We start from the raw sequence: 57174 nt of genomic DNA, 5'->3' as shown, positions 1-57174 counted from the left end.
ACCTCGAACGCCAACGCCCCCAAAGTGGCGGCGCTTTGGGGACATTTTGCCGAATTCCTAGAAGGCCCGCCATCACCGGCCGGGTTCGACGTGGTTGTCCATTGGGATAAAGGATAGGTCCGCGTATTCAGGGCCAAATTTCTCAACTCTAGTACCAGACTTTTTCAGGAGGAATGTTCAATGAACTTTTCGAAATGCGCAGCTATGGCTTTGATCGCAACCCTGTTTTCCGGTGCGGCCATTGCCGACACATCCAAAGATTTCCTGACGGCGACCAAGGTGTCCCAGATTAAGGATATGGGCGCACAGCAAATGGACGGGGCGTCGATAGAAAAGATCGTCTCGGGGAACACTCTCAAGAGTTCCAACTGGACCTGGACTTTTGAAAAAGATGGAAAACAATCTTCGACGGCAAATGACGGGTCATGGACGGACAAAGGCACGTGGTCCGTCAAAGGCAATGAACTCTGCCGGGAATCTGATACCTCTGGTAAGGGTGAACTCTGTTCGAAGGTCTATTTTATGGGCCGCGACCTGAGATTCACTGACGGCAAACGCAACTTACATGATTGGTGGGTCAGCTACTAAACGCATGGCAAGATAGTAAGCGAGAGGATTGATCTTCTCGCTTGCTTTCAGTTGATCCTGCAAGCCAAGATCGGGCCATGACCCGTGATGAATTCAACAGCTTTTGCGCCAGCCTCAAAGCCACCAGCCATGTGGTGCAATGGGGCAATGCGGATGTGTGGAAGGTGGGCGGCAAGGTCTTTGCGATCTGCGGTTGGAACGACGGGCGTGATGCGTTCACCTTCAAGGCCACCGATCTGGCTTTTGAGGTGCTGGGTGATGAGCCCGGCATCCGCCCAGCGCCCTATCTGGCATCGCGGGGGATGAAGTGGCTGCAGGTCTATGAGGAACGCGGGATGAGCGATGCTTCCCTGCGCGAGCATATCGTGACGTCCTATGATCTGGTCGTGGCCAAGCTGACCAAGAAGGCGCGCGCCGAATTGGGCGTCTAACCTTTCATCGCGTGCAGCAATTCCAGCAGACGTTTTCGGTCGTCATCATCGGCGTAATCTCCGATCGCCAGACGTTGGGCGATGTTCAGGCGCAGGCGTTCGTGCTGGGTACGCACTTCTTCTCCGGCGGTTTCCGCCAGAGTTTTCATAATCGCCGCTACGGCCTGCTGGCGCTTGGTGGTGGGGTTGGCGATGTAATCGACAAGGCTCTGCTGCCCGGAATCGAGGATGTTTTCGGCCAGATCGCGCAGCTGCTCGCCATTGGGCAGCAGTGGGGCAGGGGCATCTTCTGGTGGCAGGATTTCCGGCACGCTGCGCGGAGACTCGGCCAATGCGTTAGCGCCGTCAACAAAGGCCTCGGTGATCATACGGGTGATCTTGATCGCGCGCGGGTCCTTGAACAGGGCCGAGGCGATGGCCACGCCGTAATCGGTATAGACCCACGGATTGACCCGCCGTCCGCCACGGCCCTTGGGTTTTGAGATCACATTCTGTGATTGCAAATCGGCGACCTCGGCATCGGTCAGCTGAAAGCGGTAGCCCTCGAACAGGTCCTTGTTGCGCGAGACGGCCTGATTGAAGGCGCTGACGGACTTTCCGTAGAACTGCGCCAGATCCTCGGCCAGCACCACACGGGTACCGCGAACCCGGTGAATGGCGCTTTGGACCTCATGCGTGCTGGGCAGGGTGTTTGGTTTCGTCATGGCAACCGTTTGGAATCACAATTTGTGATTTCAAACGTGGAGGAGTGCGCGCTGGGCTGCAAGGGTGGAGTGTGGGAGAGTTTGATACTTCACCGAGCGAAAATATCGCAATGATTCCAGAGCCGACTTGGACCGCATCAATTAAGACGAAGCGATCTGAGAAAAGCTCGGGCATTCGTGATAACTCTCCCACATACGGTCAATCAGGCGAAAACGTGGTGAAAACCCTGCATTTTAACTTATCTTCAGCATAGACAGCTTCAACCCAAGCGGGTTTCTTTCTTTTCAGCGATTTCGCAAACGTCTCTTCGCACAGGTTCATTGCATCCTTTTCGGCGGCTTCGCGGCTTGGTGCGCTCTTGGAATAGGCCCAGGTATGAATTCCATTTGTCGCGAAAGACCGATATTCATCAAAATTAATCTGCGACCACCCGTCGAGATAGTTGTATGCATCCAAAGCGGTTTTTGACAGGGTCAACTCTTTTGATTTTATGTCAAAGCCTGTAGGTACAACGGAAAGGTATAGGACGCAGTCTTCGGGACTTTCCGCTTTGAAGCGGCATGACCGCATCGCAACGTCCTGAGCTGTTTTCAAGTTGTGATATCCCCATGCAGCACCATTGAAGTTATCCGTTTTCTTTGTTGTGTTGATTACCACTGCACCAAAGAAATCAGCTTTTTGCGAGTACCTAACATCTCTCTTTTGTGAGCCTCGCAGCTTGACATCCGAATGATAAATGAGAGTGCGCCCAGAGTAGTCCGTACGAGGTTCATCTGACCATGCAGGTGCAATAGAAGTTACAAGGACAGTAAAAACCGGAATAAGAAATCGCATAGGTCGCCTTTTGCATTTAACGTAATTTTTCAGGGCGACTACCTCTATAGGTTGTTTCTTGGTGCTGCCTCAATGGTAAAAAGTGGCTTAGATATTCACCGCTTCCGCCTCTTCACATTCCCACCCCTTTGCCCCGGCCTGCCAGCCGTTGACCGACCGCGCGACTTCACGGCGTCTTCCGAGGCTTTTTCGACTGCCCACTGGCGCGCCATGGGGTCGTCGGCGACGGCCAGGTCGACCGCTTCCAGACGTTTGATCTCATCCCGGATGTTGGCGGCCTCTTCAAATTCCAGGTTCTCGGCGGCTTTGCGCATCTGGTCGCGCAACCCGTCCAAATGGGCCTCGAGGTTGGCGCCGTGCATCGGTTTGTCGATGGTGGCGGTGACGCGGTTCATGTCCACATCGCCTTCGTAGAGACCGGCCAGAACGTCTTCGACATTCTTCTTCACCGTTTCGGGGGTGATGCCGTGCTCCTCGTTATAGGCAAGCTGTTTGGCGCGGCGGCGGTTGGTTTCGTTCAGGGCGCGTTCCATGGAACCAGTGACCTTGTCGGCATACATGATTACACGCCCGTCGGCGTTGCGCGCGGCGCGGCCGATGGTCTGGACCAGAGAAGTCTCGGACCGCAAGAAACCCTCTTTATCCGCGTCCAGAATGGCGACCAGCCCGCATTCGGGGATGTCGAGGCCTTCACGCAGCAGGTTGATCCCCACCAGCACGTCAAAGGCCCCCAGTCGCAGATCGCGCAGGATTTCGATGCGCTCCAGCGTGTCGATGTCGGAATGCATGTAGCGGACCTTGATGCCCTGTTCATGCAGGTATTCGGTCAGATCCTCTGCCATGCGTTTGGTCAGGGTCGTGACCAGCGTGCGGTAGCCGTCGGCGGCCACTTTGCGCACCTCGTCCAGCAGGTCGTCCACCTGCATCGAGACGGGACGGATTTCGACCTCGGGGTCCAACAGACCAGTAGGGCGGATCACCTGTTCGGTGAAGACGCCGCCGGTCTGTTCAATCTCCCATTTTGCCGGGGTGGCCGAGACAAACACGGATTGGGGGCGCATGGCGTCCCATTCCTCGAACTTCAGCGGTCGGTTGTCCATGCAGGAGGGCAGCCGGAACCCGTGTTCGGCCAGCGTAAACTTGCGCCGATAGTCGCCCCGGTACATGCCGCCGATTTGCGGGACGCTGACATGGCTTTCGTCGGCAAAGACGATGGCGTTGTCGGGGATGAATTCGAACAGGGTTGGGGGCGGTTCGCCCGGCGCGCGGCCGGTCAGATAGCGCGAGTAGTTCTCGATCCCGTTGCAGACGCCGGTGGCCTCAAGCATCTCCAGATCAAAGTTGGTGCGCTGTTCCAGCCGTTGGGCTTCCAAAAGTTTACCTTCTCCGACCAGTTGATCCAGCCGGATGCGGAGTTCCTTTTTGATGCCGATAATGGCCTGCTGCATCGTTGGTTTCGGCGTCACGTAGTGCGAATTCGCATAGACGCGCACCTGCTTCATCGTGGCTGCGCGTTCGCCGGTCAGCGGGTCGAATTCGGTGATGGTTTCCAGTTCCTCACCGAAGAACGAGAATTTCCAGGCGCGATCCTCAAGGTGGGCGGGCCAGATTTCCAAGGAATCGCCGCGTACCCGGAAAGACCCGCGCTGAAACGCTTGATCGTTGCGGCGGTATTGCTGGGCGACCAGATCGGCCATCACCTGCCGTTGGTCGTATTCGTTGCCGACCTTTAGGTCTTGCGTCATCGCCCCATAGGTTTCGACCGAACCAATACCATAGATGCAGGAAACCGAGGCGACGATGATCACATCGTCCCGCTCTAACAGTGCCCGCGTGGCTGAGTGGCGCATCCGGTCGATCTGTTCGTTAATCTGGGATTCTTTCTCGATGTAGGTGTCCGATCGCGCCACGTAGGCCTCGGGCTGATAGTAGTCATAGTAGGACACGAAATACTCGACCGAGTTCTCGGGGAAGAAGCCTTTGAATTCGCCATACAACTGCGCTGCCAGCGTCTTATTGGGTGCAAGGATGATAGCCGGGCGCTGGGTCTCCTCAATCACCTTGGCCATGGTAAAGGTCTTGCCCGTCCCCGTCGCGCCCAGCAGAACCTGATCGCGTTCACCGTCCATCACGCCCCCGGCCAGCTCCTTGATGGCCGTTGGTTGGTCACCCGCTGGTGCGAACTCGGTATGCATAACGAATTCCTTGCCGCCTTCCAGCTTCAGGCGGGCGCGGACATCCTCAGCATTCATCTGGGTCTTGTCGGAATGAGCATAGGCCATAGGGGAAGATTCCTTTCGCGCCTGATTTTGATCTGTTTTTGTTCTTGTTCAAGGGGGCATTTCCAATTGCCGAAATTGCGACAATTGCGGACTTGTCCGCGCCGCCTGCCTGACGCATAAACATCCCTAGCCAAGTGAGTACGGAGAGGCGACATGCGCGCACGGATTTACCAGCCCGCAAGAAATGCAATGACTTCGGGAATGGCCAAGACCCGCAAGTGGGTTTTGGAATACGCCCCCGCGTCATCGCGCGAGGTTGATCCGCTGATGGGCTGGACCTCGTCCAACGACACGCAGACCCAGGTGCGCCTGAAATTCGACACCAAGGAAGAGGCGTTGGATTACGCCAAGGACAACGGGATTGATGCGCAGGTCAGCGAACCGCATAAGCGCAAGCCCAACGTACGCGCAGGTGGGTATGGTGAAAACTTCGCCCCGGGTCGTCGGGCACCCTGGACCCATTGACCGAAACCCTTGGAATGATCGACATCCGCGAAGTGGATCCCGGAGCGCAGGACATGCGCCCGATCATTCTAGCGCATTTGGCCCATAGCTGGGAAGCCACGCCCCAGACCTCGAACCACACCCTGGACGTCGATGCATTGCGAGAGCCCGGCATTCGATTCTGGGCATTATATGAAGCGGGTAAACCGCTGGGATGCGGAGCGCTTAAAGCCTTGCCCGATGGCACCTCTGAGGTGAAATCAGTGCATGTCGTGACCGCCGCCCGTGGCCGTGGTCTGGCGCGAGTGATCATGACCTACCTGGCTGACCTTGCCCGTTCAGAAGGTGTCTCGGCCTTGGTGCTTGAGACGGGTGCGACCCATCTGACGGAATATGATGCCGCGCGCAAACTCTATGAGGCGTTGGGGTATACCTATTGCGGACCGATATTTGGGTATGAGGCCGACCCGAACAGCGCCTTCATGCGCTTGGGTCTTGAACCCCGCCCGTAAAAACCGCAAGAAGGGCGCAGCGGTCCCTTAGCTCAACTGGATAGAGCAGCTGACTTCTAATCAGCAGGTTGAGGGTTCGAGTCCTTCAGGGATCGCCATTTCACCAAATCATCGAAATACCAAAGAAAGAAATCTTGAACACGTCCGTTGTCGCTGTACCAAGGTCGGTCGCAATTGTTGGAGATTACTTGGATTTCAGTGGGAAGGTGCTTCGCCATGATTTCGACCCGTGTTGCACTAGCGGGCAACGATACGTTCAAGTTCCGAGCGGTCAACTTTAGATGCGTGGCGTTTGTCCATGGGGATTTTGTGAACTGAAATCACATTGGGCACGCCAAAATCCGACGCGAATTTACGCCAATCCTGAAGGTGATCACGCCGCCCTTCGACACATAGCGTCGGTCCTGTCCCAGGGTTGATCAACGCGCAGCGCGCAACACCCGGCCATTGTCTTGCCGCGACTTCAATCGCAAAGGGAAAGAGCAGGCCCGATTTTACTTCTATTTCAGACCCCACCCGACCCCACAACCACAAGCGTCCCTCTTCATCCAACGTGCCGGCGTCTCCGGTGCGATGCCAGATGACGGCGCCTTCTATGATTTTATTTTCGCCCGAATGTGCGGGATCAAGATAGCCGTCATTCACGTGCGCCCCGGCGACCTGTATCTCGTTGTCGCAGATGCGGAGTATGATATCGGGAACCGGATATCCGACAAGAAGACCTTTCCCTTCGGCCATCTGTCGGTGATCGTGTTCCGAGATATCTGTGGCATCAAGGTGGGCAATCGGCTCAGCCTCGGTCGATCCGTAGACACAAACCACGGAAAGCCCGTTTCGGGTTCGCAACGTGTCAACAAGGTCCGGAAAAACCGGACCGCCACCCGTGAAGACCGTGTTCAACTGTCCTGTATTTTGGGTTTGGGTCAGTTTTTCGCAAATTGAGGGTGGAATGAGGGCGCGAGTAACTTGCTGCTTTTGAATCCAGCCCGCCAAGTGGGTGGGCGCAAGGCGTTCAAGCTTGCTCAGCCGCCAGTTTGGCATAACGGTGGTGCGCCCTGCGGCCAGGTTGATCAGGGTGAACACCGGAAAGGCCACCAAATCCCTTTCGGCCTTGTCGCTTTCTAGAAAGGGCGCAATGGCGTCGTGTTGCGCCATTAAAAACGCATGCGAGCGCGGGATGGCCTTGGGCTGGCCTGTCGTTCCGGAGGTGAATGAGATCAAGGCTGTGTCATCCGCCCGAATCTGATGATTGGGCGGCGAGCCAGGGCTTTCATTGGGTGTCAGAAGACGCAGCCTCCAAAGCTCTGGAATTAGAAACTTGAGCAAAGAGTACACGCCCGCTGCGCAAAACGCCTTGGGCGAAGTGGCCCGCGCAGCGTGGCGCAAACCGGCCAGTCCCATTGCCGGTTCCGGCAGCACAACGGTTGCACCCAACAACCACAGGGCCGCCAGGCTTGCATATAGGTCCGCGTCGACGGGCATTGCCAGCAATACGCGGTCGCCTGGCCTGATACCTTTTGCGTGCCATCGGCCTGCCAGTTTCTGCATGCGAGAGTGCAGTTGCTGAAAACTGATCTGACGGCCTTTGCCGTCCACTATGGCGGTTCTGTTCGGAAACCGTTCAACCGCAGCAGCAAAATGTGCTATCAAATCAGCCATTCAGCTTACGTCCAAACAGAGAGTATCGCCGGAATATAGTCGCCCCTTCTGCCGCACTGCGATCAGCGGACTTATTGTCGTCGTGGATCAGGGCATGGATGGCAGTGTTGCACCCCATCTCTGCAGCCGCTTTGTGAAACCTGTGGGCCAGATGCCGCCCTGCGCCCGGTTCCAGGCTTGCATAGGTTTTGAGGATCGCGGAACTGGGGGTGGGCCCTTCGGCATAGTTGGGAATGCCGAACAGAAAACCCGCCAAATTGCCATCGTGGCGACGCGCAAACAGGATCAGTTCACGCTTCATCATCGGCACGACAGGCAGGTACATGGCCAGAAACTCGGACTCGGAAATCGGTTTGTAAAACGCGTTTTCCGAAAACGCCTGTGCAGACAGCGCGAACACCTGGTGAAACAAGCCCTCGGGATCATTTCCATCCCACGCTTCCACCTCAAAACCATCGTTTTCAGGCGGTGCCACTGTGTCGGTATCCTCCAACTCTACACGGGCCGAGAAATAACGGCTGATTTCGCAAAATCCCGCAGACCGGAAGACTTCAGGTTCATGCGCTTTGTTGGTCGGTTCCATCAGGAACGGAGCGGAACCGTCGCTGTAGGAGACGAACCGGTAACTGTGCCAGGTGTCCCCTGACATCGGCCCAATGACCCGGTCGATGCCTGCGTTTCTGACCAGTTCTATACCTGTATCCAGAATTTTGGCACCGGCTTCGGGTGATTTGCATGAAAAGTCACCGAATGTTGCCGCTTGTACGCCCTCCCAATTGGGGCCGTTCAAGTAAACGGTCAGCTTCGCATCAGCGGTTTTGATTGTCTCTTTGGTCATGACGCGACTCCGGCAAAAAAACCTGCACCGATCGATCCCGCAACGGAGTACGCGTAATAGATCAACGGAAGGGCAAGGGCCAATACTGTTAACCTCAGAACCCGATCTTTTTTAAACCACTGCGATCTGATCCACGGTACGGCCGTCATGCAGATTAAAGAAAGCAGCGCCAGAATTGTCAGCGGTTCGGCCCAGCGTGCGGGTTCCGGGTTCAGCGTATTAGCAAAGTGTCTGATTAAGAATAATGTTGTGGCCACCACAAGGATCGCAAGGATTTTGCCCCGCAGCGCCAGAACGCTGAACCCCATGGCCAGCCCCATCGCACTGAGGCCATAAAACGATACGGCATTCCACCCGGTCGCATTGCCAAGCGCTAGCCATCCGAAACTGAACAACCCCAGAGACGCCACGACATCCAGATCCGGGTATTTGCTGTCACAGGGGGTCGATACCCGTGCCCAAAGATGCGTCGCCAGTACCAAAATAGGCAGGACCGCATTTTGAAGTGCAGTGACCGCCAGCAAGAGGAAAACGGTGATGACGTAAACCCGTGTGGCATGTTTGGTAAGACCCAGCCTTGCGCCCAGGATGCTGAAACCGCCGAGCGAGGCCAGAAAAACCAAGGCTATGGTCGCCAGCTCAATCAAGGAACTGTCGAAGTGTACGCTCAGAAAAATCAGCAGGCCGAGTGGCAGGAACAGGTTGTCAAAACCCCGCCAGCTTTGGGCCTCGACCAGGGTTCCAAAAGCAGCAACCATAACGCAGAGCATAAGGGTGTTCGCCGGTGGCAAGGCGGCCATGAACAGAAAACAGACGATCGCGATCAGCATCGTAACCACGAAAAAAACGACCGATCCCTCGACGCTTTTCTCACCATCCTCGACAATGAACCGCCGCGTTCCATACGCGGTTCCGGCCAGCGCGGCGGCGGCGTCTGCCAAGGTCAGAACCGCAATCGGCAAGATGTAGAACAACAGGTTGTCCCCGGCCAGCAGGAAGCAAAGCCCCACCGACAACGCGAGCAGGAAGTCACCATAGGATGTTCGCTCCACCCCATGCAGGGTCGCGCCAAGACCTTTCGAAAAACGAGGAAGGCGCAAGACAAGCATCACAAGCATTGTGGCGGCGATCAGCATGTAAACCGGCCAGCGGTCGGGAAAGATCCAGGGCAGCAGCAACGCAAAGAGCCCCGTGCTTACATGCATCAGTTTCCGCTGCACTTCGGCGTTCAGCCCTGCAGCTTTGGCCAGGTGGCGGATGACCATCATCACGCCGAGCAATGCCAAAACCGACCCTGCCGCCAGCAATATCTGCATGAGAATGGTCAAGGCCGAACCTCTTCGACCACGAAATCCGAATAGAAGAAGGCCAGATCGCGGGCCTTCTGCTGTGTTTCGATTTCGGTCAGGGTTTCAATCCTGTCCCGGTAATCCGCTGGTACACGGCGCGGCGCCATCATGTTCCAATAGACCAATCGTGCATTTGGCTCTGCCGCACTCAGGATCGCCCCATAGACCTGCTTGAACGTTTCAGGGGACATGTATTCGAAAATGTCGGACAGGTTGAACCCGCTGGCCTTTTCGCCCGTCGAGATGAAGGCCTCGAGCGAGCCAAGGCGAACATCGAGGCGATCCAATCGAGACCGGATAGTTTCATAATATTCCGGACGCCACGCCATCGGCAATGCGTCGCCATGGGTGCCCTTTAGAATCCAGTGCAGATAGGGGTTTTGCGATGGATCGGTCGCGACCCCGGCATGGCGCAGTCGGCGAGCAACATGTTGGGCCGGGCTTCCATCCACGTGCTCGAAAAACGCGCTGTCCCGCCCCATCCGCCCCATCACGAATCGCGAGAAGAAAGTGTTCAGCAACAACCGCCATCGAAACGTGTTGAATCGCGTGTCGAAAAAAACCTCGCGTGCGTCGGGGGTTCGGGGCGTGAACACGTCGTCGACGGTGCGGCGCGAATGGACCAGCGGTAACAGCCAAGTTCGAAAGATGCGAAAATACCGCTCGAACTTACCGACGCCGCCGATGCCGTGTCTGTCTACTTCGGACGCAAGGGTCTGCCAGAAGGTGTGTGTTTCCGCATCGGTTTCTTCCAACACCCGGTTCAGCAAAGCAAGCCGCCGCTTGCTTGGGCGCGAGCCTGTCAACTCAATGAACTCTGAATGCGTCAGCACCTTATACGCCGCGATCCTGAGCTTGAGGCAGGCGATCTGAGCCGGGGACAAATCCAGCACCACAACACGCGCGGGATCGAGTGTCAGCATGGCCAGCGCATTGTCTCCGGCCGAACATATCGACACCAGTGTCCGCCCCGTGCAATCACCCAATGCGGCGGTCAGGACGCCCGCATCCTCCCACAGTTGGGCGTACCGGATATGGTCGAAATCCGCCTTTTCTTCGATTTCACTGCTACGCATCGCACCGCTCCACTGCGCCGCTTGCCCCGTCGACAGACAGTACTTCTCCGGCTTTAATCCATTGTGTGGCCCCTTTTAGGCCAACAACGCAGGGGATACCCAATTCGCGCGCCACAATGGCCGAGTGGGACAACAAGCTGCCACGTTCGACAACGATGGCAGAGGCGTTCGAGAAAACGGCGATCCAGCCTGGATCGGTGTGGCGGGCGACCAGTACTTCGCCGGGGTTCAGCGCCTCGGTCCGAGGATCGCGGATCACCCGCGCACGTGCTTTGACCTGACCCGCGGAACAGCCCGTTCCGTACTTTGTCCGTGTGGCATCTGCTTCGGCCTCAATCGAATCAGACCAGACAGGCGCGATGGCAGGACCTTGGATTTCAATCCGTTCGGGCGGATCGGGGCGTTGGGATGAGGCCGCATCTTCGGCTTTGCGTCGTGCAACGATGCCTTTCAGGTCAGGCGACAGGTTGAACCCCTCGACCGCGCCAAGGACTTCATGCGTTGTTAGAAAGAACACATCTCTTGGTGTTTCAAGCAAGTCGCGCGCGGCAAATTCCCGACCGATCCCCAAAAACACACGGCGCGCATAACCAAAGATGCGCGTGCGTTCAAAGCGCAGGTTTTCGCGGTCGCGCACACGCGCCTGGGTCCAACCCAAAATCCATTTCGCAACATGTCGCTTGATCGGGCTCGCTGGGAACAGTGCCTTCCAATCCGGTTTACGGCCTTCCTGACGCCCGCCGGGAGGATGATCGGCGCAGGCGGCAATTGCCAGCAACAGGCTTGTCGGGTCGTCTTGCAGAGGGATGCTTTCCAGCTTTAGCTCTTCGGTGCATCGGTCTCCGAATTTTTCCAGATAGGATTCAACTTCAGCCTCGATCTGTGGGTGCGCGGACAAAACGGACAGCCGCGCGTCAGCTTTCAACTGTTCCGTGATACCGGCGGTGCGCACCAGATGGCCGATCCGGGCAATGCGCTGTGCAGGTTCGGCTGACACGATGTCACCCTGGCCAATCATCAGGTCATTATGCAGCGTCAGGCCGTCTTCACCAAGCCACTTTTGCAGCAGGTTGCGCGACCCGCCAAATGCGATCATGCACAGAAAATCATTGATCAATGGGGCATCCCACCGATCCAGCAGGGTGCTTTCGATGCGGCGGTATTCGGTTGCAAGCTGGGTCGAATTAGACGCATCTACGTCCAGCCCCGCCTGCAATACCCCGTTCAGCCTGTCATAAAAATTTCGCCGCGTCCGTGGCAGGCAGATGGCCTGCCAGATCAGCCCAGCCGCGACCTTGCCCAGCTTTGCGTATTCCACGATCCTGCGCCAACCAACCGAGGGGGGTGGGGCAAGGGCATCCGTGACCTCGCGCGGCATGGGTTCCGACACGCCCATCATCGTTTCCATATAGTCGCGGTTCAGCGAAAACCCCGGCAACAGGGCCAAGGCCCGATACCAGTTGATCAGGTTGTAATAGACACGCCCATCCACGCGCCCGAGCAAATTGTCGAACACCGTTGGATTCTGGTCGACCGTACGCTTGGAGACGCCCAACAACCTGACAAACGCGCGGTAGACCTGAGCATACACGTGCAGAGCAAAGGAATAGGTCAGCGGGCTAACGATACCGGGATAGCTTTCGACAATGTTCGAGTTGTCGAAAATCGTCAGCGTTGTGTCGGCCAAGGCCGCGGGGCGCAATGGCGTTGTGATTGGTCGGGCCTGCAGAATATGAAGCCCCTGTGCATCAATGGCCCATTCAATATCCTGGGGCAATCCGAAAAGCTCTTCGGCTTTACGCGCGAGGGCTGCAATGGACTGCGCGTCACTCACCATTAAATACTCAGGCTTATCCGGTGCGCTTTCAGGTGCGTCATCCGCGCCTATGATCCAATCTTCCCCGTCCGTCTCACCAGAAACCAACTGCTCAGCCAGACCATCAATTGCCGAAATTACGACCACACCGCGACGACCGCTAACCGGGTCGGCGGAAAATGCGACACCTGCAGATTTTGGATTAATCATGCGCTGTACGATGATCGCGGGTCCTTCGGCCTCGCCCCCGGATTTGACCGCGCGGTATGTCTCGACCGTCTCAGAGAAACCGGAATGCCAGACCTTTTTGGCCGCTTTCAAAACAGAGCCGCCCGAAACGTTCAGAACCGTTTCATATTGTCCCGCATGGCTGTGTTCCACACTATCTTCTGCCTTACCAGAGCTACGAACCGCGTAAGGCCCGGTTCCGAGTGTTTGCAGCGCGGCAGTCAAAGCCGATTGCAGACCGTTTTGAGCAATGGGACCGGATTTCCCCATACGGAATGCATCGCTGGTAATGACAAAAAATGCGGGCGGGGCAAAACCATGCTGCGTAAGATGCGATAAAGCAGCTGCCTTGCCCCCTACAACGGAAACATCGTTTGCATCCGATTGGGCGACGATGAAGGTCATGTAAGCGCTCCGATCAGGTACGGAAGGAAACCAGCTGTGGCGTAGCAGAAAAACACCCATAGGCCGGCGATTGTGTCCATCCGGTCTTGGGCTTTCACTGTCGGCGCCTGAACATAGCGTTTTGCTGCCAGACAACAGGGGATCAGGGCCAACCCGCCGATCAAGGCGCTTAACCAACCAACGCCGGTTGCGGCACCTGTGCCCACAAGCAGCGCATAGGATATCAAAACGCAACCCACCCAGATGCGCCCTGCCTGAGGCGGGCCCCATAACCCGGAATAGGTGTCCACGCCGGTGATCTCATTTTCGGGTGCCCACAATTTGCGGCCAATCTCAAGCACACACCCGTTCACGAAGGACAGCGCCAGAAACAACCACAGGAAGGGTGCCGCCTGACCTTTTGGCAGCCATTCGATGCCGGTCAGCAGCAAATCGATCAGAGGCATGATTGCCATATGGCTTAGCAGGTACAGAACCGGTCGTGCCTTCAACCAGGCGGGCGCGCCAAATTCGACGGTCATTGCCCCAAGCCAGATCCAGACTAAACCCAACAGCCACAAGACCGGCGGGGACCACAGCCAGGCGGCGGCAACAGACAAAGGCACGGTCAACAGGCCCCAGCCCAATACTTCGCGCTTGGATACCAGACCACGTGGAATTGGCCTGTCGGGCCGGTAACGTCGGTCATCCTCGGCGTCTTTGAATTCGTCACAGACCCGCATCTGGAAAAACAGCGCCATGGCAAGGATAAAACCGGCGGCAAATGCAGGCCATTCCGGCAGGGGGCGATCCGCCAGACGGGCGGACACACATATACTGGCCGCAGAAAACACAAGCAGCAGGGGCACGGTTTTCTTCAGCGGAAATCGCTCAGTCTGATAAATCCAGAAGCGGCTTTGAAAGCTCATCTTTGGCGGGCCAGACTTTCATGAGCGCGGGTGAAATGCCCTGCCGCGATCGCCGCGACGATGGATATTTCCCCACACAGGCAGGTTGCCGCGGCCACCTCAGCCAACGCTGTGCCACACCCGTTGCCCTTGAGGCCTAGTATATTCAGGGCCGCAGTCTGGCTTGGCAACCCGGTGCCGCCCCCTACTGAACCAACCAAAATGTTTGGCAACGTCACCGAACAGAATAGATCATCACCCCTTGGCTCCATTCTTGTGACGCCCATCGCACTTTCGGCCACGCAAGCCGCGTCCTGGCCGGTTGCTATGTAAAACGCGGCCAGCCCGTTGGCATAATGCGCCTGTGCGCCAAACTGACCCGACAGATGCGCACCCAGATTGGCGACACGCCCATAGGCCAACATCGCCTCGACCGTTGTGCCCAGCGTCTTTTCGACAATTTCAGCAGGAAGTGTGACCGAGGCGCTAACCTTTCGTCCGCGCCCTGTCACCAGCCCAAGCGCCGAAGCTTTCTTATCACCTGAGAAATTCCCTTCGACATACCAGTTCTCGAACTCGACCGGACAGTTGTCTGCAATTTCATGGCACATCGCGTCGGTGGCAATGGTCACCATGTTCTGTCCGGCTGCATCGCCGGTGGTGTATCGGCAGATCAGGAACACGACGTTGGTGTCTATGAACGGCTCCAGCGAAACTAGCTTGCCGTGGCCGGTGGTCGCCTCGGCCGCGGATTTGAGCATTTCGACATTTGAAACCACCCAATCCACGAATTGCCCGGCCTTTAGCAGGCTTTCAAACACAAAAGCCGGAGTGCGCAGCACCCCTTCGTACAAAACTGCCGTGCTGATACCACCAGACCGGGTGGCGGCACAGGCACCCCGGGCATATGAGGCGACCAACGCCGCCTCGGTTGTGGCGAGGGGAACGTGGAAATCCCCGTTTGCGTTCATTCCGTTCAAACGCAACGGCCCAATAACTCCAACAGGAAGCTTAACCGTCCCAATGAAATTTTCGATATTGGCACTGTAAATTTCTGCAGCGTCAAGCGTTGCAGGGTCCGCAATCTGCGCCTGATCTTCATCACCTGCCGTTGGTTTCAGCTTTTCCCAAAACCGCACAACCATTTCAGGGGTTGTCTTGCGCGATGGTCGCAAGGTCGCAAATTCGGCGTCGTTTGACGCCATCTGCTGCGGTATCTGATCGGCATCAAATCGAGCCTTGATGCGATGAAGCATCTCACGAACGTGAAACGGAATTATCAAAAGTACGCTCCGGTATCTGTCCCGCAAAAACTATTGCAGATGCAAATCAATGTGTCTGCACGTTACCAAAAGGTCCGACGATATCCAGCCATATCTCCTTGAATCGAAAGGACCCCAACCGTGCGGCAGTGGATATGTTTGATTGCACTATGCGTGCTTACATGTGCATCGCCGCGTCGGGCGCGGGCCGAAAATCGACGCAACCGTGTCGCAAATTTCTATAGGATGTGCGCTTTGACCGACGGTGTGGTTCCCTAAAACTTGGTTTCTTCCGCGGATCATCACGGTTCTGGATTATTCCAACGGAGGAGACCTAAATGTCTGCGAATGAAGAACACATAAGACAGCCAAGTCTGGGGCTGGCGCTTGTCCCAATTGTGCTGACCCTTTTCGTACTTGGCCTGCAGCTTTTCTATTTTGGTGACTTTACCCCGCATATTCCGCTGGCCTTCGGGATCGCGATTACTGGGATCGTCGGTCTTATGCTTGGGCACAAATGGCCCAGCATCGAAGGGGGCGTATTCCACGTCATCAATATTTCACTACCGTCTGTTTCGATTCTGATCACGGTTGGCATGATCATTGGTGTGTGGATCGCAAGCGGCACGGTTCCAACACTGATCTATTATGGTCTGAAGATACTGTCGCCCGAGCTGTTTCTGGCCGCGGGCATGGTGTTGTGTTCCATCGTCTCTGTCTCGCTGGGCACCTCCTGGGGAACGACGGGCACTGTCGGGCTGGCCCTGATGGGCATTGGCGCCGGGTTTGGTATCCCGATGTATTGGACGGCTGGCGCGGTCGTCTCAGGCGCCTTCTTCGGCGACAAGATCTCACCTTTGTCAGACACGACGAACCTGGCACCCGCCGTGACAGGCACCAATCTGTTTGACCATATCCGTAACATGTTACCCACCACGGTTCCGTCCATGTTGATTGCTCTGGTGATCTATTTTGTTGTCGGGTTTACGTTGATCGACACATCGCAAGTGTCGTTTGACCGCATCCATGCCATCACAACCGCACTGGATGAGGCATTCTGGATTTCCCCGATCATGTTGTTCCCGGCGGTTCTGGTCATCGTTCTGGCGGTTATGAAACAGCCTCCGATCCCGTCGCTGTTTGCAGGGGCCGTCGTTGGTGGCATCATGGCCATCTTTTGCCAGGGTGCGGGTCTGCACGAAACGTTTACCTTCGCCAACAGCGGATATTCCATTGATACCGGCGTTCCCGAAATCGACCCGCTGCTGAACCGTGGCGGTATTCAGTCGATGATGTGGACCATCTCGCTGGTGCTGCTTGCCTTGGGGTTTGGCGGCGCGTTGGAGCGCGTTGGCTGCCTTCAGGCGATCATCAATGTGGTCATCTCGAAGGTGAAGACCTTCGCGGGCATTCAGACCTCGGCCATTTTGACTTCGGTGGCGACAAACACCGTTGCGGGTGACCCTTATCTTTCCATCGCCCTGCCGGGCCGCATGTATGCGCCTGTCTATCGGGCCATGGGGTATTCACCGTTGAACCTGTCACGCGCTGTCGAAGAAGGCGGTACCTTGGTCTCGCCCCTGATCCCCTGGAACGCCGGAGGCGCCTTTGTGATCACCGCACTTGGTCTTGGGATCGCAGACGGAAATTTTGAAAACCTGCTATACATTCCCCTTGCGTTTGCTTGCTGGCTGTCACCTGTCATCGGTATCTTTTATGCTATGAGTGGGCTTTTCTCGCCCAAAGCCAGTGACGAGGAAATCCACGCTTGGGAAGCCAGCGGCGAGCCTGTTGCTGAGTGGCACGCCTGATCAACCTGCACCAACACCTTCGGGTGTTGGTGCGTTTCACCCATCTCGGTTGGTATTGGGAGGAAATAGAATGAGCCCCAAGAACTTCATCCCAAAAGGGGCGGCCAGTTTTCGCATAGACCATGACGGGCCAGCCAAAGAGATCTATTTCCTGCTTTTGCCGAAACTAACCATGCTGGCCTTTAGCGCAGCTGTCGAGCCGTTGAGGATCGCCAATCAGGTCACGAACAGAGAGCTCTACAAATGGTATCTGATCACCGAAGATGGAAACCCGGTTCAATGCTCAAACGGAATTGAAATCACCCCGGACACTGCACTGCGAAACCTACCGCGCCTATCAAGGATGTTCGTCTGCTCTGGCATAGAACCGGCAGAAAGCACCAATCCCAAGGTACTGTCGTGGATCAGTCGCCAGAAGGCCTTTGGCTGCAAGCTTGGTGGTATTTGCACCGGTGCATTTGCACTTGCCAAAGCCGGAGCGCTAACCGGAAAGCGGTTCACCTTACACTGGGAAAATCACCCCGCCTTTATCGAGCATTTTGAAGGGCTGGAACCTTCTGCAAACCTGTATGAAATCGACAATGAGCTTATGACATGCGGCGGCGGCAATGCCGCGACCGATATGATGCTGGATATGATCGAGTCTGATTTCGGAAAGGATTTGGCCGTCATCGTTTCCGACATGTGCATCCATTTTCGGTCGAACAACCGCAAAACCCTCCAGAAATCAGCCTTTTCGGTGGCTTTGGGTAGCCGCAACCAGTACCTGATCAACGCCATGCAGATCATGCATGAGAACCTGGAGGATCCGTTGGATATCTCGGAAATAGCAGAGGCTGTTCAGATATCACGCCGCCAGTTGGAGCGCCTGTTCCAGAAATATGTCGAAGTTTCACCTGTGCAGTTTTACATCGAATTGCGAGTTGCGCGCGCTTATGCACTGCTCAGCGAAACCGAATTGCCCGTTACCGAAATCGCTGCGGCCACGGGGTTTGGCAGTGCGACCCAGCTTACGGTGCGTTTCAAAAAGCGTTATGGCGAGGCGCCAACGTCCTTCAGACGAGGATGGTCGGAAAAGCGCGAATAATATCCGCCAGTTTCAGTCGATCCAGCCGGTCAAGTTTGTCCCTTGACCCTGGGCTGCGAACGCTCTAGGCCCTGTCGTCTTTGCTAAGACATCTCGGAGACATGCGCCATGGCCCCCAGCAGCCCGTGGATTGGCATTGATTTTGGCACGTCGAACTCGGCGGTGGCATATGTGGACGCGGGTGCACCCCGTTTAGTGCGGTTCGACGCCGCCGCCACGACCCTTCCCACAACCTTTTTCTTTGATTTCGAAACCCGCGAAACCTTGATCGGCGAGCCTGCTAATCAGGCATTGCTTGAAGGGTTGGAGGGGCGATTTATGCGCGCCCTCAAACGCGTGCTGGGCACCACGTTGATGCATGAAAAGCGCCAGATCCTGAACCAGAGGGTGACTTTCGTCGAGATTATCGGATCTTTCTTGCGCAGGCTTCGAGAGCGGGCCGAGGCCGAGCGTGGCGTGTCTTGCACCCGCGTGGTCTCGGGACGGCCCGTGGTATTTCATGGCTCGGGCGATCCGCGCGAGGCGCAGGCCGAGGCTGATTTGCACGCGTGTTATGAGGCCGCCGGATTTACCGACATCCGGTTCTGCCCTGAGCCCGCCGCGGCTGCCATTGCGAACGGTGCGGCCGGGCCAGATGACACGGTTGGATTGGTTGTGGATATCGGTGGCGGAACGTCAGATTTTTCGGTTTTCCGCACTAGGCCCGCAGAGGTCGAGATTCTGGCCAACCACGGGTTACGAATTGGCGGTACGGATTTTGATCGTACAATAAGCATCAATCAGGTCATGCCCCTGTTGGGTAAAGGGTCGATGGTTCGAGATGTTTTTGGCAAAGGCGTGTCGCAGACGCCCAACGCGATCTTCAATGACCTTGCGACCTGGGAAATGATCCCCTTTCTGTACACGGCCCAGAACCGCCGCATGGTGGGCGATATGCTGAAGCTGGCCGAGTCCCCCAAGCGGTTAGTGCGGCTTGCAACAGTGCTTGAACACGAATTGGGTCACGAACTGGCCTTTGCGGTGGAGCGCGGAAAAATAGCCGTGAACTCAGGGGCGAATGATCCGGCCATCATGCTGAACATGCTCGAGACGGGGTTGACCGCGCAACTCAGTGATGTGTTGGTGGCCGAAAGCCTTGCCGCGCATGCCGCGCAGTTGGACACGGGGGCACGCGAAGTTCTGCGCCAGGCTGATTTGACTGCACAGCAGATCGACCGCGTCGTCTATGTCGGGGGTTCTAGCCTGATGGGCATCGTGCCCGAAACGATGCGTGGCGTTTTCCCTTCGGCCGAGCATTCCTTTGCCTCTGTCTTTACCGCTGTGGCCGAGGGGCTGGCCCTGGTGGCAGCGCAAGGGCTTGGGTAGGGCAAAGATCGCACGATTTGAAATGGACGGCGGTTTACTGGGGCCCGCTCACGTGGGGCGGAGCCCTTTAAGCCTCATCGTATCAAGTAAGTTGAAAAATATCTTGCAACCGGTTGCAAAGAAAATCATGGTATCCTCGAAATAAAGAATCGGGAGGCCTGCATGCTCAGAATCGGATTGCTTGGTGCCGGACGCATTGGTCGCGTACATGCACAGGCCATCGCTGCGCATTCGCAAAGCCAGCTGTGCGCTGTCTCTGACGCGATTTCCGATGCGGCTGAAAGCCTTGCCACTGAACAGGGGGCAACCGCGCGCGACTCGATGGAGATCATCGCAGACCCGTCGATTGATGCGGTCCTGATCGCGACGCCGACTGACACCCATTCTGACTTGATTGAGGCCGCTACACGGGCGGGCAAGGCGGTTCTGTGTGAAAAACCCGTCGATCTCAGCCTTGAACGGGCACTTGCCTGCCAAGCCGTTGCGGCGGAAACCGGCCAACCGGTGATGGTTGGGTTCAATCGCCGGTTCGATCCCAGTTTTTCGGCTCTGAAATCCGCAGCCGATCAGGGTGAAATTGGCGCGCCCGAGTTGTTGTCGATTACGTCTTTCGATCCGGCCCCTCCACCCGTCAGCTATATCAAGGTCTCGGGTGGTCTGTTCCGGGACATGATGATCCATGATTTCGATATGGCGAACTATCTGATGGGGCAGTTGCCGGTGCAGATTTCGGCCTTCGGCACCTCGATTGTCGATCCCGAAATCGGACGGGTGGGCGACGTGGATACAGCTGTTGTAACAATGACTTATGCAAGCGGTCAGATTGCGGTGATAAAGAATTCGCGGCGTGCTGTCTACGGTTATGACCAGCGGATCGAAATGCTTGGGTCGGGCGGGCTGTTGCAGGCCCATAACATTCTGGAAAACGCGGTAGTCAAGTCAACAGCCGACGGCATCACTGGGGCGAAACCGACCTATTTTTTCCTGGAACGCTATATGCCTGCCTACCGCGCAGAATGGGATGCGTTTGTGCAGGCGGTGCAGTCCGGTTCGTCAATGCCAGTGACGCTGGAAGACGGGGTTGCTGCCCTGGCCATGGCCGAAGCTGCGAACCGTTCGGCCCAATCAGGGCAGCCTGTTGCAATGGCCGATGTTTTGAAACCGGTTGCAAAATGAGCGGATATCCGGAAACTGGGGAAAGCTCCGCCAGATTCCCGGAGCGGAGGAGATTCGGCCGGTCCGAATAACTGGGGCTGCTGCCCCGGCAATAAAGACAAACTGTTTTTATGGGAGGAAACCAAATGAATAAGTTCGTAAAAAGCGCCCTGGCTGCCAGCGCGCTGGCGCTGGTCACCGCTACCGGCGTCGCGGCAGAGGGTGAGAAATACATTCTGGTCAGCCACGCCCCTGACAGCGACAGCTGGTGGAACACAATCAAAAATGGCATCGCCCTGGCGGGCGAACAGATGGGTGTCGAGGTTGAATACCGCAACCCGCCCACAGGTGACCTGGCTGACATGGCACGGATCATCGACCAGGCAGCAGCGTCTGGCCCCAATGGCATCATTACCACGCTGGCCGACCCGGACATTCTGGAAGGTCCAATCAAGGCAGCGGTGGATTCCGGCATCGACGTGATCATCATGAACACCGGCACGCCCGAAAAGGCGCGTGAAGTTGGCGCTTTGATGTATGTGGGGCAGCCTGAATATGATGCGGGTCTGGCTGCCGGTCAGCGGGCCAAGGCGGACGGGATCGGGTCCTTCTTGTGTGTGAACCACTATATCGTTCAACCCTCAAGCCAAGAGCGGTGCCAAGGTTTTGCCGATGGTCTGGGTGTGGAACTGGGCGAGCAGATGATCGACGCCGGTCAGGACCCCGCTGAAATCAAGAACCGGGTTCTGGCCTATCTTTCCGCCAACCCTGAAACCGACGCTGTTCTGACGCTTGGTCCGACATCGGCGGACCCGACCATTCTGGCGCTGCAGGAAAATGGAATGGCCGGTGACATTTATTTCGGCACGTTCGATCTGGGCGGTGAAATCGTCAAAGGCATCAAGGACGGCACCATCCAGTGGGGTATCGACCAGCAGCCCTTCCTGCAGGCCTATCTGCCGGTTGTGGTTCTGGCCAATTACCACCGCTATGGCGTCCTCCCGGGCAACAACATCAACTCTGGTCCGGGCTTCGTTACGGCGGACGGCCTGACAAAAATCGAAGAGTTCGCGGGCGAATACCGCTGATTTAACAATGCGGTGGGCGCAAGAGGAGTGCGCCCGCCGCTCACTCCAACACTCGGAAACCCGCGCGAGGGAGGACCACAATGTCTGAGACAGTTCAATCCACGGCAGGCGGTGACGAACGGATCAAAGAGATCTCGCCACTGCGTCGCGCCCTGATCCGCCCCGAATTGGGCGGCATGGTCGGGACAGTTGCTGTTTTCACCTTTTTCCTGCTTTTTGCTTTTGACAGCGGCATGTTCAATAGCCAGGGCATCATGAACTGGTCCATTGTCTCGGCGCAATTCATGATAATCGCGGTAGGGGCCTGTCTGCTGATGATCGCGGGTGAATTTGACCTGTCCGTCGGTTCGATGATTGGTTTCGCGGGCATGATGATCGCAATCTTTTCGGTCACGCTTAGCTGGCCGGTCTGGATGGCGATCCTGGTGACATTTGCCCTGTGTGTCTCAATCGGCGCGCTGAACGGCTACATCGTCATACGAACGGGGCTGCCTAGTTTTATCGTCACGCTGGCATTTCTGTTCATCTTGCGCGGTTTCACGATCTACCTGCCGCAGACTATCGAACGCAAAACCATCATTGGCGGCATCAAGGACGTGGCCGAAGGCGATTGGTTGGCGTGGGTGTTTGGCGGCAAGGTGTTTCAGGGCTTCTTTGTCTGGCTGGGCAACAATGGCCTGATCGAAACGTTCTCACGTGGCACACGTGAAGGGCAGCCGGTCGTCGATGGAATTCCCATGTTGCTGATCTGGGCAATCGGGCTGATCATCTTTGGCCATGTGCTGTTGACCAAGACTAAATTCGGGAACTGGATTTTTGCTGCCGGTGGTGACGCCGAAGCGGCCCGGAACTCAGGCGTGCCGGTGAATCGGGTCAAGGTGCTGATGTTCATGTTCACTGCCTTTTGCGCCACGGTTTTCGCCACCTGTCAGGTGATGGAGTTTGGTTCGGCCGGTGCGGATCGCGGATTGCTGAAAGAGTTCGAGGCGATCATCGCCGTGGTCATTGGCGGCGCATTGCTGACCGGTGGCTATGGCTCGGTCCTTGGGGCAGCGTTGGGCGCGTTGATCTTTGGCGTCGTGCAGCAGGGCCTGTTTTTTGCCGGTGTCGAAAGCTCGCTATTCCGGGTGTTCCTAGGTGTCATCCTTCTGGGTGCTGTGATCCTGAACACCTACATCCGTCGCATCATCACAGGAGAACGCTGAGATGACCGAAGACACCAAGTTCCACCACGGCGACGCGCAGGCCAAGAAACCGATTATTCGGATGGTCGACATTCAAAAGCATTTCGGTTCGGTGATTGCGCTGGCCGGTGTCAGCTTTGATCTGTGTTCCGGCGAATGCCACTGTTTGCTGGGCGACAATGGCGCGGGCAAGTCGACCTTCATCAAGACCATGTCGGGCGTACACAAGCCCACCGCCGGCGAGATCTTCTTTGAAGATAAGCCGATGCATTTCGAAGATCCGCGTGATGCGATTGCAGCGGGAATTGCCACCGTACACCAGCATCTGGCGATGATCCCACTAATGAGCGTCAGCCGGAACTTCTTTATGGGGAATGAACCAACGCGCAAAGTCGCGGGGATCAATTTCTTCGACAAGAAACTGGCCGATGAAATCACTATGGAAGAGATGCGCAAAATGGGCATCAACCTGCGTGGTCCCGATCAGGCGGTTGGCACCTTGTCGGGCGGTGAACGTCAGACAGTGGCCATTGCTCGGGCGGTTCATTTCGGCGCCAAGATTCTGATCTTGGACGAACCGACCTCGGCCCTTGGTGTACGCCAGACCTCGAACGTGTTGGCGACCATCGACAAGGTGCGCAGTCAAGGCGTAGGCGTTGTTTTCATCAGCCACAACGTGCGCCACGCGCTGGCTGTGGGCGACCGCTTTACCGTGTTGAATCGGGGCAAGACGCTGGGCACTGCACGGCGCGGGGAAATCACGCCAGAAGAGTTGCAGGACCTGATGGCAGGCGGTCAGGAACTGGCCGAACTGGAAGGGTCCTTGGGCGGAACGGTTTAAACCCGTTCCCCCATTTTGGGCCCACGGCCCGACATCAAACAAAATTGCAGGCTTGGCCAAATTGGCCTTGTGTTGAAAGGGATCACTATGGGCAAAACAGTCCGACTGACCGCAGCGCAAGCTTTGGTGCGCTATCTGGGTGCGCAGATGAACGAGGCCGGAGAGCCGTTCATCGCTGGTGTCTGGGCCATTTTCGGCCACGGCAATGTGGCAGGTCTGGGTGAGGCGCTGCACGCTGTCAAAGACACCCTTCCCACTTATCGCGGCCATAACGAGCAGACCATGGCGCATTGCGCGATTGCCTATGCCAAGCAGATGCGGCGTACCCGGGCGATGGCGGTGACCTCGTCGATCGGGCCGGGCGCGACCAATATGGTGACAGCGGCCGCGCTGGCGCATGTGAACCGCCTGCCGGTTCTGATCGTCCCCGGTGATGTATTCGCCACGCGTGGACCCGATCCGGTATTGCAACAGATCGAAAGCTTTGGCGACGGCACCGTCAGCGCCAATGACTGTTTCCGCCCGGTCAGCCGCTATTATGACCGTATCTCGCGCCCCGAACATCTGCTGACCGCACTGCCGCGTGCCTTCCGCACCATGACGGACCCGGCCGATTGCGGACCGGCAACATTGGCCTTTTGTCAGGACGTGCAGGCCGAAGCTTATGACTATCCCGAAAGCTTTTTTGAGCCGCGGGTCTGGTACCAGCGCCGTATCCGCCCGGATGAAGGCGAACTGGCCCGTGCCGTCGCGGCCATCAAGGCAGCGAAGCGTCCGGTTATCGTTGCCGGGGGTGGGGTGCATTACTCGGGCGCGACCGATGCACTGCAAAGCTTTGCTGAGACGCACAACGTCCCCGTTGCCGAGACGCAGGCTGGTAAATCGGCACTGGCCTGGGATCACCCTTTGAATCTAGGGCCGGTTGGCGTCACTGGCGGTGAGCCCGCCAATGACGTTTGTGCCGCCGCCGATCTGGTTCTGGCAGTTGGCACGCGGTTGCAGGATTTCACTACAGGTTCATGGGGCCTGTTCTCGAATCCCGAACGTGAGACGATTTGCCTGAACACAGCTGCCTATGACGCCGAAAAACACGGCGCCATGCCACTGCAATCCGACGCGCAAGTCGGGCTGCAAGAGCTGGGAAGGGCCTTGCAAGGATACCGCGCCGATCCGGTGGCCGACACGCTGAAGGCTGAATGGTTTGGCAAGGTCGATAAGCTGACCGATGCGCCGGGGGACGGCAACGCTCTGCCGACCGACATGCAGGTGGTGGGTGCGGTTCAACGCGCCTCGCACAACGACACCGTTGTGATGTGTGCGGCGGGCACCATGCCGGGTGAGTTGCACAAGCTGTGGAAAGCGCCGCGCCCGGGTTCGTATCACATGGAATACGGGTTCAGCTGTATGGGCTATGAAATCGCTGGTGCAATGGGGATCAAGATGGCTCAGCCGGAACGTGATGTGATCTGCTTTACCGGCGACGGCACCTATATGATGGCGAATTCGGAAATGGCGACGGCAGCGATGATGGGAATTTCGTTCACGGTCGTCATCACCGACAATCGCGGGTTTGGTTGTATCAACCGGCTGCAGATGGGCACGGGCGGGGCCGAGTTTAACAACCTGCTGGATCATGCAGTCCACGAAACGCCATCTGCCATCGACTTTGCCGCCCATGCGGCGGCGATGGGGGCGACTTCGGTCAAGGTCAGCTCGATTTCCGAGCTTGAGGACGCGCTGGCTAAACGCGGCGAGATCAAGGGGCCGTATGTGGTGGTTATCGACACTGATCCCTACCCCTCGACCGAATATGGCGGAACATGGTGGGAAGTGGCCGTTCCCGAGGTCAGCATCCGCCCCGAAGTGAATGAAAAACGGGCGGCCTACGAGGTTGCTATCAAGGAAAGAAACACGAAATGAGCGTGAAAATCGGAATCTCTCCGATCGCCTGGCAGAATGATGACCTGCCGGACATTACTGCGGCCTTCACCATGGAGCAGGCGCTGAAAGAGGCGCGTGAGATCGGCTATACAGGCGTCGAACGGGGCCAGCGAATGCCCAGCGATACCGAAGGTTTGCGCGCCTATCTCGACGGCAACGACATTGCGCTGTGCGGTGGCTGGTGCTCGGGCGCGTCGCTGGTCAATGACATTGCAACTGAACGCGACGCTGTGCGCGAGCAGGTCGAGCAATTCGTGGCCCTTAACAGTCCGTGCATCGTTTACGCCGAGTGTTCGAACACCGTGCAGGGGCAGATTGGAACGCCGGTCAACCACCGCCCCAAACTGTCGAAAGATGAGGTTATGGCCTATGCGGCTATGATCACCGATCTGGCCAAGTGGATGGGCGATCAGGGCATGACAATGGCCTATCACCATCACATGGGCACGATCATCGAAACCGAAGATGAGGTGAACTGGCTGATGGAGGGGTCGGGCCCCGAGGTGAAGCTGTGCTTTGACACCGGCCACCTGCTGTTTGGTGGCGGCGATGTGCTGGCCACCCTGAACCGCTGGGGCGACCGGGTGCATCATGTGCATTTCAAGGATATCCGGCCCGCCGTGGTGCAGGATACGCGCGAAAACAACCGCAGTTTTCTGGATGCCGTTATCGCCGGGGCTTTTACCGTGCCCAGCGACGGCTGCATTGATTTCCAGGCGATTGCAAACGCGCTGAAGGCGATGGACTACGACGGCTGGATCGTGGTCGAGGCGGAACAGGACCCAGCCAAGGCGCCACCTTATGAATACTCCAAGATGGGTTACGACCACATTGTGGACGTGTGCGGAAAGGCAGGGTTGAAGATCAAGGCGTAACACGCCGCCCAAGAGTGCAACACTAAAAGCCATGAGAAAGGAAAAAGTCATGGTAAATCAAGACCTTGGATATGTCGGCTATTTCGACCGGGAATCCTGTGATCTGGATGAGTTTAAGGTGTTGACCTCACAAAGCCTTTTGGCCGATGCGGTGCCCCTTGCCGCGTCGGTTGAAAAGAACATTCCTGTCTATGACATGCAGGCGTTGCGCCCGGCATTGGAACGGCCCGATACACGCCGGGCATTGCTGGCGGAATGGGCTTGGGTGCTGGACAAGTCCGCTGGCGTGATCGCCCTCAAGGGGGCATATGCGGATACTTCTATCATCGACCGCGCCACCGAAATCTTCCGAGAGCTTATCGACGAGGAACGCCAAAGCGGGGCGGGTGAGGGCGATCACTTTGCAGCCTCGGGCGCGAATGATCGGATCTGGAACGCGCTGCAAAAGCAGTGCCTTCGCGACCCCGAAGGCTTTGCGCTGTATTTCGGGAATACCGCGATTGCGGCAGCGTGCGAGGCATGGTTAGGCCCGAACTATCAGCTCACCGCGCAGGTCAATCAGGTGCGTCCCGGCGGTAAGGCGCAGCAGGCGCATCGGGATTACCACCTTGGGTTTCAAAGCGCGGGCAGTGCCGCCCAGTACCCGGCCCATGCCCATCTTGTGACTGCGTCGCTGACGTTACAGGGGGCGATTGCCCATTGTGATATGCCAGTGGAAAGTGGGCCGACAAAGCTGTTGCCGTTCTCACAGCTTTACCCATCAGGATATCTGGCGTTTCACGATACTGCCCATCAGGATCATTTCGAAGACAATTATGTTCAACTGCCACTGGCAAAAGGTGATGCAGTGTTTTTCAACCCGGCGCTGTTTCACGCGGCGGGTGAAAACAGCAGCGCCGACATCCACAGGATGGCCAACCTGCTGCAAATCTCATCCGCGTTCGGGCGTGCGATGGAGGCGGTGGATCGCCGCGCCATGGCGCTGGAGGTTTTCCCGTCTCTTGTTGCCCTGAAACAGCGCGGCGAGCTGGCAGGAGCAGAACTGGACGCCGCCATCGCCGCCACAGCGGAAGGCTACCCGTTTCCGACAAATCTGGACACGGATCCTCCGATCGGAGGCAACGCGCCGGAAAGTCAGGCCGATATCCTGCGAAGGGCCGTGGTCGAGGGCTGGACCGAAACAATTCTGGCCGAGGCGCTATCCGCCCTGCACACAAGGCAAGCTGCCTGAAGCAAGAACATCAAGGAGGCTAAAATGGCAGACCTGCTTAAGAAACCCTTCGGTACCCGTGGCAAGGTCCATGACATCACCCCGGCCAGTGCGAGTTGGCAGTATGTCGGGTTCGGCCTCTATCATCTGCGCGCAGGGGATAAGGCGGCTGAGGCCACTGGTGAGCGCGAGGTCATTTTGGTCATGGTCGAGGGCAAGGCGCAGATCACTGGTGGCGGCCAGGATTGGGGTGTTCTGGGAGACCGGATGAATGTCTTTGAGAAGACCCCGCCGCACTGCCTGTATCTGCCAAACGGAACTGAGTGGCAGGCCATCGCCGAAACCGATTGCGTCATCGCCGTCTGCACCGCCCCCGGCCAGGGCGGGCACGCGGCGCGGCGGATCGGGCCCGACGGCATCACTCTGACCGAACGCGGCAAAGGGGTGAACACGCGCTATATCAACAACATCGCGATGGAAGCCGAGGATTATGCTGACAGTCTGCTGGTGACCGAGGTGTTTACGCCGAACGGGCACTGGTCATCGTATCCTAGCCACCGACATGACGAAGATGATTACCCGCGGATCACCTATTTGGAAGAGACCTACTACCACCGCCTGAACCCAGCCAACGGCTTTGGCATTCAGCGGGTCTATACCGATGACGGTCAATTGGATGAGACGATGGCAGTCTCAGACGGCGACGTCGTGACTGTCCCGCGCGGCCATCACCCTTGCGGCGCGCCTTATGGGTTCGAGATGTACTACCTGAACGTCATGGCCGGACCTTTACGCAAGTGGCGTTTTGTACCCGCTCCCGAGGTTGAATGGATCATGGAGCGCGACGGGTAGGTCCGATCGGTCTACGTGGCGCGCTTTGAGTTACGTTTGCTTTGCGGAAATAAGGGTTTGAGGACCAGCTTCAGTGGCTTTTTGAACACGTCCACAACGAAAAAGAAAACCGGTCTCGACGCGCGGATCATGGACCGGGCATAGGCGTTGGCTTCCCCTTCTTGCTCGGCCACCTGTCCACCCTCACTGTGCCCAAGAACGTGATGGCCGACCTCGTGGTAAAAGGTGACTTCATTGTTGAGTGTTTCAATCCAACTAATCAGACCTTTGAGTTGGATCGTTGGTTGGGTCAGCACAATGCCAGAGAAGAACAGGTTGTACCTGCCCAGATAGTCAAGCTCAGGCCGCTCGGCGATAACGTCGAAACGGGTCACGTCGTTTAACGACAATCCTTTGGTTTTGCTCCAACGCTGAAGGTTACGAATGACGCGGCGCGAATTTGCGACGTCAATGGCAATGAATACTGGAACGGTTTCGGCCAAATAAACTGAAGGTGCATCTTCCAGCCGTTTTGCCAAAACGTTCAGCGTTCTGCGATGAACTGGATGCAGTTTGATCGATCCCAGCCGCATGACTTCCTGCCGGAACGCGTCGCCGTCCATCTCGCTTAGCAGGGCCAACAGGATACCAAAGTACTTTGGTAAAGGACCCGGAGGATTGTTTTTCCAGGCATTGGAGTTGAGTTTTTTCTTTATGACCGGGATGGCCTCTTCCTGATCAGAGAGTAATGCCCGCCATGCATCCCTAACAGTTTCTATGTGGTCAGTTGAAATGCCCCGCAAGAGCTTAATGAGGAAGCGTTCGGCGTTTCGTTGCATACCTCACGAATATCAGGATTATTCGTGGAGTGTAAAATCCCCATTTTGAAGCAATATGTTAGATGCTCCGGTATTAACTTTGCGGTGGCGCTCCGAAGGCCCGGATCACGAGCCGTGCGGCGGCTTCGACCGGGTCGTGGGTTTCTTTTAGAATGGTGACGCGGTCGAACCTTTCGGGGTCGCTGTTTACGGCTTCGCGCAGGGCGGCGCCAAAGGCCATGCGCAGCTCGGTCCCGATATTGAATTTGCAGATGGAGGTCTCGCGGGCCAGGCGGGTGCGCTGTTCAACCGGCACGCCGGAACCACCATGAATGACCAAGGGCACGTCGGTCACGGCGTCGATCTGGTGGATGCGGTCTTCGTCCAGGCCGCCTTCCTTGTTCTGCTGCAGATGGACGTTACCGACAGAAATCGCCATCGCATCCACACCGCTTTCACGTGCGAACTGCGCGGCCTCGGCCGGGTCGGTACCATTTGACCCTTCGCCACCGGAATAGCCGACAAAGCCGATCTCACCTTCGCATGAAATCCCCGCCGCGTGGGCCATTTCGGCAATCGCGGCGGTCTCGTCGATATTCTGCCGCAGTGGCTTGCGCGACCCGTCGAACATCAGCGATGTAAACCCGCTGTCCAGCGCGATTTTGCAGTCCTCATACGTATAGCCGTGGTCCAGATGCGCGACGACGGGGACCGAGGCGTTTTCGGCCAGATGGCGGAACATCTTGCCCAGCACAGGCAGCGGCGTGTGTTCACGGCAACTAGGCCCCGCTTGCAGGATTACCGGCGCGTTTTCAGCCTCGGCCGCGGCCACATAGGCGCGCATGTCTTCCCAGCCCAGGGTGACCAGGCCGCCCACGGCATAGCCTTGTTCATAAGCGGGGGACAGGACGTCTTTCAGCGTGACAAGGGTCATTTGAACTTTGCAATCATGTCTTTGATGCCTGGAATTGTCTCGATCTGGTAGGCATGGGTTGGCTGGAAATATTGTACCAGAGACCTCTGGCTAAGACCGCCGAGAATGGTGAAATAGTACATCTCATACCCCGGCAGCACACAGCAGGGGTGATAGCCCTTGTCGATGCAAATCGTGGACCCGTCGACGATGTGATAGGCATCGCCGGGCTTGTTATCTTCGCGTTGCAACATCTGCAGGCCCGATCCCCAATTGGGCTTGAAGCGGAAGTTATAAGTTTCGTCATGGCGCGACTCTTCCGGCAGGCGGTTGGTGTCGTGCTTGTGACTGGGGAATCCGGACCAACCGCCTTGACCCACAGTGAACAGCTCACTGACCAACAGACGACCTACCTTGTCGTGCTGTTTCTGACCGAGGATGTGCTTGATCTTGCGATGGGTTTTGGTGTCATCGCTGCCGTATTGCACAAGGTCATGCTCGCGCACATCGAACGGGTCCAGTACCTTGTCGTATTTGGCCCCGGCGATGAATATTTCGGCCTCGTCCGAGACGCAGACCATCTGAGCCTTGGTGCCGACGGGGACATAGACGCCCTCGGGCTCGCCATCCCAGACGTCTTCACCTCGGTTGCCGAGCTTGGGGAACTGTACGCCTTCAACGTCGACATCCACGCTGCCGATGGCGGGGGCGATGCAGGTTTCATAAGCCGGCACCTGATATTCGAACACCTCACCTTTTTTCAGTTTGACGATGTTGAAATAGTTCAAAGGCACCGTAGGGTCGTCGGCATCGACGATGGGTTTGTTCTGATTGTCATAGGGCGCGATATGCATTGGGGTCTCCTATGTGGTCGGGCCGGGATGGGCGGAAAGGAATGCGTCCAGCTCGGGTGTTGTGGGCATGGCGGGGGCGCAACCGGGTTGCGAAACCACGATTGATGCGCAAGCCGAGCCGCGCATCACGGCGTCTTTCAGTGAGTGCCCCGCCGCGATCGAGGCCAGCAGGCCAGCCATAAAACTGTCGCCCGCGCCGTTGGGTTTAACGGCGGTGACGGGGTATATGCCGGTGGCAATTTCCTGACCGTCTACCAGCGTGACGGCACCTTTCTCGCCCATCTTGTAGATGACGATCCGGCCGGGTTTTTCGGCCAGTTCCTTGGCTTTTGCGAACCCTTTTTCGATACCGCCAGCCATGAAGCCGAATTCTTCGTCATTGCCGACGATCAGGTCGCTGGCGTCTCCCGCGCGCGACAGCACACCCGCAGCAACCTCAGCCGAAGGCCAGCTGTAGGGGCGATAGTCGATGTCGAAGATGATCGGCAGACCAGCCGCGCGGGCATTGTCAAAAGCGCGGAACGTGGCGCTGCGCGAGGGTTCGGCGGCAAAGACGGTTCCAGCCGAAATCACAGCAGAGAAAGCCGAGAAATCAACCCTGTCCATATCTTCGTCGGTGACCTGAAAATCGACTGCGCCATTGCGATAGATGACGTTCTGGAAATTCTCGATTCGGCTTTCATAGACGGCCAGCGACATGCGGTATTCACCGCCCAGAACGCGGATATAGGATGTGTCCACGCCGTAATCGCGCAGCTTGTTCAGGCAGAACCGCCCTACCGCATCATCCGAGACTGATGTGATCAAAGATGCCTGACTGCCCAGCTTGACCAGACCAGCGCAGATATTTGCGGAAGACCCGCCCAGATCGGCGTGGAACGTGTCGGCATCCTCGCTTTTGACACCGATGGGATCGGCATACAGGTCCATGCCGGCACGCCCTAGCACGGCAAAGCGGTTTCCTTTGATACCGTCTATCAAAGCGCTCACGTCATGTCCTCCGGCAAAGTGGGGTCGGCAAAGTTTGGACCTTGCGTTGAATCGATTCACACGATACTCATTTTGCAACCGGTTGCAAATAGTATGTTCGGAGCCGTGACAGATGCCTGAAATCGGAATTGGAATTGTGGGTGGCGGCTATATGGGCAAGGCTCATTCCGTCGCGATGTCAGCAGTAGGTGCGGTGTTTAACACCGCGTTGCGTCCGCGTCTGGAAATGATCTGTGCCTCAAGCCCTGAAAGTGCCGAACGCTATCGGGCGGCCTATGGATTCAAGCGCGCGACTGGGGATTGGCAGGCGCTGGTCAAGGACCCGGCGGTCGAGGCCGTGGTCATCGCCTCGCCTCAGGAAACCCACCGTCAGATTGCCGAGGCGGCCTTTGCATTGGGCAAGCCGGTCCTGTGCGAAAAACCCCTTGGCGCGTCGATGGCTGATGGAGATGCCATGGTTGCCGCGGCCGAAGCGGCTGGTGTCACAAACATGGTTGGTTTCAACTACGTCCGCACGCCTGCCACTCAATTTGCAAGGAATCTGATTGCCGACGGTGAATTGGGCGAGGTCACCTGGTTTCGGGGTGAACATACCGAGGATTTCTACGCCGACCCCGATGCCCCGGCCACGTGGCGCACAACGGGTATGGCCAACGGCACCATTGGCGATTTAGCGCCACATATGGTCAATGGGGCGCTGGCCTTGATGGGGCCGATTGCCGAAGTGATGGCCGAGGTTGAAACCGTCCACGAAACCCGTCCCGGCGGAAAAGTCACCAATGACGACCATGCTCAGATCATGTGCCGTTTCGAAAATGGCGCGATGGGCAATATCTATGTCAGCCGAATCTCAACCGGGCGTAAAATGGGCTATGCGTATGAGATTTCGGGCACCAAAGGCGCGCTGCGTTTCGATCAGGAAGACCAAAACGCCCTGTGGTTCTATCGTCGCGAAGGCCCCGAGGCGCATCGCGGTTTCACAAAGATCCTGACCGGTCCTGCACATCCGGACTACGAACCCTTCTGTCAGGGCCCTGGCCATGGCACTGGATATCAGGATCAGATTATCATTGAGGCCAAGGATTTCCTTGAAGCCATTCATGCCGGCCAACCGATCTGGCCCACCTTCCGAGACGGGCATGAGGTCAACCGGGTGCTGGCTGCAGCGCTGGCCTCGTCCGAGCGGCGGCAATGGCAAAACATAAGCGATTTCTGATCGCGCAACCGTAAAAAACCTGAAGAGAGACAAGAACCATGGCAAAGCTGAGATGGGGCATGATCGGTGGTGGCGAAGGCAGCCAGATTGGGCCTGCGCACCGTTTGGGAGCGCTGGCGGACGGGATGTTCGAACTCGCCGCGGGCGCGCTGGATCACCGCCCTGATGTGGGTCGGGAATATGCCCGACGGCTGGGTGTTGCTGCGGACCGCGCCTATGGCGATTGGCAGGAAATGCTGGCGGGTGAAAAAGGGCGCGAGGACCGGATTGATCTGGTGACAATTGCCACGCCAAACTCAACCCATTTCGAGATTGCCAAGGCGTTTCTTGAAGCCGGATTCAATGTGCTGTGCGAAAAGCCGATGACCATGACCGTGGAAGAGGGCGAAGAGATTGTCAGCGTGGCCGAGGCTTCGGGCAAGATCTGTGCAGTGAATTATTGCTATTCCGCCTATCCGATGGTGCGGCAGGCCCGTGCAATGGTGCGGGCTGGCGACATTGGGAAAGTGCGCTTGGTGGTGACTAATTTTAGCCATGGCCACCACGGCGACGCCACCGACGCCGACAACCCGCGCGTCCGTTGGCGGTATGATCCGGCCATGGCGGGTGTATCTGGGCAATTCGCTGATTGCGGTATCCACGCGCTGCATATGGCCAGTTTCATCTGCGATGACGAGGTCAAAACACTGTCCGCCGATATGGCCTCGACCATCCCAAGCCGCGAGCTGGAGGATGATGCAATGGTGAATTTCCGAATGGAGGGCGGCACAGTCGGCCGCCTGTGGACTTCATCCGTGGCAATCGGGCGGCAGCACGGGTTCGACATTCAGGTGTTTGGCGAAACCGGGGGAGTGCGATGGCACTCGGAACAGCCCAACCAGCTGATTTATACACCCGTGGGGGGGCGTACTCAGATCATTGAAAAGGGTGAGGGTGGATTGCATGATGAGGTGCAGCGCCTGTCCCGCGTGGCGATTGCGCATCCCGAAGGGTTCCCCCTGGCCGTTGCCAATATCTATTGCGATCTGGCCGATGCGATCCGCGGAGAAACCCGTGACGGCCTGCCCGGCGCTTCAGACGGCGTCCGCTCGATTGCTGCCGTCCACGCGGCAGTCGCATCAGGCAAAGAAGACGGCGCGTGGAAAGATGCGCGCCCGCCGATGTTCCGATAATCAGGGGCGGGGCCGCAATGTGCCCCGCTCGATCACCCGGCAAGGGAAAATCCGCGCTTCGGGATAGCGTTTGGGATCTTTCAGCATCTCTTCAACCAGATCGACGGACGAGGTGATGATCTGCTTGATCGGCTGATGAATGGTGGTCAGGTCAATGTTCTCCCAACGCGACATTTCCATGTCGTTCAGGCCGATGATGCCGATATCTTCGCTGGGTTTCAGCCCGTGGTCGCGCAGGGCGGACAGCGCCCCAACCGACAGAATGTCGTCACCGCAAAAATACCCATCAGCCGGGGCACCTGCCAGCAGTCGCAACATCTCGGCACGTCCAGCCTCGAACGAATAGGCCCCCGCGAATGAGTGGGACACATCAAGCTCGGGGTGCTTTTCGACCTCTTCCATAAAGCCGCGATATCGATCCATGGCCGAGGTCGCATCTTTTGGCCCCCCCAGATACCCCACACGCCGATACCCGCGCGCCAGCAATTCCCGCGCCGCCATGCGCCCGCATTCGACGTTGTCGATTCCGACCACATGCACTTCGGGCGACGTGGCTGAGCGGCCAAACGTATGCACCACCGGCACGCCAGCATCATGGAACGCCTTGGCAAAACTGGGCGGCAGGGTCGATGAGGCGACGATGGCGGCATCCACAGAATACTGCCGCAGCATCCGCACCGAATTGGCCGGTTCAGTCTCGTCCGTCAGGTTGACGATCAGGGGTCGTAGCCCGCGCTCCTGCAGGGCGCGGGTGAACTGGTCGAAAACCTCAAGGAAGATCGGGTTGTGAAAGTTGTTGGAAATTAGCCCGATTAGCTTGGTCCGCCCGGTTGTCAGCGACGACGCCAGCGCATTGGGGCTGTAGCCCAACTCTTTGGCGGCTTTTTCAACCTTGCTGCGGGTCTTTGCCGAAACCGAGGCACCTTCGGTAAAGGTCCGCGACACGGCCGAGCGTGACACACCCGCCAGGGCAGCAACATCTTTCAAGGTGACACTCATGACTGGCGCCCACGGTTAGGGGGGAAGCTGATCAGCAATTTCATGAAACAGATAGTATGCGCCAACAGCTATATTTTGCAATCGGTTGCAAGGCCGAGAGTCAAATAACACCGAGTCCGTGGTATTTGTGGAAGCAGTGGGAGAATGGTGGGTGATGAGAGACTCGAACTCCCGACATCTTCGGTGTAAACGAAGCGCTCTATCCCAATCCGCACATGCAACAAGGTGCTGCAATCCACTGCCGCCACCAGCATCCTGTTAAAAAGATATCTCGTGTTGTCAGTAGCTTGAGGCTTTCACAATCAATATCAAAGTGCAAGTCGGTAAATGCCCTCCACCCTAACCGATGGTTCGCGGTGCGGTGGAAACTGCAGCGCATGTGCAGCGGAAGCGCAGCGGTGATTGCCGCATCAAGGGTGGGTGCGGGGGCAATTGCCAGCACAATGTAGTTAGATGCCCTCTCGAAAAAATGTGCCGCAAATTACTATCTGGTCCGGTAATCGCTGTGCAGGATGGTGATAACGCTTGGCCGGGCGTATTCCATCGCGATCCCGCGTTTGATGGGCAGTATCGCTAGCAAGCTGGGGCACTGCGGCGGGATATTGAGTCGAGTAGGTAGAACACCAGTTCCGTAGCATGTCGCGATTGCAGCTTCCCCTTAAGTCGTCAGCGCAAGGGCTTTTACGCATTAGCCTGACTTGGTGGGAAGCAGGCTGTGATCCGCGTATAAACCTAAGGGGCGCAAAAAATTAACCTACGAGGTTGACTGGGTGTTTTTGATACTACATATTGGGGCGGCAACACCGAGGAGACCAACTATGACCACAGAAATCGGGAAGGAGCTGCGGAAACTGCGAATTGATGAGGATGAGCGACTGTTGGATATGGCTGCAAGGCTTAAAAAGTCCTCCGCGTTCATCTCCGCCGTGGAGCGGGGAACCAAGACCCCGCCCGAGGGCTTTGTTGAGCTTGTGATCCGGGCCTATAAGCTGGCTGAGGATGCCGCAGCATCTCTCCGTCGCGCTGCCGACAGGTCACGCAAAAGCTTCACCCTAGAGGCCGACAGCCTCCTAGCGAGGGACACCGCAGGGCTGATGGCCCGCCGGATGAATTCGCTGTCCGAAGATGAACTCAACAACATCTTCCAAATTCTCAGCAAGAAGGACGCGAAATGACCGAGACGAATGACTTCATTGTGCCGCCGCGCCGTTGGGCTGAGATTGGCGGCATCGCGGATAACCTCCGCCATAGGCTCGGGCTGTCGGAGGAGCCCCGGGTTCCCGTCATCGAGATAATTGAGCAGGTGCTGGACCAGCGCCTCGGCCTCGTGCGTTTCGAGGTCGGCAGCAAACAGGAAATGGGTAGCGCTGAGGGCTATACCTGTCCCAATGGCGAGTTCATCAGGCTCCGCGAGGATGTTTATTCCGGCGTGTGCGCAGGCGATGGCCGCCCCCGGTTCACTGCCGCGCACGAATTGGGACACTGGGCGATGCACACCAACATTCCGCTCGCCCGGGCGCGGAGGGGGGATGGCACACCGTCTTACCGTCTAGCTGAGCCGCAGGCGAACCAGTTTGCCGCAGAGTTCCTGATGCCTGAGTGCTTCATTGATGCTCTGGACGATGAGGATGACCTGATCCAGCGCTTCGGCGTCTCGTGGGAAGCAGCGCGCAACCGGCTGCGCTACGTCCGCAAGAACGGGAGGCTCAAATGAAAGAAGGCTCAGGTTGACGCCCGAGCCTCCCAACAGATTTCTTCATCGTGCATCAGGGGCTTGACGATGCAGAGCCTCCCAGTAGCGCAAATCAGTCTCCTAAGCAGGACTGCACTTAGCGCATTTTGGGTCAAAAGGCAAGATACGCCCCGAAGTGGAGAGTGTAATGACCAAGCGTCACACACCCCCTCCGCCGGGATACCGGTATGTCTTCCGCCCTTGGCGGACATGCCCGAAGACCGGCACCCGGCTCTACGCAAAAGCGTTTGGGCTGCGGGCGTGGCCTATCCTGATCCCGGAATAGCCACCTCAATCAAATGAAAGGGGGGCGCGATGAGCGCGCCTCCCACCCTAAATGCAATAGTGAGAGTTCGAGACATGAAATCGAAAACATTCAAAATCGGTCGCAGCGCAAAAACTGGCCGTTTCACCACGGTCAAGAAGGCCACGCGACGTAAATCTACTCATGTAGTGGAAACCATTAAGAAAAAGTGACACCTGTCGCTTAATGTCGTCGTGCTCTGCAGTAGAGTATGCAGGGCACGACAGCCGTGAACCGCAGACCGGCGAATAATCGTCTTCGGCACCCCTTATTTTCTAGGCAGCGACACCAATCCAGAGGAGAGTACATGGTAGATTACACCGACTGGTCACCTGAGGTGACCGAGGCGATCCGGCGGCAGCATGAAATGGATCGCGCCGACGCTGGGCCAAAAGCACCCGTCTCAAGTTTCCGCTATAGGGGTGTCCAGATCGAAAGCCGGTGGGCGGTTCTGGCGGAGTTGGAAACGATGCGCCGGATTATCGACGCGATGCCTGAGCTGATGGCCCGTCGCCTTGAGGCCATCTGGTGCGATTCCAATGCAGGGTCCTGCTACACATTCTCGGTGCGCTCAAACCTCTGGGTCCCGGAACTCCGCTGGGCAATCTCTGACGCAGTGATAGAGGCGAACGGAGGTCACAACGGCATTATGATTGAGGCAGGTGGCGGCAACGGCTGTGACATTGACCCGAATTGGGGTGAGGCCTTCTGAATGGGCTGAGTGTCTTTGGGTGCTCGCACAGCACAGGCCTTCTGGTCTTTGTCTTACGATCCCTAGATGCCCACTTTGGGTCGTAGATGGCTTTTGACGGTCGGCTTCCTACCACGTTGTGTCAGCCATCACAGGTGCTGTGTTGAGTCTGCTTGATATCCAAGGGCTCAGCTTAAGCTGCTCGTGGGGCCTATCTTGCCAAAGAAGACAGATACCAACCCGCACGGGCGAGGCTTACGCCCCGCCCTTTGCTAGGTTATCCCGCTTCCAAAGAGGTTGCAGGTTGCTGTAGTGGCAAAGTTCGATGAGGTGCTCCAAAGACCGGGCTGCCGAGAGTGGGATAATGTGGTCCACTTCCCATTGACCATACCGATCCCAAGTCATGCCGTCTGAGAACCGGGCCTCAATGTGCTGTTTCAAGTCCTCCTGAGAGCAGCCAACCGAATTAGACGGGCTCGCCCGCCCCATCAGCACTTGTCCCGACCGGTTTAGTACCGACCTGTACATCCGGTAAGATGGGTCGACTGCTCGACACCTCCGATCTCGCTGCGCCGTTTGCTCTGCATTGCACTGCACACACTGGCGATTGCTAACGTACCGCTCGGACACGTGCCCATACTTACACCGACGACCCGTCCAGAAACGAGAAAGGCCGCACAGGGCGGCCTCTTCACGAGTTAGGAACGTCTGTTCCGCTGCTATGTCAAACGGCATTAGGCTACTGCCGCCACCTGACGACCCTCCAATCTGGCAAGCAACTCAGTCTGTCTCTGTCCTTTTGTATTGACCCGTCCACTGTTGACCTGACCCGTCAGCAGCCAGTTCAGCAGTAGGTTCCGCATTCTCTTAGATGGCATGTAGAGCGTTACCGGACGCCTAGGTGAGTAAGCTCGTCCGGTACTGTTTAGTCCACCCACGCGTATTGCGGATCGGAACAGCCACTGTACTAGTTCGGTCAACGCATAGGCATCCGAGAACCTATGCGCCTCATTGCTATTGCGCTTCATACCTAGGAACGTGAGCAGTTGTGGGTTGGGGTGTTGATCATAGAGGTACACTGCTGTTGTGCACCCGATATGATCATTGGTCCCACGTGTGGTGTTTGGTACGAAGCTAACTCCACTTGTGGTCCACACTTCGTCAAAGGTCTCCGTGTCCTTGTTGTACACTTCTTCCTTTAAGGCGCGACCGAATAGCCGTGTGTGCCTTGCTAGCCTCCCTGCCTTTGGCTTTTGCCCGGTCGCAGCGTCATGCCACAGACCACGTGCACAAGTCAGCATAACGGTTGTGGGGTCTACGCCATACAGTTCTCTATCCTTGAACTTGCGTAGCTTGTGACCAACTGCAGAACATTGCCGATGCGTTTTGATCTTGTTTAGCTGTGCGCAATGTGTCCACTCTTGGGTCTCCAACTCCGGTATGGGTAGAACCGTTAGCGCGCTAGCAACGTCTTCTCGCCACGCTGCCTCGACCTCCTTATCCAGACGCCGCAACTCCAAAGTGAAGGAGCCGGGGTGGTCTTTCTGCAGTTTTTGCAGGTACTGCAGCAGCACCGATCCTTCCGAAAGGTACGTGTAAATCGTTACGGATTTGGGCTTGAGCAAGAGTTCTTTGGGAATGGCGAGGACGAACAGCTTCTCGCTTATGCGATATAGTGCGCCCGACTTGGCCTTATCATAGAGTGAACGGTCAAATGTCTTGTTCCCTTTGCGGTATAGCTCATCCCACAGTGCCGTTGGAACAATGCGTCCGTCAGGCTCCTCTTCCGCCAAGCCAAGGCCGAGGTAAGCTGTGTCAAAGTCAACCTTTCGGACTGTCTGGTCCACCTTTAAGGGATCAATGACCTCGTCGATGATGAGGTTGTATCCATCAAGTAGGTGATCGACTTCGATGGTCGGTATGCCGTTGCTATCGAACTTAGTACATCTCGCAATCCCTGTGTCTTGGGTTGCCAGAGTTCCAAGTCGGTAGAAAAGAGCGTGAGTACAAGCGATTGATTTGCCTGCCCGGATCAACTTCTCGCAGTGATCGCTTTTGTTGCTACCTTTGTTAACGGGTTGTGTAAGAATGAAATCGGAGCCTTTTCGGGCATCTTCGATGAACCGTTCCACCTCACTCAGGTAAGGCACAACTGCTATGTACTTCTCCTGCTTTTTGAAGCTGCGGTTGATCTTTGTGGATTTGCCATAACCACATGGCATGTCGACAAGACAAATTTTGGACATGAAAGTTTCCTGTGTTCGGTCCATTGGACCCATTTTGGGAATACGCTCTGGCGGATACCGAGCAGATGGAATTGCCCCGTTGGGGCGACTGGGAGAAAATCCCGGTGAACACGCAATGGCTAAATTGGAGGGATCAATAGCCCTCTATTCAGTACCTTTGCTTACAGGTCGGCGTGATTTTGTGTTTATTTATATGCGCTTAACGACTACCTGCTCCGCTCGCATTGGAGCGAGGGAAGTCCAAGCTGCTTAAGCAACCCGATCAACACTGACCAAGCGAAACCTGTATGCTCAATTGACGGAGAGGTTTTGCTCAATTGAGGGAGAGGTGACGCCTGTTAGTTCAGTAGAGGGAGGGTTAGCGCCTGTATGTTCATTAGAGGAAGGACTAACGTCATTGCCCAATGCTTGAGGGGTTTAAGGCCAACCACCGGACAGCCAAAATGCACAAGGGACACTTATTGTCGCTGGATAAGGGTGAGGGTGGTCCCAGATGACGCACTGGGGAGAGTACGACCACCCTGCACCGTATCAGGTCGATCTAAGCAAATTCGACGGCCGCCAACTTTGCCACGATGTCATCGGTCTGTAGGTGGGTGTAACGCATCAACATCCGCAAATCCCGATGCCCACTGATCATTTGCACCTGCGCTAGCGATAGGCCGCTTTCCACAAAGCGGGACACCGCCTCGTGCCGAATGTCATGAAATGTAAGGTCCACTACGCCCGCGCGTTGCCTGAGGCGCTCAAAGGCTAATCGCACAGAATTACCAGACAGGGGCAAACACCGGACGTCACCGCGTGGCAGGTCCATCAATACGGCAACGGCATTCGGGCTGAGAGGCACTGTACGGGCGCGACCGTTTTTGGTTTGGGGCAAGAACACTGTCCGACGCTCAAGGTCTACGTGCTTCCATTGTATCGATAGCAATTCCCCTCGTCGCATCCCAGTTGCCAAGGCCAGCGTCAGCAACGGTTTCATCAGCGGAGACCGGGCTTGGTTTACGGCTTCCAACAAAGCCCGCCATTCTCCTTGCTGCAATCGCCTCTCGCGGCGGTTGTCAATCTTGGGTCGCCGGACAGGCTTGACCGGGTTCCCATGTGGCACGTTCTGCCCCCAATCCTCACAGGCGACATCAAGGGCGTGCTGCAACCAACCCAGTTCCCTCACCACAGTCGCAGCCTTCATGGATTTAATGCGCTGGTCACGATAGTGGACAAAGTCAGCGGATCGCAGCTTGCCGACCTTCTTGCTGGCTAACTTGGAGCGCTTACGCAGGAACCCGTTGATTGCATAACTTTCATTGTCCGCGCACCGTTTCTCGCTCGTGATGTTATCTCGGTATTTTCGCAGCACTTCACCAAGTGTCATCTCGGATGCGCTCACGCTGAGGTCTGGGGTGAGTAATCCTCTGTCCGCGCTCAACTCTGTCTCTCGCGCCCACTTCGCCGCATCAGCACGCTTTAGAAAGGACTTAGATCGGGATTGTCCTTCCTTCCGCACAGTCGCCTGCCACTTCCCGCTAGGCCGTTTTACGATTGTTGCCATGGCCCATATCTCCTGTGTTGGAGACATCTTTTCTGTCTAAGTGCAGCGGAGGCGCAGCGGACACAATTTCACACGCAGCACAGCAAAAGGTGCTAGTCGCGTAAGACCTTGATACATTGCGAGGAAAGGATGGTGGGTGATGAGAGACTCGAACTCCCGACATCTTCGGTGTAAACGAAGCGCTCTACCAACTGAGCTAATCACCCGTGACGCTGCATGTAGCCAAGCCTGCGCACGGGTGCAAGAGGGTCCGGCACAATTTCTTTACCTCAATACCGGATAATCCGCCCCAGTGTATCGCAGGCCCCGGTAGTCTTGTTCATTTTCCGCAGGCTGGCCCTGATCGTATGGGAAAGACGCTTGCGTGCCCCCGGTTGCCTCAGATATCTCCGAAGGGACGCAACCTTCCTGACGCGAGAGCATATGATCCTGTCCCTTGCCCGCCGATGCGCAATCGCGGCCCTGGTGCTTGGCACTGTAACGCTGGCACCGCTCCGGGTCAGCGCGGCAGAAGTTTTGGTGTTTGCGGCTGCCAGTCTGAAAACCGCGTTGGATGAGATCGCACCGATATTCGAGCAGCAAACAGGGCATCAGGTGACGGTGTCCTATGCGGCCTCGTCAGTGTTGGCGCGGCAGATTCAGTTGGGCGCGCCCGCAGATGTGTTCATTTTCGCCAATGTGGATTGGATGGATGTTCTGCAGGATCAGGGATTGATCGACGTGGACTCGCGCGTGGATCTACTGGGCAATGGGCTGGTTCTGATCGGTGGGTCGGATCAGGCGCAGATCGGGCATATTCAGGCGGACACCGATTTGATTGCAAGGCTGGGCAGCGGGCATCTGGCCATGGCGCTGGTCGATGCGGTGCCTGCGGGTATCTACGGCAAGGCGGCCCTGCAAAACCTGGGGCTGTGGGAGGGCGTGCAACCTCGGATCGCTCAGACTGACAACGTGCGCGCGGCGCTCGCGCTAGTCGCGGCAGGGGCGGCGCCACTGGGGATCGTTTACCAATCCGATGCGCAGGTTGAAGATCGGGTGAAGGTCGTAGCCTCGTTCCCGTCAGAGCTTCACCCGCCGATCATTTACCCCGCTGCCGTAACCACTTCGGCGCGGCCTGAGGCATGGGCGTTTCTGGACCACCTGCAATCGGATACGTCCCAAACCATCTTTACAGAACAGGGTTTTACCCTGCCGGGCAGCTGACACATGGGATGGTTGGGGCCCGCAGAAATTGAAGCGCTGAGATTGTCGCTGCGCGTTTCCTTCTGGGCGACGTTGGTGACCTTGCCCTTTGGCATTTTCGTGGCTTATGCGCTGGCGCGCTGGCGGTTTCCCGGTCGCCAGTTGCTGAACGGGTTGGTGCATCTGCCGCTGATCCTGCCGCCGGTTGTAACCGGGTATCTGCTGCTGCTGACATTCGGGATTCAGGGGCCGATGGGCAGGCTACTGGGGGAGTTCGGCATCGTGGTCGCCTTCCGCTGGACCGGGGCGGCGCTGGCGGCGGGGATCATGGCCTTTCCACTGATGGTGCGCGCCATTCGTCTGTCGATCGAGGCGGTAGATCCCAAGCTGGAACAGGCCGGGGCGACCTTGGGCGCGTCGCGGCCCTTTGTGTTTGCGACCGTGACCCTGCCGATGATCCTGCCGGGTGTGATCGCCGGAAGTATTCTCGCTTTCGCCAAGGCAATGGGCGAATTTGGCGCCACGATCACCTTTGTCTCAAACATCCCAGGCCAGACACAGACCCTGCCGTCAGCCGTCTATGCCTTCCTGCAGGTGCCCGGCGGTGAGGGGGCAGCGACCCGACTGGTTGTGATTTCGATCATCATTGCCATGGGCGCGCTACTACTGTCGGAATATATTGGTCGTCGCGCCGCCGCTCGGGTGTCGGGGTCATGACGCTGTCTGTCCGCCTGCAGCATGACCTGCCCGATATCAAGCTGGACCTCAGCTTTGACGCGCCCTTGGGGGTGACGGTTCTGTTCGGGCGGTCGGGGTCGGGCAAGACCACCGTGGTCAATGCCGTGGCGGGACTTCTGCGGCCCAAAGCCGGGCGTGTTGCCGTTGATGAGTGGGAACTGTTTGATACCGAACAGGACCTCTGGTTACCGCCGCATCGTAGGCGATTGGGTTATATCTTTCAGGAAGGTCGCCTGTTCCCGCATCTGACAGTGCGCCAAAATCTGGCCTATGGTCGCTGGTTCGCACCAAAGCGCGCGCGCCGCGAGAACCCGGACAAGGTGATCGAAATGCTGGGCATTGGGCATTTGCTGGATCGCCGTCCAGCAGGCTTGTCGGGCGGAGAAAAGCAGCGAGTTGCCATTGGGCGTGCGCTATTGGCCAGCCCGCGCCTGATCCTTGCCGACGAGCCGCTGGCCGCGCTGGACGAGGCGCGCAAGGCTGAGATCCTGCCCTATTTCGAACGGCTGCGGGATGAGGTTTCAGTGCCCATTCTGTACGTCACCCATTCCGCGGCCGAGGTCGCACGGCTGGCCACCTCTGTCGTCGCTTTGCAGGATGGCAAAGTGGTGCGGCATGGCCCTGCCTCAGAAGTTATGGCTGACCCGTCCGTGGCTCCGGCGGGGGTTCGCGCTGTGGGCGCGGTGCTGAATGTGCGGGTTCAGGAACATCATGCGGATGGGTTGACCGAGCTGGAGGCCGGCGGTGCACGCCTGTTCCTGCCACGTATCCCGCATCAAGTAGGGGAAGACCTTCGCATCCGTATTCCCGCGCAAGAGGTGATCCTGTCCAGCAAGCGGCCTGATGGATTGTCGGCGTTGAACATGTTGGAAGGGACGGTTGACACCATCCGCGCGGGCGGCGGGCCGGGCGCCATCGTCTCATTGCAAACGTCCGCAGGGCCGATCTTGGCGCGCGTGACCCGCCGTTCTGTCGCGGCTTTGGGGTTGGAACCGGGCAAGTCCTGTTTTGCGGTAATCAAGACCGTTGCCCTGGCTCCGCAGGATGTGGGCGGCAGGCTGACCCCGTCTTAAATCAGCGCGCGCGCTTCGAATTCACGCAGAACCAAACGGGCGGCGCGACCGAAGCCATTCCCATCAGGGGTCGCGGTATCGGGAAATATCGCCGCCAATTCCTGCAATGCCTCGGATGACAGCGTGTACAAGGATTCCTCACCCAGAAACAGGCTTTCAGCCGATGCGCCTTCGGCGGTCAGGATTTCATGTTCGTCCAGCAGAATGTGGAAATACTCGACGGCCGCGTCAGAGGTTTCAATATCGATCCCTGGCCAGGAACACAGATGCTTGGCCGCGACCAGCGCCTCGGGCGTGCCGAACAGCAAATCGACCTTGGGACCGCGGATCAGAACGCGGTGCTGCTGCGACACCAGCAAATCCCGGCTGGGCGTATTTGGGCCAAGGCTGCCCGCGCTGATCCTGACAGGCCGCATGGCGGGATTTTCCCGTAATCGCTCGGGTGGCAGTACGCTGCTTTCGATCCATCGGATCGGTTGCGGGCCGTGATCTGCGGTCAGCACCCTATCGCCAACTGATAAGGCCTCGATTAGTTGCGCACCACCCGGGGTTTCGATCAGCGTGCCAGCGGTAAAACACACCCCTTCGATGGTGATCGTGATCTCTTGCTGCAGGTCGAAAGGGAAAGGCCCAAGAAAAGTGCCGAACTCACCGGTCACTTGAATGGTGAAGGTATCGGTGACGATTTGGTTGTCGTCCAGACTGTCAAAAAACGCTGGGTCAACTGTATAAGTCCATTCCCCAGTATTCGGGTCGACGCTGGCTGTTCCAAAAGCCGGAGGCGAAGAGATGACCCATGTTTCCGACAAAATGGGGACGTTGCTGTCCAGATCCAGATCGCCCATAGCCTGGTTCGGAGGGTTGCCGTTCACATCGCCGGTTATTTCACCCGAAATTGCTATCGAAACCATGTCACGTGCCCTCTGCCGCCAGAACCTGCGCGAACTCCTGCTTGCGGTACAGCTGCATATGAATCGCGCCCGTGTCATCACGCGTCCATTCCACGATCCGGTTTTGAGACATATCACTGTCCATGCGGTTCGTACGAACCCTAGGATGGGGGATGCTCTTTTTCAGCATCTCTACAATCTGATTGGTCTGCCCGAACGGGGCGACAATATCGACGATCCAGAACGACGACCCGCTGGTGAAATCGGCCTCGGTCAACGGAGTTTCCTGAATGGCGTATCGGTGTTCGGCCTCGGGGCTGAGGCCAGCGAAAGTCACAAATCCGCGTGGAAAACTGTTTTGCCGAAAGATGTGATACTGGCCCAACCGGAATGGTGTTTCCAAGGCATAAAGCACCTGCGCCAGACTGCGATCCCTATGCGGTGTTGTCAGCGACGCCAGATAGAACAGCGCGCCGAAATCCGCATATTTTTCGGGCGGAATGTCGAACCAGTCCTTTGGGAATGCCTTGCTCAACCCGTGCCTCGTGCAAATGACCGACGATCAGAGGTTACCCTCTAAAGTCCTGAAATGATACCATTTCGGTCACATAGGCGCGTTTCCGTTGCGGAATGGTGAGAATTGCGCCGCCTATCGTAAACTTTACTCAACGGGCCTGATCCCTATCATTTCAACCAAAGCCGAATTTTGGTCAGAGGAGATTTACTATGCAATTATTCAAATTATTCAGCATAGGTGTTCTAGTGTTGGTGCCAGCCCTGGCGCAAGCGACCGGGTTTGGGTTTAGGTATGGCTTCAATCCCGGCTTTCGCACGACAGTGACGCCATTGGACAATGGCAACTATCAAGTGGCCACGCATGGCACGTCAAAGGCAATTGCCTATTGGTGCGGTATCGGTGATTTCGCCATCCGCACCCTTGGCCTGCCGACAACGCAGCAGATTTATGTCTCGAGACCTTATGAAAAGCAAACACGGACGGTGGAGTTTTCGCTGACTAAGCCCGAAGGGGGCAGCACAAAAAAGAGTTATTCGATCAGCGTCAGCCGTGTGGGCGAAAGTATGTCGGCATCCGGGGCGCAAAGCCGTTGCTACGATAACTTTATGGATTTCGATTTCTGAGGGTAGATCAGACCCATTTGGCCATCGGCGGCAAGCTCATCAGCACGGCGTCGGGATCGTGGCCGGTTTCCAGCCCGAACTTGGTGCCCCGGTCGTAAACCAGGTTGTATTCGGCATAGAGGCCCCGATGCACAAGCTGAGCGTTCTTGTCGGCATCGTTGAATCCTTGCACGCGGCGCTGTTCGACCAGGGGTAAAAAGGCCGGAAGAAAGGCACGGCCGATATCTTGTGTCAGCGCAAAATCCGCAGCCCAATCGCCGGTGCAGTAATCATCCATGAAGATACCGCCAACCCCGCGGGCGCGTTTGCGGTGCGGGATATAGAAATATTCGTCCGCCCATTCTTTCAGGCGTGGGTAATGACCTGGCCCGTGCGGGTCCAGATGTGCCTTTTGCGTGGCGTGGAAATGGGCCGTGTCCTCGTCATATTCTATGCAAGGGTTCAGGTCGGACCCACCGCCGAACCACCATGCATGTGGGGTCCAGAACATGCGAGTGTTCATATGCACCGCCGGAACATGCGGATTTTGCATATGCGCGACCAGCGAAATGCCCGAGGCCCAAAAGCGCGGGTCTTCGGTCATGCCCGGAATGCCTTTGCGCGCTGCCATCGCCTGCTGCGCGCGCGCGCCAAGTGTCCCGTAGACGGTTGAGATATTGACGCCGACCTTTTCGAACACGCGGCCACCGCGCATCACCGACATCAATCCGCCGCCCGCATCCGTGCCATCTTCGGACTGGCGCGTGGTTTCCTTGATTTCGAACCGTCCAGGTCTGGCGTCCGAAAACGGTCCGGTGTCGTGGCTGTCTTCAAGAGCCTCAAAGGCGGTGACGATTTGGTCCCGCAATTGGCGGAACCATGCAGAAGCGGTGGATTTTTCGGTGTCGAACATATGTGTCAGTGCGCTGGGGCTGCAACGGGGTCCAGCAGGGTGCGGCCGCCGTCAATGGTTAGAATTTGTCCGGTGATGAAACCTGCGGCGTCCGAGGCCAGAAACTGTGCTGTTTCGGTCAGTTCGGTCGGCGCAGCAATGCGGGCCAGCGGAGTGTGTTTTTCTATATCGTCCCGAAAGTCGCGGTTCTCTTTCAGGGTGGAGCGCAATGAGGCGCTCATCACGGATCCCAATGCGATGGAATTTACCCGAATACGGTTGGGGGCCAGCGCGACAGCCAAGGATCGGGTCATCTGATCCAGCGCGGCGGTCGAGACGGAATAGGCCATCAGGTCAGGGTGGGTTCGTCGCGCTGCAATCGAAGACAGGTTGATGATCGAGCCTGCAATGTTTTCCTCGTCATCTCCGGCTTGTTTGATCATGCGTTTGGCGACCAACTGGCTTAACCGTAGGGCGGGCATTAGGTTCTGATTCAGAAGGGTGCGGACTGAATCGTCTTCGGCATCCAGCGGATCAGAAGGGATCACCTGACGGGCGCCGTTGATCAGGATATCCACCTGATCGAAGGCGTCGATTGTGGCCGACAGCAGGTTGGCAATTGTCAGCTTTTCCCGCAGGTCGCCAGCAAAGAAACGGATATTGCTGTCATCGGCCTGCTCGCCCAGTTCTTCGGCCAGCCGCTTTTCGTCCATGTCGGCGAACATCACATTGGCCCCGGCATCGGCAAAGTGGCGCCCGATGGCCAAGCCGACTCCGTTGGCGCCGCCGGTCACGATTGCGGTTTTGCCTGCTATGGAAAAGGACATGCGCTTCCTCCTGAATTGCGGCGCAGGTTAACTGGGATCACCGCCGAGGGCGAGAGGCATGGAACACCTTGAACCGATTGTCGCCGGTCACTTCTTCGACATGCGCAAATGTGTCGGTCAATGTGGGCTCATAGGGGAGGTGGCGGTTGGCCACCATCCACAATGTGCCATTGCGGGTCAGGTTCTTTGCCGCGGATGTGATAAAGCCTTGCCCCAGCGCCGGATCGGCGTTGCGCGTAGTGTGGAACGGTGGGTTCATCACCACGGTGTCGATGGGTTCGTCGGCACGCCATGTCACCGCATCGGCCCAGTGAAACTGAGCGCGGGGATCAGTCACATTGGTGCGGGCACAGGTCAGCGCAATATGGTCGGCTTCGACCAGGTGCAAGGATTTCAGGCCCGGCGCCTGCAGCAGCTCGGCCGAAAGATACCCCCAACCGGCCCCCAGATCGGCGACCCGAGCGCCCAGCCTGTCTGGCAGCGCGGCCCGCAACAGGGCCGAGGCCGGATCAATGCCGTCGGCCGAGAATACGCCTGGCGCGGTTTTAAAACCGTCCGCGGTCTGATGGGCGGGCGCGGCCCAATCCGCAAAAGCATGCGGATCGGACTGGAACCAGAAGATCTTGCCATGCGCCTTTGAAATCGGCCCCTCAACCGCGACCCGCTTGCGGATGTCCTTCAATAAACTGTCCACACCGTCGGTCTTGGCGCCGTCAACGACAATCACGCCATTCGCGCGGGTGCAGGCCTGCTGCACCATCGACCGGGCCAATGCCTTGGCGCGTGGCAGGATTACGATGGCGTCCTGACAGGGATCTTGCGCCACAGGTACAACCGCGAAGCCCTGTTGGGTGAAATGGTCGTGAAAGGGTTTAAACGGCTGCACCACTTGCGTTTCACGCGGCAAATCAGACAGGTCACTGGCCGTTGTTGGCCCCAGTACAGTCAGTGGTTGCGACAAGGTCAGACCGCTTTGCAGCGCAAGATCAAGGCGAGGGGACATAAGCGATTCCGTAAGACCGGTCTGGTCTTACTCTTCCCGTTCCATGGTGCATTGCAAGGGGTGCTGGTGCCTGCGGGCGAAATCCATGACCTGGCCCACTTTGGTCTCGGCGATCTCGTGGCTGAACACGCCAACGACGGCCACGCCTTTTTTATGCACCGTCAGCATGATCTCGAACGCCTGCGCGTGGGTCATGCCAAAGAACCGTTCCAGTACATGCACAACGAATTCCATCGGCGTGTAATCGTCATTCAGCAGCAGAACCTTATACAGCGGCGGACGCTTGGTCTTGGTGCGCGTCTGTACCAGGACAGACGCGTCGGCATCGTCGTCGTCCGACTTGTCAGACATCATCCATTGGTGTTCAAGCATCGCGTTCTACTGTCCGATTCAGGCTTCGGTTTGTCTTTGCGCTTATATAACGTCGAACCAGCCAGAGAAAAGAGCCAGCAGGACGTAATAGCCATGGGCCAAAATCTTACCACAATCGGCTTCGATGCGGATGATACATTGTGGCACAATGAGCGGTTTTTTCAGCTAACGCAGGCTTATTTCGCCGATCTCCTGGCGGATCACGCCGAAAGGGATCAACTGATGGAGCGTCTGCTGGCCGCAGAAAAACGCAATATCCGGCACTATGGATATGGAATCAAAGGTTTCACCCTATCGATGATCGAAACTGCGATTGAGGTGACGGATGACCGGGTTCCCGCCTCGGTCATTCGGCAATTGATAGAAGCCGGGCAAGAGATGCTGGCCCATCCGATCGAGCTGTTGCCCCATGCACGCGCGGCGATTGAAAGCGTGGCGGCGACTCATCAGGTGGTGCTGATCACCAAGGGCGATCTGATTGATCAAGAGAGGAAACTGGCCCAGTCGGGGTTGGGTGAGCTGTTCGACGGGGTCGAGATTGTGTCCGAGAAAACGCCTCAGACCTATCGGCTCATCTTTGGCCAATACGGTGACGGGCCTGCATCGGCGATGATGGTTGGCAATTCGATGCGCTCGGACGTGGTGGCTCCGATACAGGCCGGGTGCTGGGGCGTGTATGTGCCGCACGGTCTGGTTTGGGAAATCGAACAGGCCGAAACCCCGGCAGATAGCCCGCGATACCGCGAGCTTCAGGATTTGGGTCAGCTTGCCAATCTTGTTCAGCGACTCAGCTGATGTGGCCGAATGGTCTCAGTCCTGAAAAATCGACACCCAGCGTCGGCAAATTCTGGTCATATTCATGGATTTGGTGGTGGCAAGGGTGCGCCTGACCACATGTGGTGTGTCCGTGGCAAGCTCAAGAAACCGCGAATTCACGAGCTTTTTGTTTCTTTCACTGGGTCTCTGTGTTAGCCTGATCAATAATAAAATAATTATTTAGCCGACCGGGAAAACCCGGCGGCCCGAGGTAGACAGAGGCAAAGATCGTGCAGGTTCGGCGGACAGTTCCGGCCCGAATGGGCTTATTCCTTATAGCATTCTTGTGGCTGCTCTCCTTTGCGCCGTTGCAAGGGGTGGCTGCTCCTTATGCGGCGATGGTGATCGATGCACGCACCGGCGAGGTGCTGCATTCGCGCAATGCCGACACACGGCTGCATCCGGCTTCGCTGACAAAGATGATGACGCTTTATATTGCGTTCGAAGCGGTGCGGAACGGTGAGATCGATCTGGATACCCAGGTGCGCATCACCAAAAAGGCCGCGTCCGAGCCGCCGTCAAAGCTGGGCTTGCGGTCCGGTCAGCGAATTGCATTCCGCTATCTGATCCGTGCCGCGGCGGTTAAATCGGCGAACGACGCTGCTACCGCCATCGGTATTGCGATCAGCGGGTCCGAGGCCGCCTTTGCCCGCCGCATGACCCGTACTGCCAAGGCGATGGGCATGAGCCGCACAACCTTCAAGAACGCGCATGGTTTGACGGAAACAGGCCACCTGTCGACCGCGCGTGATATGACCACTTTGGGCCGTCATCTGCTGTATGATTACCCGCAATACTACAATCTGTTCTCGCGCCAATCGACACATGCGGGGATCAAGACCGTTCCCAACACCAACCGCCGCCTGCTGGCCGCCTATAAGGGCGCTGATGGGATCAAGACAGGCTACACCCGGGCTGCGGGCTTCAATCTTGTGGCCTCGGCCAAGCGCAAAGATGAACGTATCATCGCCACCGTCTTTGGCGGCAAGTCGGGCGCATCGCGCAACGCCAAAGTGGCCGAGTTGTTGGACATGGGTTTCCGCCGAGCCCCGTCTCGGGCACCGATCCGCAAACCGGCGCGCCCGGCCTATGCCGGGAATGCCGGATTGGGCGCGACGGTTGCAGCTCTGACCGGTGCACCAAATTCCAGTCTCCGTCCGGTACTGCGTCCAACGGCAGGGTCTGCAGTACAGGTTGCGGGCACGGTTGCTGCGACAGCGGCCAAGAACGGCGCGCGTATTCAGGACGGTATTGCAGCCGCCATGGCCGCTGCGGATATCCAAACCCCAACCGGCGACACAGCGCGCCCCGCTGCGCGTCCGGATGATCTGGTTCTGGCGTCGGCCGATCCGGCCGTGCAGCCGGAACCCGAACCGGAAATTGTCACCCGCCTTTCCACGTCCGGCGGGCATCTGTGGGGCGTCAACGTGGGCCGCTATACCACCCGATACGAGGCGGAAAAGGTTTTGCTGAAAACTGCCCTGTCGGAAATGACCACTCTGGAAGGCACGCTGCGCAAGGTGAACCAAAGCTCGCGCGGCTTTGACGCGACATTCCAGGGCATGACCCGCGAACAGGCCGATTTGGCCTGCCGCAGGCTTCAGGCCCGGAATGTCACCTGTTTCATGATCGGGCCGTCATAAGATCCGACATATACTCTCCTGGATGGATCTGGGCTGCGAGGAAACTCGCAGCCCTTTTTTGTCAGGGCGTTTTAGTCGAACACGTGGCCATGCTGGTATTGTTCGTCCTGCCCGGCGGCGGCTGTCAGGGCCGCCACGTTGTCCTTGGTGAAGAACCCGTCATAGTGGTGGCAGCGTTCGATATATTCCGTGATCAGCAGCGTATTCTTCGAGTGTTTCGAGAAAATCTGCTTGAGGTTCGGATCGTCTTTGCATTCACCCACCACATGGGCCAGAAACGGCACGCCTTTATCCTTGAGCGTATTAACCACGAAATCGACGTTTTTCTCACCGGCGTTGTGATCACCGTCCTGAATTTCGATGGCCATGTGATGCAGGCGACGGCCAAAATTTCGGACGAAATCCTCGGTCGGCATCGGCAGTTGCTCGAATGAATTGATGAAGGACGGGGTGTTGTTGGCGGTGAAGACCTTGGCGGGCGATTTCTTGTCATCATCCACATTCGGGTTTCGGTTCACGTTGGTCGACGAGTTCATGTCAAAGATGTTGTACGCACCCCAGAAGTAATAGGGCACCATGGTTAGAAACTCGAGGATCGCGTCCTCGCGCTCACCGGCCAGAATGCGGGTGGCAAGGTGATCGACCCCCAGCATCAAGGGTGAGATTTTGCTGTCTGCGCCAAAAGCGGCGGCCTGATCCAATTGCGCCTGCTCGGCGTCGCTCAGCAACACGCGGTCACCCAGACCCAGGCTGTCGGGGTCATTGAAATCCAGCGTGGAATAACCGACCCGGTTGCAAGTGAAATCCGACGGAGTGGTGAACCGGAACCCATCCAGCGTGTAGAAAGGGTTTTCGGTATCGCCTTCATATTCAAAGCGGATATTCTGATCCTCAAGCGTCTTGCTAAGGGTATTCAAGTCTGTCACGCCGTAAATCTCTCCGACGTAACGTGTTTGCGGAGTGCCGCGCGCCAGCGGATACATGCGGTTGATGCGGGGAATGAAATCCTCAAAGCTGGGGCTGAGCGGCGCCATCACGATCAACGCCGGGTAGTCGGTGTGTGAATGCAGAACCGAAAACTTATGCGTCTGCCCCAGATAGCTGGCCGTGTGGCGATATGGGGTCATCACATACAATTCGATCAGCGTATCGAACAGCGCTGCGGTTTCCACTTGCTGGACAATCGCCCGCATCGGCCCGACCTGATCGGCAACACCAGAGTTGCTACGCCGCTCATAAATTTTGGGTAGATACTCGCCGAAGAAGTCAGAGTTCTTCTTGTCCCCGCGCGGTTCATAAGACATCAAATCGAAAGACATAAATTTCCCTCCTTGCGTGGGCCCAGAGAGTTCCGGACCCGGCGTTGCCTGGATTTCCAATAATCAGAACATGCACTTGCAGGCATGCTAGGGTCAGAAATCCAACTGGGCAACACTAAGAAGGTGGGGCGCAGACCTTACGCCCGGATGTCTATCGGGTGAATTTTGTCACCTCGACGCCACCTGCGATTAGGTTTTCGCGAACGGACCGGGCGATCTGCACCGCGGTCGGCCCATCCCCATGCAGGCAGATCGTGTCGATTGAGGTTTCCAACCGCTTGCCGGTTTCGGTGATGATTGCACCTTCGCGGACCATGTTCAGCATGCGTGGTCCTGCCAGTTCGGGGTCGTGGATGACCGCGCCGGGCAGGCTGCGATCAACAAGCGTACCGTCATCGTTATAGGCGCGGTCGGCAAAAATTTCTCCCACCCATTTGCAACCCAATTCGCGCACGGCCTCTTCCTGTTTGGTAACAGCCAGCACCATGACAATAATGTCCGGGTCCACGTCCAGCGCGCCCTGATAACAGGCTCGTGCCATGTCGATATCGACCGAACACATATTGGCCAAAGCGCCGTGCAGCTTCAGATGCCGGACCTTTGTACCAACCGCCTTGGCCATGCCCATCGCCGCGCCAAGTTGAAAACGGACCAGGTTGCGCAGGGTTTCGTGTGGCACCTTCATATTGCGGCGGCCAAATCCCTGCAGATCGGGAAAGCCGGGATGCGCGCCGATGCCGACATCGTTCTGGGCAGCCGACGTCATCGTTTTCGCCATGACATCGGGGTCACCCGCATGAAAACCACACGCGATATTGGCCGAGGTGATGATCTTCAGCAGGCTTTCATCATCGCCCATATTCCAAGGGCCAAAGCTTTCCCCCATATCGGCATTCAAATCGACGCTGGGCATCGGCAAACTCCTTATTCGGTGCCAGAGATCATTCCGCTGATCAATTGATAGGATAACAGGTCGGGGATGTCGTGCGGATCGCGGACCAAGGGCTCGACCCGCGCGCGCAATCGCGACAGATCGGACAGGTAAGTGGCGTGCAGGGCGACGGCCTCATCCATGAACACAAATGTAAACTTTATCTGCCCGCCGGCCGGGGTTTGCGCCGCCCGGGGCAGATCGCAGGGCAGGACAGTGGCGATACGAGGGTAACCACCGGTCGTCTGGCACTCGGGCAGCAGGATAAAGGGGTTTCCGGTGCCGGTCATCTGGATGTCGCCCGGGGTGATCACATCTGACAGAATGTTCAATTGACCCTTTGCGGCAAAGCCTTCGCCATCGTTTTCCAATTGCATGCCCATTCGGTTAGCCCGCGCACCGCGCCGAAACGCGGTTTCGGTAAAACGGTCCAGCGTTTCTAGATCGAACAGGGGGGTCTGGAAGCTTGCCAACACGCGCAGGGTGCCCCCGGAAAATCGGTCATCGGGGCGCAGTTTCATACCGGTGTTGCCTGAATAGGGACCGACGGGTAGTCGGTCGCCGGCCTGCACGGCACGCCCGACATTCGCTGTCAGGTGGGCGGAACGTGAACCCAGAAACAGCGGTACTTCAAATCCGCCACCAACATGCAAATAGCCATAGTTGCCCTGATTGGCGGCGCCGATCGTCAGCTTCTGACCCGCCTCCACAGAGAAAGAGGCATTCCAGACAATCGGGACGCCATCGATACTGGCCTGCATTGGCGCGCCGGTCAGGGCGATGCTGACCGCATGCGTGGCCTCGAACGTGCCGCCCATTCCCGCCATTTCCAGGGCTGCACAGTCCGGGCTTTGACCCAGCAGCGCGGCCCCCTCATGCAACGCCAGTTGATCTGCCGCCCCTGACCGTGAAAGTCCCTGATCCAGATATCCCGAACGCCCCTGATCCTGAATGGTGCAGGCCGGGCCAATCTGATGTACCAGCAGGCTCATGCCGGTATCTCCTCTCGGGTCGCCCCGCCTAGACCATCATTGGTTTCGCGTATCTGTTCCAGTTCTGCGCGTGAGACCGGCAGAAATTGCATCTCGTCGCCGGGGCGCAGGACAAAGCTCTGTTCGGCTTCGGGACGGAAGCAGCGAAAAGCGGTTTGGCCGACATGTCGCCATCCTGTCGGGTTGGGTCTGGAAAACAGCACAAGTTGCGATATCGCCAGAATCAGCGCTCCTTCCGGCACCATAGGAGTGAGCTTCTTGAGGCGTGGAATGTTGAACTCAGGCCCTAGCGGTCCAAGATATGGCAGGCCGGGCGCAAAGCCGATGGTCAGTACGCGAACACGGGTTTCACTCAGGCGTCGTATGGCTTCGGTTGGTGTCAGCCCAGCTGCCGCTGCGGTTTCGTCCAATTGCGGCGCTAATTCACCTCCGTACACAGTGGGTACCTGCCACAAGCGGCGACCTGCAGGAAGCGGTGCCCGATACCAATCTTGTTGATGCAGCATCTCTTCGATCCGCCCGTGGATTTCCGTGTGCGGCAGGGCAAGGGGATCGAACCGAATATAGGCCGAGGCCAGAGACGCCGATGTCTCAATCACACCTTCCCATCCAAGAAGGTCGACCGCATTGCGAAATGCAAGCGCCGCCCGGTTCGAGGATTCAGCCATCGTGTCAGCAAACGAGACCAATAGACCGTCCTGACCAACCGTCCGTATGCAAGGAAAGGGGTGCGCGTGTGTAGCTGTCATATTACTGTGCGTTTGGCTGTCTCTTTCCGGCGAGGTGACAGTATCCGAGGGTAATGCGCAAGACCCGGCGCGCGCGTTGTGCCTTTTTCAGTGCCCTGTTTGGAGGCGAGTCGGGGAAACGGGCTCAAAATCGGCTCGGATCAGATGATGCGACTCGGTTGGGTCTTGTGGATGTCGGTTAGGAACTCACTATATATAGGGTATGCGGGTGGTTGACCGATTGCTTATGGTGGGGCAACTGCGTGTGCCTACTTCGTGAGCGGTGTATGTGGCTTAGTTGGGTTCATCTTAATCATTTGAAATATAGTTGAAAAAAATCATTTCGCAAAAAAATCGCGCAAGATGCAATTTTCCACTTGCGGGTTGTTTGGGTAAACCTTAGAACCCCCTTCACCGGCGCTGCTGAGGCGGTGTTGGGACGCTGGAGACGGCGGAGACGC

At 57.3% G+C, this 57174-nt stretch carries 54 protein-coding genes and 2 tRNA genes (1 of these 56 only partly in view); 28 read left to right on the top strand and 28 right to left on the bottom strand.

Annotation, left to right across the window (positions count from 1 at the left end; all coding sequences use genetic code 11):
• From GOX21_RS12635 to GOX21_RS12625, 3 genes are all read left to right on the top strand, one after another.
• Positions 1–117, top strand: partial view of an antibiotic biosynthesis monooxygenase family protein gene (locus GOX21_RS12635; RefSeq protein ID WP_170350529.1) — the final stretch only. The gene continues 174 nt to the left of window position 1, outside the view; 117 of the gene's 291 nt are visible here — the last part of the coding sequence; its start codon lies off the left edge, out of view; it ends in the stop codon at positions 115–117.
• Between the two features lie 63 nt (positions 118–180).
• Positions 181–588, top strand: a complete 408-nt coding sequence (locus tag GOX21_RS12630) for a hypothetical protein (RefSeq protein ID WP_170377643.1) — start codon at positions 181–183, stop codon at positions 586–588.
• Positions 589–665: 77 nt separating this feature from the next.
• On the top strand, positions 666–1019 hold the full coding sequence (locus GOX21_RS12625) for an MmcQ/YjbR family DNA-binding protein (protein WP_170377642.1): 354 nt from the start codon (positions 666–668) through the stop codon (positions 1017–1019).
• Here the strand turns inward: GOX21_RS12625 and GOX21_RS12620 are convergent.
• The 3 genes from GOX21_RS12620 to uvrB all read right to left on the bottom strand — a co-directional run bounded on the left by GOX21_RS12620 (position 1016) and on the right by uvrB (position 4840).
• Entirely contained in the window at positions 1016–1723 is a 708-nt protein-coding gene (locus GOX21_RS12620; RefSeq protein ID WP_170377640.1) for an ORF6N domain-containing protein, read from the bottom strand. The two genes, GOX21_RS12625 and GOX21_RS12620, sit on opposite strands and share 4 nt — an antisense overlap.
• A 199-nt stretch (positions 1724–1922) precedes the next feature.
• Positions 1923–2558: a hypothetical protein gene (locus GOX21_RS12615; RefSeq protein ID WP_170377638.1), complete on the bottom strand. Its 636-nt coding sequence runs from the start codon at positions 2556–2558 to the stop codon at positions 1923–1925.
• 95 nt (positions 2559–2653) lie between these two features.
• The gene (uvrB, locus tag GOX21_RS12610; protein WP_170377636.1) at positions 2654–4840 is read right to left on the bottom strand and encodes an excinuclease ABC subunit UvrB; all 2187 of its coding nucleotides are present in this window, start codon (positions 4838–4840) and stop codon (positions 2654–2656) included.
• A 153-nt stretch (positions 4841–4993) separates the two neighbouring features.
• Between uvrB and GOX21_RS12605 the strand changes: the two genes are divergently transcribed.
• From GOX21_RS12605 to GOX21_RS12595, 3 genes are all read left to right on the top strand, one after another.
• On the top strand, positions 4994–5305 hold the full coding sequence (locus tag GOX21_RS12605; protein ID WP_170361525.1) for an ETC complex I subunit: 312 nt from the start codon (positions 4994–4996) through the stop codon (positions 5303–5305).
• Positions 5302–5796: a GNAT family N-acetyltransferase gene (locus tag GOX21_RS12600; RefSeq protein ID WP_368040018.1), complete on the top strand. Its 495-nt coding sequence runs from the start codon at positions 5302–5304 to the stop codon at positions 5794–5796. Before GOX21_RS12605 ends, GOX21_RS12600 begins: the two co-directional genes overlap by 4 nt.
• A 21-nt stretch (positions 5797–5817) precedes the next feature.
• Positions 5818–5894, top strand: a tRNA-Arg gene (locus GOX21_RS12595).
• Between the two features lie 139 nt (positions 5895–6033).
• Here the strand turns inward: GOX21_RS12595 and GOX21_RS12590 are convergent.
• Genes GOX21_RS12590 through GOX21_RS12560 form a run of 7 tightly spaced genes read right to left on the bottom strand, consistent with a single transcriptional unit; the run spans position 6034 to position 15337 of the window.
• The gene (locus GOX21_RS12590) at positions 6034–7455 is read right to left on the bottom strand and encodes an AMP-binding protein (RefSeq protein ID WP_170377634.1); all 1422 of its coding nucleotides are present in this window, start codon (positions 7453–7455) and stop codon (positions 6034–6036) included.
• Complete coding sequence (locus GOX21_RS12585) at positions 7448–8293, bottom strand: hypothetical protein (protein WP_170377632.1); 846 nt, start codon at positions 8291–8293, stop codon at positions 7448–7450. The genes GOX21_RS12590 and GOX21_RS12585 overlap by 8 nt, the downstream gene beginning before the upstream one ends.
• Entirely contained in the window at positions 8290–9621 is a 1332-nt protein-coding gene (locus tag GOX21_RS12580; RefSeq protein ID WP_170377631.1) for a hypothetical protein, read from the bottom strand. Before GOX21_RS12580 ends, GOX21_RS12585 begins: the two co-directional genes overlap by 4 nt.
• Positions 9618–10718 carry a DUF3419 family protein gene (locus tag GOX21_RS12575; protein WP_170377629.1) on the bottom strand — a complete coding sequence of 367 codons (1101 nt, stop codon included), beginning with the start codon at positions 10716–10718 and terminating at the stop codon, positions 9618–9620. Before GOX21_RS12575 ends, GOX21_RS12580 begins: the two co-directional genes overlap by 4 nt.
• The gene (locus GOX21_RS12570) at positions 10711–13167 is read right to left on the bottom strand and encodes a PEP/pyruvate-binding domain-containing protein (RefSeq protein WP_170377627.1); all 2457 of its coding nucleotides are present in this window, start codon (positions 13165–13167) and stop codon (positions 10711–10713) included. The genes GOX21_RS12575 and GOX21_RS12570 overlap by 8 nt, the downstream gene beginning before the upstream one ends.
• Complete coding sequence (locus tag GOX21_RS12565) at positions 13164–14075, bottom strand: UbiA family prenyltransferase (RefSeq protein WP_170377625.1); 912 nt, start codon at positions 14073–14075, stop codon at positions 13164–13166. The genes GOX21_RS12570 and GOX21_RS12565 overlap by 4 nt, the downstream gene beginning before the upstream one ends.
• The gene (locus tag GOX21_RS12560; protein ID WP_170350506.1) at positions 14072–15337 is read right to left on the bottom strand and encodes a hydroxymethylglutaryl-CoA reductase; all 1266 of its coding nucleotides are present in this window, start codon (positions 15335–15337) and stop codon (positions 14072–14074) included. Before GOX21_RS12560 ends, GOX21_RS12565 begins: the two co-directional genes overlap by 4 nt.
• 317 nt (positions 15338–15654) lie before the next feature.
• Here GOX21_RS12560 and nhaC point away from each other — a divergent pair, with 317 nt between their 5' ends.
• The 11 genes from nhaC (at position 15655) to iolB (ending at position 28725) form a co-directional block, all read left to right on the top strand.
• Positions 15655–17127, top strand: coding sequence for a Na+/H+ antiporter NhaC (nhaC, locus tag GOX21_RS12555; protein WP_170377623.1), 1473 nt, complete (start codon positions 15655–15657; stop codon positions 17125–17127).
• A gap of 70 nt (positions 17128–17197) precedes the next feature.
• Complete coding sequence (locus tag GOX21_RS12550; RefSeq protein WP_170377621.1) at positions 17198–18214, top strand: GlxA family transcriptional regulator; 1017 nt, start codon at positions 17198–17200, stop codon at positions 18212–18214.
• A 108-nt stretch (positions 18215–18322) separates the two neighbouring features.
• The gene (locus tag GOX21_RS12545) at positions 18323–19579 is read left to right on the top strand and encodes an Hsp70 family protein (protein WP_170377619.1); all 1257 of its coding nucleotides are present in this window, start codon (positions 18323–18325) and stop codon (positions 19577–19579) included.
• A 162-nt stretch (positions 19580–19741) separates the two neighbouring features.
• Complete coding sequence (iolG, locus tag GOX21_RS12540) at positions 19742–20755, top strand: inositol 2-dehydrogenase (protein ID WP_170377617.1); 1014 nt, start codon at positions 19742–19744, stop codon at positions 20753–20755.
• Positions 20756–20880: 125 nt separating this feature from the next.
• The gene (locus GOX21_RS12535; protein ID WP_170350497.1) at positions 20881–21822 is read left to right on the top strand and encodes a sugar ABC transporter substrate-binding protein; all 942 of its coding nucleotides are present in this window, start codon (positions 20881–20883) and stop codon (positions 21820–21822) included.
• Positions 21823–21902: 80 nt separating this feature from the next.
• Positions 21903–23027, top strand: coding sequence for an ABC transporter permease (locus GOX21_RS12530; protein WP_170350495.1), 1125 nt, complete (start codon positions 21903–21905; stop codon positions 23025–23027).
• Position 23028: 1 nt separating this feature from the next.
• Positions 23029–23847: an ATP-binding cassette domain-containing protein gene (locus GOX21_RS12525; protein ID WP_170350493.1), complete on the top strand. Its 819-nt coding sequence runs from the start codon at positions 23029–23031 to the stop codon at positions 23845–23847.
• An 87-nt stretch (positions 23848–23934) separates the two neighbouring features.
• Positions 23935–25767: a 3D-(3,5/4)-trihydroxycyclohexane-1,2-dione acylhydrolase (decyclizing) gene (gene iolD, locus GOX21_RS12520; RefSeq protein WP_170377614.1), complete on the top strand. Its 1833-nt coding sequence runs from the start codon at positions 23935–23937 to the stop codon at positions 25765–25767.
• Positions 25764–26663 (top strand): myo-inosose-2 dehydratase, encoded by a 900-nt coding sequence (gene iolE / locus GOX21_RS12515; protein ID WP_170377612.1) that lies wholly within the window; start codon positions 25764–25766, stop codon positions 26661–26663. The genes iolD and iolE overlap by 4 nt, the downstream gene beginning before the upstream one ends.
• A 49-nt stretch (positions 26664–26712) precedes the next feature.
• Entirely contained in the window at positions 26713–27894 is a 1182-nt protein-coding gene (locus tag GOX21_RS12510; protein ID WP_170377610.1) for a phytanoyl-CoA dioxygenase family protein, read from the top strand.
• A gap of 24 nt (positions 27895–27918) precedes the next feature.
• Positions 27919–28725, top strand: a complete 807-nt coding sequence (gene iolB, locus GOX21_RS12505) for a 5-deoxy-glucuronate isomerase (RefSeq protein WP_170377608.1) — start codon at positions 27919–27921, stop codon at positions 28723–28725.
• Positions 28726–28736: 11 nt separating this feature from the next.
• Here the strand turns inward: iolB and GOX21_RS12500 are convergent, their stop codons facing one another.
• From GOX21_RS12500 to iolC, 4 genes are all read right to left on the bottom strand, one after another.
• A complete protein-coding gene (locus GOX21_RS12500; protein WP_170377606.1) occupies positions 28737–29345 on the bottom strand; it encodes a hypothetical protein in 609 nt (202 codons plus the stop codon).
• A gap of 271 nt (positions 29346–29616) precedes the next feature.
• Positions 29617–30456, bottom strand: coding sequence for a class II fructose-bisphosphate aldolase (locus GOX21_RS12495; RefSeq protein ID WP_170377605.1), 840 nt, complete (start codon positions 30454–30456; stop codon positions 29617–29619).
• Entirely contained in the window at positions 30453–31289 is an 837-nt protein-coding gene (locus tag GOX21_RS12490) for a 5-deoxy-glucuronate isomerase (protein WP_170377603.1), read from the bottom strand. Before GOX21_RS12490 ends, GOX21_RS12495 begins: the two co-directional genes overlap by 4 nt.
• 9 nt (positions 31290–31298) lie before the next feature.
• A complete protein-coding gene (iolC, locus tag GOX21_RS12485; protein ID WP_170377601.1) occupies positions 31299–32279 on the bottom strand; it encodes a 5-dehydro-2-deoxygluconokinase in 981 nt (326 codons plus the stop codon).
• A gap of 112 nt (positions 32280–32391) precedes the next feature.
• Here iolC and GOX21_RS12480 point away from each other — a divergent pair, with 112 nt between their 5' ends.
• Both GOX21_RS12480 and GOX21_RS12475 read left to right on the top strand, forming a co-directional pair.
• Positions 32392–33495, top strand: a complete 1104-nt coding sequence (locus GOX21_RS12480) for a Gfo/Idh/MocA family protein (RefSeq protein WP_170377599.1) — start codon at positions 32392–32394, stop codon at positions 33493–33495.
• A gap of 38 nt (positions 33496–33533) precedes the next feature.
• Entirely contained in the window at positions 33534–34667 is a 1134-nt protein-coding gene (locus GOX21_RS12475; protein WP_170377597.1) for a Gfo/Idh/MocA family protein, read from the top strand.
• Here the strand turns inward: GOX21_RS12475 and GOX21_RS12470 are convergent, their stop codons facing one another.
• Entirely contained in the window at positions 34668–35666 is a 999-nt protein-coding gene (locus tag GOX21_RS12470) for a LacI family DNA-binding transcriptional regulator (protein ID WP_170377595.1), read from the bottom strand.
• A gap of 818 nt (positions 35667–36484) precedes the next feature.
• Between GOX21_RS12470 and GOX21_RS12465 the strand changes: the two genes are divergently transcribed.
• From GOX21_RS12465 to GOX21_RS12455, 3 genes are all read left to right on the top strand, one after another.
• A complete protein-coding gene (locus GOX21_RS12465; protein WP_170377593.1) occupies positions 36485–36841 on the top strand; it encodes a helix-turn-helix domain-containing protein in 357 nt (118 codons plus the stop codon).
• The gene (locus tag GOX21_RS12460) at positions 36838–37380 is read left to right on the top strand and encodes an ImmA/IrrE family metallo-endopeptidase (RefSeq protein WP_170377591.1); all 543 of its coding nucleotides are present in this window, start codon (positions 36838–36840) and stop codon (positions 37378–37380) included. Before GOX21_RS12465 ends, GOX21_RS12460 begins: the two co-directional genes overlap by 4 nt.
• A gap of 629 nt (positions 37381–38009) precedes the next feature.
• Complete coding sequence (locus GOX21_RS12455; protein ID WP_170377588.1) at positions 38010–38414, top strand: hypothetical protein; 405 nt, start codon at positions 38010–38012, stop codon at positions 38412–38414.
• 713 nt (positions 38415–39127) lie between these two features.
• Here GOX21_RS12455 and GOX21_RS12450 read toward each other — a convergent pair.
• The 3 genes from GOX21_RS12450 to GOX21_RS12440 all read right to left on the bottom strand — a co-directional run bounded on the left by GOX21_RS12450 (position 39128) and on the right by GOX21_RS12440 (position 42394).
• Positions 39128–40639, bottom strand: coding sequence for a hypothetical protein (locus GOX21_RS12450; protein WP_170377587.1), 1512 nt, complete (start codon positions 40637–40639; stop codon positions 39128–39130).
• Positions 40640–41180: 541 nt separating this feature from the next.
• On the bottom strand, positions 41181–42026 hold the full coding sequence (locus tag GOX21_RS12445; RefSeq protein WP_217353042.1) for a tyrosine-type recombinase/integrase: 846 nt from the start codon (positions 42024–42026) through the stop codon (positions 41181–41183).
• Positions 42027–42318: 292 nt separating this feature from the next.
• Positions 42319–42394 (bottom strand) — tRNA-Val (locus tag GOX21_RS12440).
• A 217-nt stretch (positions 42395–42611) separates the two neighbouring features.
• Here GOX21_RS12440 and modA point away from each other — a divergent pair.
• The 3 genes from modA to modC are packed head-to-tail and all read left to right on the top strand — an operon-like array spanning position 42612 to position 45181.
• Positions 42612–43391, top strand: a complete 780-nt coding sequence (gene modA, locus GOX21_RS12435; protein ID WP_170377583.1) for a molybdate ABC transporter substrate-binding protein — start codon at positions 42612–42614, stop codon at positions 43389–43391.
• A gap of 3 nt (positions 43392–43394) precedes the next feature.
• Positions 43395–44087 carry a molybdate ABC transporter permease subunit gene (modB, locus tag GOX21_RS12430; protein WP_170350469.1) on the top strand — a complete coding sequence of 231 codons (693 nt, stop codon included), beginning with the start codon at positions 43395–43397 and terminating at the stop codon, positions 44085–44087.
• Positions 44084–45181, top strand: coding sequence for a molybdenum ABC transporter ATP-binding protein (gene modC / locus GOX21_RS12425; protein WP_170377581.1), 1098 nt, complete (start codon positions 44084–44086; stop codon positions 45179–45181). Before modB ends, modC begins: the two co-directional genes overlap by 4 nt.
• Here modC and GOX21_RS12420 read toward each other — a convergent pair.
• Together GOX21_RS12420 and GOX21_RS12415 are read right to left on the bottom strand one after the other, a co-directional pair.
• On the bottom strand, positions 45178–46092 hold the full coding sequence (locus tag GOX21_RS12420) for a Hint domain-containing protein (protein WP_170377579.1): 915 nt from the start codon (positions 46090–46092) through the stop codon (positions 45178–45180). The genes modC and GOX21_RS12420 overlap by 4 nt on opposite strands.
• Before the next feature lies 1 nt (position 46093).
• Complete coding sequence (locus GOX21_RS12415) at positions 46094–46606, bottom strand: toxin-activating lysine-acyltransferase (RefSeq protein ID WP_170377577.1); 513 nt, start codon at positions 46604–46606, stop codon at positions 46094–46096.
• Between the two features lie 191 nt (positions 46607–46797).
• Between GOX21_RS12415 and GOX21_RS12410 the strand changes: the two genes are divergently transcribed.
• Positions 46798–47211 (top strand): hypothetical protein, encoded by a 414-nt coding sequence (locus GOX21_RS12410; RefSeq protein WP_170361589.1) that lies wholly within the window; start codon positions 46798–46800, stop codon positions 47209–47211.
• Positions 47212–47218: 7 nt separating this feature from the next.
• Here GOX21_RS12410 and hemF read toward each other — a convergent pair whose 3' ends face one another.
• The 4 genes from hemF to clpS are packed head-to-tail and all read right to left on the bottom strand — an operon-like array spanning position 47219 to position 50284.
• Positions 47219–48103: an oxygen-dependent coproporphyrinogen oxidase gene (gene hemF, locus GOX21_RS12405; RefSeq protein ID WP_170377575.1), complete on the bottom strand. Its 885-nt coding sequence runs from the start codon at positions 48101–48103 to the stop codon at positions 47219–47221.
• A gap of 5 nt (positions 48104–48108) precedes the next feature.
• The gene (locus GOX21_RS12400) at positions 48109–48909 is read right to left on the bottom strand and encodes an SDR family NAD(P)-dependent oxidoreductase (protein ID WP_170350457.1); all 801 of its coding nucleotides are present in this window, start codon (positions 48907–48909) and stop codon (positions 48109–48111) included.
• Between the two features lie 37 nt (positions 48910–48946).
• A complete protein-coding gene (locus GOX21_RS12395) occupies positions 48947–49912 on the bottom strand; it encodes a class I SAM-dependent methyltransferase (protein WP_170377573.1) in 966 nt (321 codons plus the stop codon).
• 27 nt (positions 49913–49939) lie between these two features.
• Positions 49940–50284 carry an ATP-dependent Clp protease adapter ClpS gene (gene clpS, locus GOX21_RS12390; protein ID WP_170350453.1) on the bottom strand — a complete coding sequence of 115 codons (345 nt, stop codon included), beginning with the start codon at positions 50282–50284 and terminating at the stop codon, positions 49940–49942.
• Positions 50285–50377: 93 nt separating this feature from the next.
• Between clpS and GOX21_RS12385 the strand changes: the two genes are divergently transcribed.
• The gene (locus tag GOX21_RS12385) at positions 50378–51079 is read left to right on the top strand and encodes an HAD family hydrolase (protein WP_170377571.1); all 702 of its coding nucleotides are present in this window, start codon (positions 50378–50380) and stop codon (positions 51077–51079) included.
• Between the two features lie 281 nt (positions 51080–51360).
• Positions 51361–52743 (top strand): D-alanyl-D-alanine carboxypeptidase family protein, encoded by a 1383-nt coding sequence (locus tag GOX21_RS12380; protein ID WP_170377569.1) that lies wholly within the window; start codon positions 51361–51363, stop codon positions 52741–52743.
• A gap of 71 nt (positions 52744–52814) precedes the next feature.
• Here the strand turns inward: GOX21_RS12380 and GOX21_RS12375 are convergent, their stop codons facing one another.
• From GOX21_RS12375 to GOX21_RS12360, 4 genes are all read right to left on the bottom strand, one after another.
• Entirely contained in the window at positions 52815–54062 is a 1248-nt protein-coding gene (locus tag GOX21_RS12375) for a hypothetical protein (RefSeq protein WP_170377567.1), read from the bottom strand.
• 151 nt (positions 54063–54213) lie between these two features.
• Positions 54214–54975, bottom strand: coding sequence for a LamB/YcsF family protein (locus GOX21_RS12370; protein ID WP_170377565.1), 762 nt, complete (start codon positions 54973–54975; stop codon positions 54214–54216).
• Positions 54976–54986: 11 nt separating this feature from the next.
• Positions 54987–55985 (bottom strand): biotin-dependent carboxyltransferase family protein, encoded by a 999-nt coding sequence (locus tag GOX21_RS12365; protein WP_170377563.1) that lies wholly within the window; start codon positions 55983–55985, stop codon positions 54987–54989.
• The gene (locus GOX21_RS12360; RefSeq protein ID WP_170377561.1) at positions 55982–56734 is read right to left on the bottom strand and encodes a 5-oxoprolinase subunit B family protein; all 753 of its coding nucleotides are present in this window, start codon (positions 56732–56734) and stop codon (positions 55982–55984) included. Before GOX21_RS12360 ends, GOX21_RS12365 begins: the two co-directional genes overlap by 4 nt.
• Positions 56735–57174 lie beyond the last annotated feature (440 nt).

The organism is Ruegeria atlantica (genome assembly GCF_013032005.1).
Lineage (GTDB): Bacteria > Pseudomonadota > Alphaproteobacteria > Rhodobacterales > Rhodobacteraceae > Ruegeria > Ruegeria atlantica_A.
The sequence above is the reverse complement of the archived record's forward strand: the minus strand, read 5'-3'. Positions and strand labels throughout refer to the sequence as shown.

Excerpts from the sequence above, each read along its gene's own strand:
- GOX21_RS12630 (WP_170377643.1), top strand. The coding sequence starts at position 181 with ATGAACTTTTCGAAATGCGCAGCTATGGCTTTGATCGCAACCCTGTTT.
- GOX21_RS12625 (WP_170377642.1), top strand. The coding sequence starts at position 666 with ATGACCCGTGATGAATTCAACAGCTTTTGCGCCAGCCTCAAAGCCACC.
- GOX21_RS12620 (WP_170377640.1), bottom strand. The coding sequence starts at position 1,723 with ATGACGAAACCAAACACCCTGCCCAGCACGCATGAGGTCCAAAGCGCC.
- GOX21_RS12615 (WP_170377638.1), bottom strand. The coding sequence starts at position 2,558 with ATGCGATTTCTTATTCCGGTTTTTACTGTCCTTGTAACTTCTATTGCA.
- uvrB (WP_170377636.1), bottom strand. The coding sequence starts at position 4,840 with ATGGCCTATGCTCATTCCGACAAGACCCAGATGAATGCTGAGGATGTC.
- GOX21_RS12605 (WP_170361525.1), top strand. The coding sequence starts at position 4,994 with ATGCGCGCACGGATTTACCAGCCCGCAAGAAATGCAATGACTTCGGGA.
- GOX21_RS12590 (WP_170377634.1), bottom strand. The coding sequence starts at position 7,455 with ATGGCTGATTTGATAGCACATTTTGCTGCTGCGGTTGAACGGTTTCCG.
- GOX21_RS12585 (WP_170377632.1), bottom strand. The coding sequence starts at position 8,293 with ATGACCAAAGAGACAATCAAAACCGCTGATGCGAAGCTGACCGTTTAC.
- GOX21_RS12575 (WP_170377629.1), bottom strand. The coding sequence starts at position 10,718 with ATGCGTAGCAGTGAAATCGAAGAAAAGGCGGATTTCGACCATATCCGG.
- GOX21_RS12570 (WP_170377627.1), bottom strand. The coding sequence starts at position 13,167 with ATGACCTTCATCGTCGCCCAATCGGATGCAAACGATGTTTCCGTTGTA.
- GOX21_RS12565 (WP_170377625.1), bottom strand. The coding sequence starts at position 14,075 with ATGAGCTTTCAAAGCCGCTTCTGGATTTATCAGACTGAGCGATTTCCG.
- nhaC (WP_170377623.1), top strand. The coding sequence starts at position 15,655 with ATGTCTGCGAATGAAGAACACATAAGACAGCCAAGTCTGGGGCTGGCG.
- GOX21_RS12550 (WP_170377621.1), top strand. The coding sequence starts at position 17,198 with ATGAGCCCCAAGAACTTCATCCCAAAAGGGGCGGCCAGTTTTCGCATA.
- GOX21_RS12545 (WP_170377619.1), top strand. The coding sequence starts at position 18,323 with ATGGCCCCCAGCAGCCCGTGGATTGGCATTGATTTTGGCACGTCGAAC.
- iolG (WP_170377617.1), top strand. The coding sequence starts at position 19,742 with ATGCTCAGAATCGGATTGCTTGGTGCCGGACGCATTGGTCGCGTACAT.
- GOX21_RS12535 (WP_170350497.1), top strand. The coding sequence starts at position 20,881 with ATGAATAAGTTCGTAAAAAGCGCCCTGGCTGCCAGCGCGCTGGCGCTG.
- GOX21_RS12530 (WP_170350495.1), top strand. The coding sequence starts at position 21,903 with ATGTCTGAGACAGTTCAATCCACGGCAGGCGGTGACGAACGGATCAAA.
- GOX21_RS12525 (WP_170350493.1), top strand. The coding sequence starts at position 23,029 with ATGACCGAAGACACCAAGTTCCACCACGGCGACGCGCAGGCCAAGAAA.
- iolD (WP_170377614.1), top strand. The coding sequence starts at position 23,935 with ATGGGCAAAACAGTCCGACTGACCGCAGCGCAAGCTTTGGTGCGCTAT.
- iolE (WP_170377612.1), top strand. The coding sequence starts at position 25,764 with ATGAGCGTGAAAATCGGAATCTCTCCGATCGCCTGGCAGAATGATGAC.
- GOX21_RS12510 (WP_170377610.1), top strand. The coding sequence starts at position 26,713 with ATGGTAAATCAAGACCTTGGATATGTCGGCTATTTCGACCGGGAATCC.
- iolB (WP_170377608.1), top strand. The coding sequence starts at position 27,919 with ATGGCAGACCTGCTTAAGAAACCCTTCGGTACCCGTGGCAAGGTCCAT.
- GOX21_RS12495 (WP_170377605.1), bottom strand. The coding sequence starts at position 30,456 with ATGACCCTTGTCACGCTGAAAGACGTCCTGTCCCCCGCTTATGAACAA.
- GOX21_RS12490 (WP_170377603.1), bottom strand. The coding sequence starts at position 31,289 with ATGCATATCGCGCCCTATGACAATCAGAACAAACCCATCGTCGATGCC.
- GOX21_RS12480 (WP_170377599.1), top strand. The coding sequence starts at position 32,392 with ATGCCTGAAATCGGAATTGGAATTGTGGGTGGCGGCTATATGGGCAAG.
- GOX21_RS12475 (WP_170377597.1), top strand. The coding sequence starts at position 33,534 with ATGGCAAAGCTGAGATGGGGCATGATCGGTGGTGGCGAAGGCAGCCAG.
- GOX21_RS12470 (WP_170377595.1), bottom strand. The coding sequence starts at position 35,666 with ATGAGTGTCACCTTGAAAGATGTTGCTGCCCTGGCGGGTGTGTCACGC.
- GOX21_RS12465 (WP_170377593.1), top strand. The coding sequence starts at position 36,485 with ATGACCACAGAAATCGGGAAGGAGCTGCGGAAACTGCGAATTGATGAG.
- GOX21_RS12460 (WP_170377591.1), top strand. The coding sequence starts at position 36,838 with ATGACCGAGACGAATGACTTCATTGTGCCGCCGCGCCGTTGGGCTGAG.
- GOX21_RS12455 (WP_170377588.1), top strand. The coding sequence starts at position 38,010 with ATGGTAGATTACACCGACTGGTCACCTGAGGTGACCGAGGCGATCCGG.
- GOX21_RS12450 (WP_170377587.1), bottom strand. The coding sequence starts at position 40,639 with ATGTCCAAAATTTGTCTTGTCGACATGCCATGTGGTTATGGCAAATCC.
- modA (WP_170377583.1), top strand. The coding sequence starts at position 42,612 with ATGATCCTGTCCCTTGCCCGCCGATGCGCAATCGCGGCCCTGGTGCTT.
- modB (WP_170350469.1), top strand. The coding sequence starts at position 43,395 with ATGGGATGGTTGGGGCCCGCAGAAATTGAAGCGCTGAGATTGTCGCTG.
- modC (WP_170377581.1), top strand. The coding sequence starts at position 44,084 with ATGACGCTGTCTGTCCGCCTGCAGCATGACCTGCCCGATATCAAGCTG.
- GOX21_RS12420 (WP_170377579.1), bottom strand. The coding sequence starts at position 46,092 with ATGGTTTCGATAGCAATTTCGGGTGAAATAACCGGCGATGTGAACGGC.
- GOX21_RS12410 (WP_170361589.1), top strand. The coding sequence starts at position 46,798 with ATGCAATTATTCAAATTATTCAGCATAGGTGTTCTAGTGTTGGTGCCA.
- hemF (WP_170377575.1), bottom strand. The coding sequence starts at position 48,103 with ATGTTCGACACCGAAAAATCCACCGCTTCTGCATGGTTCCGCCAATTG.
- GOX21_RS12400 (WP_170350457.1), bottom strand. The coding sequence starts at position 48,909 with ATGTCCTTTTCCATAGCAGGCAAAACCGCAATCGTGACCGGCGGCGCC.
- GOX21_RS12395 (WP_170377573.1), bottom strand. The coding sequence starts at position 49,912 with ATGTCCCCTCGCCTTGATCTTGCGCTGCAAAGCGGTCTGACCTTGTCG.
- clpS (WP_170350453.1), bottom strand. The coding sequence starts at position 50,284 with ATGCTTGAACACCAATGGATGATGTCTGACAAGTCGGACGACGACGAT.
- GOX21_RS12385 (WP_170377571.1), top strand. The coding sequence starts at position 50,378 with ATGGGCCAAAATCTTACCACAATCGGCTTCGATGCGGATGATACATTG.
- GOX21_RS12380 (WP_170377569.1), top strand. The coding sequence starts at position 51,361 with ATGGGCTTATTCCTTATAGCATTCTTGTGGCTGCTCTCCTTTGCGCCG.
- GOX21_RS12375 (WP_170377567.1), bottom strand. The coding sequence starts at position 54,062 with ATGTCTTTCGATTTGATGTCTTATGAACCGCGCGGGGACAAGAAGAAC.
- GOX21_RS12370 (WP_170377565.1), bottom strand. The coding sequence starts at position 54,975 with ATGCCCAGCGTCGATTTGAATGCCGATATGGGGGAAAGCTTTGGCCCT.
- GOX21_RS12365 (WP_170377563.1), bottom strand. The coding sequence starts at position 55,985 with ATGAGCCTGCTGGTACATCAGATTGGCCCGGCCTGCACCATTCAGGAT.
- GOX21_RS12360 (WP_170377561.1), bottom strand. The coding sequence starts at position 56,734 with ATGACAGCTACACACGCGCACCCCTTTCCTTGCATACGGACGGTTGGT.